This window comes from Agromyces badenianii (assembly GCF_003070885.1).
Classification (GTDB): domain Bacteria; phylum Actinomycetota; class Actinomycetes; order Actinomycetales; family Microbacteriaceae; genus Agromyces; species Agromyces badenianii.
Window position 1 is genome coordinate 1937180 of sequence record NZ_CP028913.1, and the last position, 55476, is coordinate 1992655.

The window sequence follows — 55476 nt, forward strand, 5'->3', positions numbered from 1 at the left end:
ACGACGTCGAGATGGCGGCCGCCGCGCTCGGGCGCTGACGGTCATCGGGTCGCGTCGACGCGCGAGTCACCGGTCAGCTTGCGGAGCGCACCGGGTTCGACAGCGTTCCGAGGCCCGTCACGCTGACCTCGACCGTGTCGCCGTCGACGATCGGGCCGACGCCCGCCGGCGTGCCCGTGAGGATGACGTCGCCGGGCAGCAGGGTGAAGACGCTCGAGGCGTACGCCACGATGGCCGCGACCGAGTGCACCAGGTCGGCGAGACTCCCCTGCTGCCTGAGCTCGCCGTTCACGCTCGTCTCGATCGTGCCCGCCTCGAAGTCGACGTCGGTGTCGATCACCGGGCCGAGCGGGCAGAACGAGTCGAAGCCCTTGGCACGGGTCCACTGCCCATCGCGCTGCTGCAGGTCGCGCGCGGTGACATCGTTGGCGATCGTGTAGCCGAAGATGTAGTCAGCGGCATCCGTCTCGGCGACGTTCTTCGCGATGCGTCCGATGATCACCGCGAGCTCCCCCTCGTGCACGACGCGCTCGCTCTGGCGCGGCAGCACGATCGCATCGCCGGGGCCGACGACCGAGGTGTTCGGCTTGAGGAACAACAGCGGCTCGGCCGGCGCCTCGCCGCCCATCTCGGCCGCGTGCTCACGATAGTTCTTGCCGACCGCGACCACCTTCGACCGCGGAATCACGGGTGCGAGCAGCTTCGCCTCGGCGAGCTTCACCCGCTCGCCGGTGGGCTCGTAGCCCGCGAACATGGGGTCGGCCTTCAGCACGACGAGCTCGTGCTCCTCTTCGTCGACGATGCCGAATGCGATGGTGTCGTCGTGGCTGAAACGCGCGATCTTCATGCCTTCACACTACCGGCGGGGCGTGCGGGCTCAGCCGCGTCGCCGCCGGCAGCGGTGCCCGTCAGGAGCGGCGCCCGTCAGGCGTCGAGTCGCGTCAGCCAGCCGTGTCGGTCTTCGATGCGGCCGTACTGGATGTCGGTGAGCTCCTGACGCAGCGCGAGCGCGAGCGCGGATGCCTCGGTGCCCGCGTGCACGATCTCGAAATCGGTGCCGAGCAGACGCCCGATGGGCACGACGACCGCGGCGGTTCCGCAGGCGAACGCCCCGACGATCTCGCCCGAAGCGGCGCCGCTGCGCCACTCGTCGAGCGGCACGGCCCGGCGCTCCACCACGTGCCCGCGGTCGGTCGCGAGCTGCAGGATCGAATCGCGCGTGATGCCCTCAAGGATCGAGTCCGATTCGGGCGTCACGAGGGTGCCGTCGCGCTTGACCAGCACGATGTTCATGCCGCCGAGCTCCTCGAGGTTGCCCTCGTCGTCGAGGAACGCCACCTGCTGGCATCCCTTCTCGTAGGCCTCGGCCTGCGGCAGCAGGCTCGACGCGTAGTTGCCGCCGGTCTTCGCGGCCCCGGTGCCGCCCTTGCCCGCGCGCGCGTACTGCGTCGAGAGCCAGATGTTCACGGGCTCGACACCGCCCGCGAAGTAGGCGCCGGCGGGGCTCGCGATCACGTAGTAGTTGACCTTCTTCGCGGGGCGCACGCCGAGGAACGCCTCTTTCGCGAACATGAACGGCCGAAGGTAGAGGCTCGTCTCGGGTGCGCTCGGCACCCAGTCGGCGTCGACGGCGATGATCCGCTGCAACGACTCGATGAAGATCTCGCTCGGCAGCTCGGGCAGCGCCATGCGCCGGGCGGAGCGCTGCATGCGCGCCGCGTTCTCGTAGGGCCGGAACGTGTGGATCGACCCGTCGGCATGCCGGTAGGCCTTCATGCCCTCGAAGATCTCCTGCGCGTAGTGCAGCACCGCGGCAGCGGGATCGAGCGAGATCGGGCCGTACGGCGAGACGCGCGGGCGATGCCAGCCGCCCTTCTCCGACCAGCAGATGTCGACCATGTGGTCGGTGAAGTGGTTGCCGAAGCCGGGGTCGGCGAGGATCGCTTCGCGCTCGGCGGGCGTCTTCGCCTGCTCGTTGCGGGTGACCTGCCAGATGAGTCCGGCGGCGGACGGGGCTTGGAGCGGGAGGTTGATCGTCATGATGTGTCCTTCGGTGCGCGGGTTCAGTCGAGTGCGCTGATGCGGGCGGCGATGGCGTCGCCGACCTCGGAAGTCGTTCGGCGGGCGGTGCCGCGGTCGGCGATGTCGGCGACGACGGCTCGCTGCACCCTCCGCGCGGCATCAGCCCGGCCGAGGTGGTCGAGCAGGAGCGCGACGGAGAGGATCGCCGCGGTGGGGTCGGCGATGCCCTTGCCGGCGATGTCGGGGGCCGAGCCGTGCACGGGTTCGAACATGCTCGGGAACCGGCCGTCGGGGTTGATGTTGCCCGAGGCCGCCAGGCCGATGCCGCCGCTGATCGCGCCGGCCAGGTCGGTGAGGATGTCGCCGAAGAGGTTGTCGGTGACGATGACGTCGAACCTCGCCGGGTCGGTCACGAGGAAGATCGTCGCGGCGTCGACGTGCAGGTAGTCGACGGCGACCTCGGGGAACTCGGCGGCGACGGCGTCGACCGTGCGCTTCCAGAGGGAGCCCGCGAAGACGAGCACGTTCGTCTTGTGCACGAGCGTGAGCTTCTTGCGAGGCCGGGCGGATGCCGCCGCGAACGCGTAGCGCACGACCCGCTCGACGCCGTAGGCGGTGTTCACCGAGACCTCGTTGGCGACCTCGGCCGGGGTGCCGACGCGGATCGCGCCGCCGTTGCCGACGTAGGGCCCCTCGGTGCCCTCGCGCACGACGACGAAGTCGACGTCGCCCGGTGCCGCCAGGGGGCTCGCGACGCCGGGGTACAGCACCGACGGCCGCAGGTTCACGTAGTGGTCGAGCTCGAAGCGGAGTCGCAGCAGCAGCCCGCGCTCGATGTTGGCACCCGCGAGCCGCGGGTCGCCGGGAACGCCGCCGACAGCGCCGAGGAGGATCGCGTCGTGGCCCTTGATCGACTCGAGGTCGTCGTCGGTCAGCACGTCGCCGGTCTCGAGGTAGCGGGCGGCGCCCAAGGAGAACGCGGTCTGCTCGAACACGACCTCTGCACCCTCGGTCGCTGCCGTGAGCGCCTTCAGCGCCTCGGTGACGACTTCGGGCCCGATGCCATCACCGGGAATGACCGCGAGCTTGACCGTGTCGACCATGGATTCTCCTTCGTGCGCCTGCCCTCCCAGCGTACTGGCCGCACACCCGCGTGACACCAGCGATGCCATCGACCTCGACTCGGCTCAGTCGTGAACGGCCGAAGACTTCGGGTTCCGCAGGGCGATAGCCGCCACGATCGCGGCGGCGACCATGAGCGCGACCCCGATGAGCGAGGTGATCACGACGCCCTCATCGAAGGCGAGGGCCGCGGATGCCGCGAGCTGCTCGCCGATCGCCCCTGGCAGTCGTTCGGCGACCGTGGCGGCGCCGGCGAGCGTCTCGCTCGCCGCCGACGCCTGTGCTGCGCTCAAGGCGGCGGGCAACTCGATCGCGGCGCGGTAGTGCGCCGCGAGGATCGACCCGAGCACCGCGGTGCCGAGGACCGCGCCGAGCTCGTACGCCGTCTCGGAGACGGCCGAGGCCGCACCGGCCTTCTCGGGCGCAGCACTCGAGAGGATGAGCTCGTTGGAGACCGTCTCGGCTGCGCCGATGCCGACGCCGAGCAGCACGAAGGCGACGACCACGGGAGCGATCGAGTCGGGCGTCGCGAAGAACGCGATGATCGCGTAGCCGCCTGCCGAGAGCAGGAGCGCCACCGGCACGAGCACACGCGGTCGCACCCGCCTGGCGATCGGCACCACCGCCAGGCCCGCGATGATCATGGCGACGAGCCCGGGCAGCAGGGCGAGGCCCGCGGCGACGGGCGTCAGGCCGGCGATGAGCTGCAGGTGCTGCGACACGAAGTAGAGGAACCCCACGAGTGCGATGACGCTGAAGAGGTTCACGAGCACCGCACCACCGAACGACCCCTGCTGGAACAGCCGCACGTCGAGCATCGGCGAGCGGCTCTTCAGCTGCCGCCGGACGAACCAGACCCCGCAGAAGAGACCCACCACGATCGCCGGGATGCCGAAACCCGAGATGCCGTCGGTGGCGAGCGACTTGATGCCGAAGACCACGGGAACCATCGTGGCGAGCGAGAGGAGGGTGCTCGGCACGTCGATGCGGCCGGGCGCCGGGTCGCGACTCTCGGGGATGAGCAGCGGCACGAGCACCAGCATCGGCACGAGCACCGGCACCGCGAGCAGGAACACCGAACCCCAGTGGAAGTGCTCGAGCAACAGGCCGCCCACCAGCGGGCCGAGTGCGCTGCCGGCGGCGAAGCCGGACGCCCAGATCGCGATCGCCAGGCGCCGCTGCTCGCGTTCGACGAACACGGTGCGCAGCAGCGACAGGGTCGAGGGCATGAGCATGGCGCCGAAGAAGCCGAGGGCGGCCCGCGAGGCGATGAGCGCTTCGGCGGTGGGCGCGAACGCGGCGACGATCGAGAGCAGGGCGAAGCCGACCGAGCCGATCAGGAGCATGCGGCGACGGCCGAAGCGGTCGCCGGCACTGCCCATCGCGACGAGGAGACCGGCGAGCACGAGCGGGTAGGCGTCGATGATCCAGAGCTGCTGGGCGGCGCTCGGCGCGAGATCGCGGGAGATCGCGGGCAGGGCGAAGCTCAGCACCGTGTTGTCGACCGAGACGAGCAGCACGGGCAGCATGAGCACGGCGAGCGCGACCCAGGCTCGGCGGGGCGCACGGGGCGCACGGGGCGCACGCGGCGCGCCGGCCGAGAGGGTCGTGTGCGCCGCTGCTGCCGCAAGCGCCGAGGCATCCGTCGATCGCAGTGCACCGCTTGCGCCGGCCTGTTTGGTGTCGTTCGTCATGTCGCTTCCCATTACTATACCGTCCAGCCGGTATAGTAACAGATGATGACCGCCTTCCACGAAGTAGCATCAGGCTCATGAGCCGACCACCCGCCGCCCGCGACGCCGTGCTCGACGCCTTCGAGCGCTTGATCATCCGCGACGGCGAACGCGCGGCGACGCTCGAGGCGACCGCCCGGGAGGCCGGGGTCTCCAAGGGCGGCCTGCTCTACCACTTCGCCTCGCGCGACGCCCTCATCGGCGGCCTGGCCGAACGCCTGCGACTGCTCGTCGACGACGACGTGGAACGCATCGCCACCGCCCCCGAGGGCGCGATCTCCTACTTCGTTCGCTCCTCGATCGCACTCGAGACGCCCCTCGATCGTGCCTTCGTCGCGACCGTGCGGCTCGCCCAGGGCGGCAACCGAGACGCCGCCCGAGCCATCGACGAGGTGCGCGACCGATGGCTCGAAGAGATCGGGCGGCACACCGGCGACCCCACGCTCGCGCTCGCGATCGCGCTCATCGGCGATGGCCTCTACTACCACTCGGCGCTCCGAAACGACGACGAGCCCAGTGCGGGCGACCCGGTGGATCCCGCCGCAATGGACTCGCTCGTCGCGCTCCTCGAGCGCTTGGCTTCGGAGAAGCCGTGAATCGACGGGTTACTCCGTGATGTCGACCTCGACGAAGAGGCTCGCCTCGATCGCCTCACGCACGCGTTCGAGCACCTCGGCGGGCACCGGCGAGTCGACCGTCAGCACGCTGAGCGCCTGGCCGCCCGCTTCACGCCGCGCGATCTGCATGCCGGCGATGTTGATGCCGGCTTCGCCGAACTCCCGGCCGTAGACCGCGACGATGCCGGGCCGGTCGGTGTACTCCATGATGATGTGGGTGGTCGCGATCGGCACCTCGAGTTCGTAGCCGTCGACCCCGACGAGCTTCTCGATCTGCTTCGGCCCGGTGAGCGTGCCGGCGACGGAGACCTGACGCCCATCGGCCAGCGCGCCGGTGAGCGTGATGACGTTGCGGTACTCGAGCGACTCGGGTGCCGTGATCAGGCGCACGTCGACGCCGCGCTGCTCGGCGAGGAGCGGCGCATTGACGTACGACACCGTCTCGCTCACGACGTTGGTGAAGACGCCCTTCAGGGCGGCAAGCTTCAGGGCGCTGACGTCGTAGTCGACGAGCTCGCCGCGCACCTCGACGTCGAGGCTCGTCAGCGGACCGTTCGCGATGCCGGCGAAGAGCTGGCCGAGCTTCTCGACGAGCGGGATGCCGGGGCGCACGTAGGGGTCGATGACGCCGCCGGCGACGTTGACGGCGTCGGGCACGAGTTCGCCGGCGAGCGCGAGCCGCACCGACTTCGCGACCGAGATGCCCGCCTTCTCTTGCGCCTCATCGGTCGAGGCGCCGAGGTGCGGGGTCACGACGATGTTCGGCAGCCCGAGCAGCGGCGAGTCGCGCGGCGGCTCCGAGACGAACACGTCGACGGCGGCACCCGCGATCGTGCGGTTCACGAGCGCGTCGTGCAGCGCGTCTTCGTCGATGAGGCCGCCCCGCGCGACGTTCACCACGAACGCGGTGGGCTTCATGCGCGCGAGCTGCTCGGTGCCGATCATGCCCGTGGTCTCGGGCGTCTTCGGCATGTGGATCGTGATGAAGTCGCTCTGCTCGAGCAGCTCGTCGAGACTCACCGTCTGCACACCCAGCTGCTGGGCGCGCGCCGCAGTGATGTAGGGGTCGTAGGCGATGACGTTCGTGCCGAATGCCTGCAGACGTGTCGCGATGAGCGCGCCGATGCGCCCGAGGCCGATGATGCCGACGGTCTTCTCGTAGAGTTCGACGCCGGTGTACGCCGACCGCTTCCACTCCCCCTGTGCGAGCGCGGCGTGCGCCGCAGGGATGTGTCGGGCGAGGCTCAGGATGTGGCCGACCGTGAGTTCGGCCGCCGAGATGATGTTCGACGTGGGCGCGTTGACGACCATGACGCCGGCGGCCGTCGCGGCCTTGATGTCGACGTTGTCGAGGCCGACACCGGCGCGGGCGACGACCTTGAGCTTCGGTGCCGCGGCGATCGCCTCGGCGTCGACCTTGGTCGCCGAGCGCACGAGGATCGCGTCGGCGTCGGCCAGCGCCGCGAGCAGCGCGGGCCGATCGGTACCGTCGACCGACCTGACGTCGAAGTCGGGGCCGAGCGCCTCGACAGTGGCGGGCGAGAGTTCTTCAGCGATCAGCACGACCGGCTTTGACACGAACGATTCCTTCGGGGAGATGCGCACGCACGACGCTGCGACTTTGCGGTGGGATGCGCCACACGCCGTCGGGGCGCCTATCCGATCACTCTACTGGAGCCGCCATGCGGCGTCCGTTGTGTGACGCCCGGCGCATCATGAGAAGTCGAGGCCGCCGAGATCGAAGAGCGCGGAGAGGTCGGCGGAGAGCACCTGCACGAGCGCGTACCCCGCGAGGAAGAGCACGACCTGGGCGAGCGGACCGCGGTGCCGGGCCAGGCCGAACGCCGCTCCGAAGACGAGGAACGGCACGGCGATGCCGATCACGAGGAGCGTCACTCCGTAGCCAGTCAAGGCCACGCCGAGTTCGCCGGCGTAGAGGTTCAGGCCGACGAGGTTGCCGACCGCCTCCCACACGTCGTAGGCGTAGACCACGCCGAACACGACGGCGATCGTGATCGCGAGCCAGAGCGGCGTCACGGCTCGCGCGCGCGTCTCGGCGACGGCCTGGGTGCTCGAACCGCTGGGTGCGGATGCCTCGGTCATCTCAACCTCGCAACAGGAACGGGACGGGAACGAGGAGCACCGCGCCCGCGATCAGCCAGATGAGTCGCGCGCGCCGGTGGTCGGAGCCGAGCCAGAGCACCGCGCCGAACCACAGCGGAGCAGCGAGCACGGCGCACCACGCGCCGAGCGTGTACATGAACTGCGCGACGGGATCCGCGAGGACGGGCGACGGCGCGAGCGCCGTGATCAACCAGCCGATGGCGTACAACAGATAGACGCCGCCCAGCACTCCGAGCGCGACGAGCTCGGCCGAGCCCGTCTGCGGCGAGGCATCCACTGCGCCTGAGGGATCTGCGGCCGAACCGGCAGCATCGTCGCGGTCGGCGGGCTCGCGGTCGCGGTCGCCGGGCGATCCGGCGTCGGGGTGATCGATGCTCGCGGGGGTGCCGACGGCCTTCCAGCCGGGCGCCAGGGTCGGATCGTCGTCGCCCTCCCAGCGCAGCGCATCGTCGTCGGGATCACGGGTCATGCTCACCACCCTAGCGACCGAGCGGCTCACGGCACGGGCAGGCATCGCCCGTCGACCCGCGGTTGCACGACGCCGAACGCGAAGTCGATCTTCGCCGACTGCACGCCGCTCAGCTCGCCGCCGCCCAGCAACGGTTCGCCGTGCAGCGGCTCGACGGTTCCGAGTCCAGCACCCTGCCACGCGGCCACGATCCGATCGGCGGCGGCGAGGTTGCGCTCGGTGACCTCGCGATCGTGCTCGTCGCTCGTCGTGTCGGTGATGACCCCCGTCGTGAACTCACCGGCCAGCGTCAGCATGACGCCCTGCTCGCACGCGACCTCCACGACCGTGAACGGCTGGGTCGCCGACCAGCTCGCGGACGCACCGGCCGCACCGACGGCGACCTCGGCGAGCGACTCGAACTGACTGCGCGCCTCATCGAGCGTCGGGAGCGGACGGTCGGGCGGCACCGACTCCCCGAAGTCGGGGCCCTCGGCCGGCGCCTCGGTACCGGGTATCGGTCCGGCGTCGAACCCGGTCGACGACGGGACGGGCCGAACCACGGGCACCGCGGACGCCGTGCACACCACGCCGATCGAGCACACGACGGCGAGCAGCAGCCGCACGAGCACCGGTCGCCACTGCCCGACCGGGCGCGCCAGTTCCCGCCGGTGGGCGATCAACGGCACGATGGCCGCCGTCGGGAGCCAGACCCACGCCGAGACGGGGGTGACCAGGCCCGTGACGACCCCGAACGCGAGCAGCGAGGGAGTCGAGAGCACGAGCCCGCCGGTCGGCACCAGGATGTTCTCGACGCCCTGACGCCATCCCAGTGCGCGACAGACCGCGAGCGAGGCGGCAGCGCCCACGCCGCCGGCTGCTGCGGCCGCCGCGATGGTCGCCGGCCACTCCACCGGCGCACGACCGATTCCGGCGAGCGCCGGAACGCACAGGCCGAGCACGACGACGACCGCGGCGACCGCGGCACCGAGCAGGATGCTGCGGCCCGCGACCTGCGCGGCGGCGAGCAGGATGCCGTCGGCATCGTGGTCGGGAGGCAGCCGCACCGGAATCGGCGGCGGCCCCACGGTCATCGTGCGACCACTCCAGCGGCGGCCACCGCGGCACGCACGAGACCTGGGTCGGTGATGTCGAATCCCGCGACCCCGCCGCCGGGGCCGCTCGTTCCGCCTCGGGTCGTGGTGCCGCGGGCCGAGAGGTGCACGGCATCGACACCCGCGCCGGCGAGCAGCGCGATGTCGGCGATCCGCACACCGCCGCCTGCCATGATCTCGACCGGACCGGAGGCTTCGGCCATCGCCCGGAGCGTGCCGAGTCCCGCGCGACAGTCGACCGCGCCACCCGAGGTGAGCACCCGGCGGACGCCGAGCGCGGCGAGCGCCGCCACCGCGGCGAGTTGATCGTCGGCGGCGTCGACCGCGCGGTGCACCGTCACGTCGAGCTCACCGGCCGCGTCGACGAACCGGGCGAGCGCTTCGAGGTCGAGCTCGCCCTGCGCCGTGAGCGCACCCACGACGACTCCGTCGACCGCGAACGACGCCGAGCGACGGATGTCGCGCACGATGGTGTCGATCTCGTCGGCGTCGTACACGAATCCGCCTCCGCGAGGCCGCACGAGCACGTGCACGAATCCCGGCACCGACGCGTCGCGCGCTGCGGCGACCGCCGCTTCGATGAGCCCCGCCGACGGGGTCAGCCCGCCGAGTCCGAGCGCCTGGCACAGTTCGATGTGCGAGGCTCCCGCCGTGAGCGCGATGCGCACTCCCGCGGCATCCTGAACGGCGATTTCGACGCGGAGAGTTCCTGGCATCCCGACACGCTATCGGTTCACTGGGTCACCCGGGTCGCCGTGGCTCTCCGCTCCCCTGTGCGCCCTGGCGAGCTCGGCGCCCCAGCGCGTCTCCGCGCACGCGAACGGCCCGCCCCGGAAGCTCCGGAGCGGGCCGTTCGAGTGTGCTGAGGGTGACGCGCTCTAGCGCGACCTCGCCGTCGGCCTGCACGGACGAAGTCCGGGCAGGAGTCAGCACAGTGTCGCTGACGACTGGTCGACGGCGCGAGAGCGCGCTCTAGCGCGCGACCTCGCCGTCGACGTAGTCGTCGTCGTTAGAGGCGTTCCAGGCGAAGAGCTTGCGCAGCTCGCGGCCGGTGGCCTCGATCGGGTGCGCCTCGCCCTTGGCACGCAGCTCGAGGAACTCCTTCGCGCCGTTGTCCTGGTCGGCGATGAAGCGCTCGGCGAACGCGCCCGACTGGATGTCGGCGAGCACGGCCTGCATGTTCTCCTTGACGTGCGGGTCGATGACGCGGGGACCCGACACGTAGTCGCCGTACTCGGCCGTGTCGGAGACCGACCAGCGCTGCTTGGCGATGCCGCCCTCCCACATGAGGTCGACGATGAGCTTCAGCTCGTGGAGCACCTCGAAGTAGGCGACCTGCGGCTGGTAGCCGGCCTCGGTGAGGGTCTCGAAGCCGTACTGCACGAGCTGCGAGACGCCGCCGCAGAGCACGGCCTGCTCGCCGAACAGGTCGGTCTCGGTCTCTTCGGTGAAGGTCGTCTTGATGCCGCCGGCGCGCAGGCCGCCGATCGCCTTGGCGTACGAGAGCACGAGCGGCCAGGCGTTGCCCGAGGCATCCTTCTCGACCGCGACGATCACGGGAACACCGCGGCCCGCCTCGTACTCGCGGCGCACCGTGTGGCCGGGGCCCTTCGGGGCGACCATGACGACGTCGACGCCCTCGGGCGCCTCGATGTAGCCGAAACGGATGTTGAAGCCGTGACCGAAGACGAGCGTCTTGCCCGCGGCAAGGTTGTCCTTGATGGACTCGGCGTAGATGTGACGCTGGTACTGGTCGGGCGCGAGGATGACGATGACGTCGGCGGATGCCGCGGCATCGGCGACGCTCAGCACCTGGAATCCGGCCTCTTCGGCCTTGGCCTTCGACTTCGAGCCCTCCTTGAGGCCGATGACGACCTCGACACCGGAGTCGCGGAGGTTCTGCGCGTGCGCGTGGCCCTGCGAGCCGTAGCCGATGACGGCGACCTTCTTGCCCTGGATGAGGGAGAGGTCGGCGTCCTTGTCGTAGTAGATCTCAGCCATGATGCTGTTTTTCTCCTTGATTGGGGGTCGTGCAGTGGTGAAGACGGTCAGTTCTTGAAGACGCGCTCGGTGATGGACTTGCCGCCGCGACCGATCGCGAGGAGACCCGACTGGGCGATCTCCTTGATGCCGTACGGCTCGAGCACCTTGAGGAAGGCGGTCGTCTTGCCGGAGTCGCCGGTGACCTCGATCACGAGCGCGTCGGTCGACACGTCGACGACGCGCGCTCGGAAGAGGTTCACGGCCTCGAGCACCTGCGAACGGGTGGCGTTGTCGACGCGCACCTTGATGAGCAGGTGCTCGCGCTGCACCGACTGGCTCGGGTCGAGCTCGACGATCTTGATGACGTTGATGAGCTTGTTCAGCTGCTTCGTCACCTGCTCGAGCGGGAGGTCTTCGACATCGACGACGACCGTGATGCGGCTGAGCCCCTCGATCTCGGAGTGACCGACCGCGAGCGACTCGATGTTGAACCCGCGCCGGGCGAAGAGCCCGGCGACGCGGGTCAGCAGACCGGGCTTGTCCTCGACGAGGAGCGAGAGCACGTGGGTCGACATGATCAGTCCTCCTCGCTGAATGCCGGCGAGTGATCGCGGGCGTACTGGATGTAGCTGTTCGAGACGCCCTGCGGCACCATCGGCCACACCATCGCATCGGCGGAGACGACGAAGTCGATCACCACGGGGCGGTCGTTCGTCGCGAGCGCCAGCTTGATGGCGTCATCGATCTCGTCTTCTTTCGTGACCCTGATGCCGAGGGCGCCGTACGCCTCGGCGAGTGCGACGAAGTCGGGGATGCGCACGCTGTCGTGGCCGGTGTTCAGGTCGGTGTTCGAGTACCGGCCGTCGTAGAACAGCGTCTGCCACTGGCGCACCATGCCGAGCGAGGAGTTGTTGATGATCGCGACCTTGATCGGGATGTCGTTCAGCGTGCAGGTGGCGAGCTCCTGGTTCGTCATCTGGAAGCATCCATCGCCGTCGATCGCCCAGACCACCCGATCGGGTTCGGCGACCTTCGCGCCCATCGCGGCCGGAACCGCGTAGCCCATGGTGCCGGCGCCGCCGGAGTTCAGCCAGGAGTTCGGCCGCTCGTACTTGATGAACTGCGCCGCCCACATCTGATGCTGGCCGACACCCGCGGCGTAGACCGCCTCGGGCCCCGTGAGCTCGCCGATGCGCTGGATGACCTGCTGCGGTGCGAGCAGTCCGTCGGACGGCGTCGAGAACCCGAGCGGGAACTCGGAGCGAAGCCCGTCGAGCGTCGCCCACCACTCGTCGAGATCGGGCGAGCCGGCCTCGCCCGCGATCGCGTCGCGGTAGGCCGCTTCGAGGTCGACGAGCACCTCTTTGGCATCACCCACGATCGGCACGTCGGCGACGCGGATCTTCGAGATCTCGGCCGGGTCGATGTCGACGTGCACGACCTTGGCGTTCGGCGCGAAGAGCGGCGCCTTGCCGGTCACGCGATCGTCGAAGCGCGCGCCGAGCGCGATCAGGAGGTCGGCCTCCTGCAGCGCGATCACGGCGGGAACCGTGCCGTGCATGCCGGGCATGCCCAGATGCTGCGGGTGCGAGTCGGGGAACGCGCCGCGGGCCATGAGCGTCGTCACCACGGGCGCATTCGTCGTCTCTGCGAGCGTGCGGAGCTCGTCGGAGGCTCGCGAGCGGATGACTCCGCCGCCCACGTAGAGCACGGGCCGCTTCGCCTCGGCGAGCAGCTGGGCCGCGGCTGCGACCTGCTTGCCGTGCGCCTTCGTGATCGGCCGGTAGCCCGGCAGATCGAGCTTCGGCGGCCAGCGGAACGAGAACTTCGCCTGCTGGGCGTCTTTCGTGATGTCGACGAGCACGGGGCCGGGGCGACCGGTCGTGGCGATGTGCACCGCGGCCGCGATCGTCGCCGGAATCTCGGCCGGGTCCTTCACGAGGAAGGAGTGCTTCGTGATCGGCATCGTGATGCCGACGATGTCGGCCTCCTGGAACGCGTCGGTGCCCATGAGGTTCGAGAACACCTGACCCGTGATCGCGAGCATCGGCACGGAATCCATGTGGGCATCGGCGATCGCGGTGACGAGGTTCGTGGCGCCGGGGCCCGACGTCGCGATCGCGACGCCGAGCTTGCCCGACGACGAGGCGTAGCCTTCGGCCGCGTGACCGGCGCCCTGCTCGTGACGCACGAGGATGTGGCGGAGCTTGCGGCTGTCGAGCAGCGGGTCGTAGACGGGGAGGATCGCGCCGCCGGGAAGGCCGAACACGTCGGTGATGCCGAGCATCTCGAGCGAGCGGACGACCGCCTCGGCGCCCGTGATCTCCACGGGAGCGCCGGACGGCACCGGGGCGGGCGATGGCACGGGGTTGGATTCCGTGGTCATTCGGTTCCTGTTCTGGTGGACGGTGTGCGGGAAGCGCAGCCTCAGCCCGTCGTGGCGCCTTCGGCGGCGGAACGCACGAGCTTCGAGTACTTCGCGAGGACGCCACGGGTATAGCGCGGGGGAAGCGGAGCCCAGCCTTCACGGCGGGCAGCCAGCTCGGCATCGTCGACCAGTAGGTCGATGGAACGAGCTGCGATATCGACCCGTATGAGATCACCATCGCGCACGAAGGCGATGGGACCTGCGTCCACCGCTTCGGGTGCCAGATGGCCGATGCAGAGGCCGGTTGTGCCGCCTGAGAATCGACCGTCCGTCAAGAGTAGTACATCTTTTCCGAGGCCTGCGCCCTTGATGGCCGCGGTGATGGCGAGCATCTCGCGCATGCCGGGGCCGCCCTTCGGCCCTTCGTAGCGGATGACGACCACGTCGCCGTGCTTGATCGAGCCCTCGGTGAGCGCGTCCATGGCGGCGCGTTCGCGCTCGAACACGCGCGCCGGCCCTTCGAAGGTGGCCGCGTCGAACCCCGCGGTCTTGACGACCGCGCCCTCGGGTGCGAGCGAGCCGTGCAGGATGGTCAGGCCGCCGGTCTCGTGGATGGGGTTGTCGAGCGTGCGCAGCACCTCGCCGTCGAGCGGAGCGATCTCCATCTCGGCGAGATTCTCGGCGAGCGTCTTGCCGGTCACGGTGAGCGCGTCGCCGTGCATGAGCCCGGCGTCGAGCAGGGCCTTCATGAGCACCGGCAGGCCGCCGCGGCGGTCGACGTCGTTCATGACGTACTTGCCGAAGGGCTTGAGGTCGCCGATGTGCGGCACCTTCGAGCCGATGCGGTTGAAGTCGTCGAGCGTGAGGTCGACCTCGGCCTCGTGCGCGATCGCGAGGAGGTGCAGCACGATGTTGGTCGAGCCGCCGAGGGCCATGCCGACGGCGATGGCGTTCTCGAAGGCCTTCTTGGTGAGGATCTGACGTGCCGTGATGCCGTGCTTCAGCAGGTTCACGACGGCCTCGCCCGAGCGGTGCGCGTAGTAGTCGCGGCGGCGGTCTGCTGACGCCGGCGAGGCCGAGCCCGGAAGAGATAGCCCGAGCGCCTCGGCGACCGAGGCCATGGTGTTCGCCGTGTACATGCCGCCGCAGGCGCCCTCGCCCGGGGCGAATGCGCACTCGATGCGCTTCGCGTCGGCCTCGCTCATCGTGCCGGCCTTGACGGCGCCGACCGCTTCGAACGAGTCGATGATCGTGATGTCTTTCTCGGTGCCGTCGGACAGCCGCACCCAGCCCGGCGCGATGGAGCCGGCGTAGAGGAAGACCGAGGCGAGGTCGAGCCGGGCCGCGGCCATGAGCATGCCGGGGATCGACTTGTCGCAGCCCGCGAGCAGCACCGATCCATCGAGACGCTCGGCCTGCATGACGACCTCGACCGAGTCTGCGATGACCTCGCGTGAGACGAGGGAGAAGTGCATGCCCTCGTGCCCCATCGAGATGCCGTCGGAGACGGAGACCGTGCCGAACTGCAGCGGGTACCCGCCGCCGCCGTGCACGCCCTCTTTCGCGGCCTGCGCGAGCCGGCCGAGCGAGAGGTTGCAGGGGGTGATCTCGTTCCACGACGAAGCGATGCCGATCTGCGGCTTGTCCCAGTCCGCATCTCCCATGCCGACGGCGCGGAGCATGCCGCGGCTGGTCATGGCTTCGATGCCGTCGGTGACGGTGCGGCTACGAGGTTTGGGATCGAACTCCGACATGCATCGAGTCTATGGCCAGCGCGAGGGACCCCCGCGCGTCACTTCACGGGCGTCGGCGAGCCGCTCGAGCAGGTCGGCGACGTCGTCTGGACTGCGCACGCGGTTGGCCGCGAGCGACCGCCCCTGGCCGACCTTCACGCCGAGATCTTCGTTCTCGAGCGCTGCGAACGCGTCTTCGTCGGTGACGTCGTCGCCGACGTAGACCACGGCACTGGCACCTGCATGCTGGCGGAGCCGGGTGAGCGCCTCGCCCTTGTCGCTCGGACGCACCGAGAACTCGAGCACGCCCTTGCCGGTGCGCACGGTGAGCTCGGGGATCTCGGACTCGACTCGCTCGCGGGCGACGCGCTGGAGCTCGGCGGCGGTCTCGGCGACGACCTTCCGGGTGTGCAGCGCGAGTCCGGCGGGCTTCCACTCCACCCATGCGCCCTCGGCACCCGAGGCGACCTCCTCGAGGATGGCGGTGAGATGCTCGAGGGCCGCGAGCTCTGCGTCGCGCAGGTCGATCGTGACCCCGCCGGCGTCGAGCTGCAGCTCCACGCCGTGGGATCCGCTGAGCAGCGCGCCCTGCGGGGGGTCGGCGACCTCGCGGAGACTCTCGAGGGCACGCCCGGAGACGATCGCGACGCGGGTGTCGTCGAGCGCCGCGAGTCGCTCGATCGCGGCGCGTGCGCGCTTCGTCGCCCGCGCGTCCTGGGGCCGGTCGACGAGCGGAGCGAGGGTGCCGTCGAAGTCGAGGGCGACGAGCAGCCGATCGGTGTCGGCGATGCGGAGGATCGCCGTTTCGAGCCCCTCGGGAACCCCGGAGGCGATGATGCCGGCGCCGGTCAGCGTCTTCAGGAACGTCGCAGACCACTTCGCCACGTCGTTCTCGCGCACGCGCTTGCGCAGGGCCCGCATGCGTCGGGCCCGCTCCTTGCGCGGCATCCGTGCGGCCTCGACCATCGCGTCCTTCAAGCCGTCGATGTCGTGCGGGTTCACGAGGATGGCCTGCCGGAGCTCGTCGGATGCCCCGGTGAACTCGCTGAGCACGAGCACGCCGTCGTCGTCGAAGCTGCACGCGACGAACTCCTTAGCGACGAGGTTCATGCCGTCGCGGAGCGCCGTCACGAGCATGACGTCGGCGGCGAGGTAGAGCGCGACCATCTCCTCCCGCGGGTAACCGTGGTGGAGGTAGGCGATCGCCTGGTGGCCGAGGGTGGAGTGGTCGCCGTTCAGGCGCCCCACCATGAGCTCGATCTCGTCGCGAAGCTGCCGGTACGTCTCCACGCGTTCGCGCGACGGGCTCGCGACCTGCACGAGGGTGACGTCTTCGACCGAGAGCCGGCCGTCGCGCAGCAGCTCGCCGAAGGCCTTCAGCCGGTGCCGGATGCCCTTCGTGTAGTCGAGCCGGTCGACGCCGAGCATGATCGTCTTCGGGTTGCCGAGGCTCTCGCGGATCTCGTGTGCGCGGGCCTGCACCTCGGGCCGCCGTGCGATCTCCTCGAACCCGGCCGCGTCGATCGAGATGGGGAACTGGCGGGCGACGACGTGCCGCACATTGCCGTCGGGGCCTGGCACGTCGATGACGCTGCCTCGGGTGGCGTACCCGAAGAGGCGGCGCACGGCGCGCGTGAAGTTGCCGGCGTCGGCGGCGCGCTGGAAGCCGATGACATCGGCGCCGAGCAGTCCGTCGATGACCTGGCGCCGCCACGGCAGTTGCGAGTAGATGCCGTATGCCGGGAACGGGATGTGGTTGAAGAACCCGATCACGAGGTCGGGGCGCTTCTCGCGCAGCATCCGGGGCACCAACTGCAGCTGGTAGTCCTGCACCCAGACGACCGCGCCGTCGGAGGCCGCACGCGCGGCGGCCTCGGCGAAGCGCCGGTTGACCCGCACGTACGCGTCCCACCATTCGCGGTGGAACGACGGCGGGGCGATGACGTCGTGGTACAGCGGCCAGAGGGTGTCGTTCGAGAAGCCCTCGTAGTAGTCCTCGAGCTCCGTTGCCGACAGCGGCACCGGGATGATGTTGATGCCGTCGTACTCGAACGGGTCGAACTCGCGGTCGGCGACGCCGGCCCAGCCGATCCAGGCGCCGTCGGCGGCGCGCATGACCGGTTCGAGCGCGGTGACGAGGCCGCCCGGCGAGCTCTTCCAACCGGTTTCGCCGTCGGGGCCCTGCTCGTAGTCGACCGGCAGGCGGTTGGAGACCACGATCATGTCGTAGGCGGCGTCGATGTAGAGATCGTCGCGTTTCGGTTCATGGGCGTTCATATCGGCGGATGTCCCTCCTCGCGCTTTCTTCAGGCTAACAGTCGCTTCGCGGGGCCGGCCCGAGACGGTCGGCGCGCGGCGATCGGCGGTGCGCGACACCGGTCAGCCGAGCGCTGCCGCCGCGAACCCGATCGAGCGCACGCCGCGGCGCCGGCCGATCACGAGGCCCGTGCCGAGCACGCCGGCGAGGCCGAACACGGCGAGTGCCCCGGCCGCCAACGCCACAGCTCCCCCGGAGGCGCCCGCGACGATGAGCTGCATGCCCTGCACGGCCCAGGTGAGCGGCAGGAACGGACTGATGGCCTGGAACGGACCGCTCAGCACCTCGATCGGGTAGAGCCCGCCCGACGCGGTGAGCTGCAGTGCGACGAGCACGAGCGAGACGAGGAGTCCCGCCCGCCCGAGCCACACGGTGAGGAAGGCGTGCAGCGCGGTGAAGACGAGGGCGAGCAGCGCCGCGAACGCGAGGGTCTGCGGCAGCAGCGTCCAGGCGACGCCCATGGCGCCGTGCAGGAGCAGCACCACCGCGACGGCCTGGGCGAGGGCGAGGAGGCCGGCGCGAGCGAGCGTGCGCCACACGAGACCGCCGGTCGAGGCGGTGCTGCGAAGGGCCTCCCGGCCGAACGGACGGAACACGAGGAAGAGCGCCATCGCGCCGAGCCAGAGCCCGATCGGCAGGAACAGCATGCCGATGACCTCGCCGGTTCCGGCGATCTCGTGATCGCGGGTGGCCTGGACCGTCACCGGTTCGGCGACGACCTCTGCGGTCGCCGCCCCGTCGATGTCGGTGAGCGCCTTCGCGCTCTCCGCCCCGGAGGCGAGCCCGCTTGCGAGGGTGTTCGCGCCGCCGGCGAGCTGCGTGGCGCCGGCCGCGGCATCCGATGCCCCGCCCTGGAGCGCGCCGAGCCCGCCCGCGAGCTCGTCGAGCCCGGAGGCGAGGCCGTTCGCGCCGTCGCGGATGCCGCCGGAGCCGGCCGCCACCTGCGCGGCGCCGCCCGAGAGCTGCGAGATGCCGGCCTGGATGCCGTCGATGCCGCCGCGGGTCTCCGCCGCGAGCTTCGTCCCTCCGGCGGCGAACTGCGACACGCCCTGCTCGACCTGGCCGACGTAGCCGAGGTATTCGGCCAGCTCGGGGAACTGTTCGAGCAGGCCCGGATTCTGCTCGACGTAGCCGTTCAACGCGTCGACGCTGTTCGTGAGTTCGCCCGATGCCCCGGCGATCATGCCGACGTACTGGTCCCAGCCGACAGACAGCCCGTCGAGCCCGGCGGCACCCTGGTCGAGGCCCGCGAGCCCGCTCGCGATGCCGTCGACGCCGTGCGTGTACTGCGTGACGCCGGCGGCGTACGCGTGCGCGCCGCTCGCGGCGTCCGTCGCCCCCGACGCCGCCCCGGCGACGCCGTTCGACAGCGTGCCGAGACCGCCCGCGAGCGAACCGACTCCGGTCGAGAGCTGGGTCGCACCGCCGGCAGCCTCGCCGAGCGCGCCGCCCATCGTCGCGAGGTTCGTGTAGAAGCCCTCGAGGTACTGTGCGGTCAGCTCACGGCCGAAGGTCGCCGACATGGCGTCGCCGACCGATTGGGCCACCGAGCCCGCGAGGTATCCGTGCGCGTCGTCGGTGCGGATGTCGAGGTTCGCCTGCTGAGGGCTCCGGCCCGAGAGCGAGGTCACCGACTCCGAGAAGTCCTCGGGGATGGTGAGCACCGCGTAGGCGTCGCCCGAGGCGAGGAGCCCGGCCGCCTCCTCGTCGTTGGAGATCTTCCATTGGAAGCCGGCCGTGTCGGGGTCGGTCAGCTCGGTCACGAGCTGGCGACCGGCGAGCACCGGCTGATCGGTGCCGTCGGGCAGTGTCATGGTGACCATCTCGTCGTTGTTGACGACGACGGCCGGGATCTGCTCGAGGTTGTCGCCGGCACCGCCGAGGGCGCCGGAGACGAGTCCGGAGACGGCGAGCGGCACGGCGATGACGGCGGCGACCAGCACGCCGTAGCGCACGCGGCGCTGGGCGGGGGTCGAGCCGAAGAGCCGGGAGAGTCGAGTGCTCATCGGTGGGCCTCCTGGAGGTGCGAGACGGGTTCGAGGGTACGGATGCCGCGTGCGGCGAGTTCGGGCGCCGACGCGGGTGACACGGCCGAGCGGCCGAGCCCGACGATGAGCGTCACCTGTGCGGGCACGAGCACGGCGAGCGCACGCCACAGTGCGCCGCTGGCCGAGCCGGGATCGTCGTCGAGGTCGATCACGAGGGCCTTGGGACGCTCGGCGAGCGCCGCGGCGACCGCCACGAGCGTGCGGGCCTCGACGCCGAGCGCGGCGAGCGGGGTGTCGGCGGTGAAGCGCGGCCCGTCGGGGCCGTGGCCCGCGGCATCCGCCGCTCGCGACGCCCACGTGCGAACGAGCGTGTTCGACGGCGAGAGCCGGTACCACGGGCGGATGGCGTCGAGCCGGCCCGCGATGAGCTCGCCGACGGTGCCGCCCGGCCCGGCAGCGGCATGGACGTCGGCGATCGCGACGCCGCGCATGACCGCACCGGCTCCCGTGGGCAGCGGCGAGCCGAGCACGGCGAGCCGGCCGTCGACCGGGTCGAGACGTCCCGCGAGGGTCGCGGCGACGACGCGCCGATCGACGGGATCGCCCTGCACGACGAGCACGCCGCCCGTCGGCACCTCGACCGAGAGCGGGCCGATCGGGCGTTCGGGCAGGCCGAACACCGCGGCGTCGGCGTTCACTGCTGCGGGGCGTGAAGCGGCCCAGGCCTGCTGGTCGAGGTGGGCGCGCAACCCCTCTCCCTCGATGTCGACGTTCGGCAGCGCCTTCGCGAGCCACTTCGGCAGCCACCAGGCCGCATTTCCGGCGAGCGCCATCGCGGCGGGCACGAGCGTCATGCGCACGAGGAACGCGTCGAAGGCGACGCCCACGGCGAGCGCGAACGCGATGCCCTTGATCACCCCGGCGCCCTCGGGCACGAAGGCGAAGAAGACGAAGAACATGATGAGTGCGGCGGCGGTGACGACGCGGGCGGCGTGCTGGAACCCGTGCACGACGGCCTTGCGCGGCTCCTTCGTCTTGACGAACTCCTCGCGCATGCCCGAGACGAGGAACACCTCGTAGTCCATGGCGAGGCCGAACAGCACGGCCATGAGCAGGATGGGCAGGAAGCTCAGGATCGGTCCGGGCTCGACGTGCAGCAGATCGGCGAACCAGCCCCACTGGAAGATCGCGACGGTGACGCCGATGGCGCCGAAGGCCGAGAGCAGGAACCCGAGGGCGGCCTTGATCGGCACGAACACCGATCGGAACACCATGAGCAGGAGCACGATCGAGAGGCCGACGACGATGAGCGCGAACGGGATGAGCGCGTCGGCGAGACGGTTCGAGATGTCGATCGCCACGGCCGTGTAGCCGGTCACCGCGATCGGCGTGCCGAGCTCGGCGCTGATCGAGGGTTCGAGCTCGCGGATGTTCTCGACGAGCACCTTGGTCTCTGGGGCATCCGGTGCGCTGTCGGGGATCACCTGGATGATCGCCGTGTCGGCCGTCTCGTTGGGCAGGCCGTCGCCGACGAAGGCGACGTCGTCGAGGTCGCCGATGCGGTCGCCGATGGCGTCGAGGTCGTCGAAGATGTCGGTGGTCTGGGTGATGTCGACGGTGACGATCAGCGGCCCGTTGTAGCCGGGGCCGAAGCCGTTCTCGATCATCTCGTACGCCTCGCGCTGGCTGGATCCCTCGGATCCCGACCCGTTCGGCAGGTTGAGGTCGAGGCTCGCGGCCGGCACCGCGGCGGCTCCGAGGAGCCCCACCACGAGGACGACGAACACGACGGGCGCCTTCAGCACCAGGTCGACCCAGCGCCGGCCCATGGTGCGCTTGCCGCCGTCGTCGGCGGCGTTGGCTCGGCGGTGCGCGCGGCTGCCGGGCTTCGGGATGAGCCGGCGCCCGAAGACGCCGAGCAGTGCGGGCAGCAGGGTGACGGCCCCCGCCACCGCGATGAACACGGCGAACGCGGCGCCCACGCCCATGACGCTGAGGAACGGGATGCCGACGACCAGCAGGCCGAGGAGCGCGATGATCACGGTCAGCCCGGCGAACACCACGGCGCCGCCGGCGGTCGCGACGGCCTCTGCGGCCGACTCCTCGGGATCCTGCCCGCGGGCCAGCTGCGTCCGGTGCCGCGACAGGATGAAGAGCGCGTAGTCGATGCCGACCGCGAGCCCGATCATGACCGCGAGCATCGGGGCCGTCGACGACACCGTGGTGAACGCCGCGACGATCGAGATGCCGCCGAACGCCGCACCGACGCCGACGAGCGCGGTGAGCAACGGCATGCCCGCCGAGAGCAGCGAGCCGAACGTGATGATGAGCACGACGGCGGCGAACAGCACGCCGAATACCTCGGTGATCGTCAGGCCGAAGCTCGTCTCCTGGAAGACGTCGCCGCCGAACGCCACGACGAGGCCTGCATCACCTGCGAGCTCGCCCGTCGCGGTCACGGCGTCGAGGGATTCCGCGGTGACGTCGGTGACCGGGCCGTCGAACTGCACCTGCACGTAGGCGGTTCGGCCGTCGCCCGAGATCTGGTCGCCGGCGTACTCGTCGAAGGGCCCGAGCACGCTCGCGACACCGTCGACCTGCTCGATCTCGGCCTCCATCGCCTCGATCGCCGCGCGGAAGGATTCGGACTCGACGGATGCCCCGTCGGGGGCCTCGACGACGGCCTTCGCCGAAGCGCCCGCCGTCTGCGGGAACACCGCGGCGAGCTGGTCGATCGCGGTCTGCGACTCGGTGCCGGGGATCGCGAAGGAATCCTGCAGCTGGCCGCCGAGGCCGAGGCCGGCGCCGAGCAGCGCGCCGAGGGCGAGCGCCCACGCGACGATGACGTACCAGGCGCGGCGGAAGGCGAAACGACCGATGCGGTGAAGGAGGAGTGCCATGTTCGGACCTATCGGGTGGGGCGGCTGTCGGCCGTCAGCAGGAGTTCGGAGAGCACGGAGATGAGGGCCTCGCGCACGTCGCCGTCGGCGACCTTCTGCTCGTCGTCGAGGAAGGTGGCACCGGCGACGAGCGTGTACGTCGCGCCGGCGAGCGCGACGCCGAAGCGCATCTGCTCGGCGAGCGGGGCGTCGTCGTCGCAGATCGAGTCGGCGAGTCCCCGGATGGCGGTGTTGGCGCGCTCGATCACCGGCAGCCCGCGCAGCGACTGGCCCTGGTTCACGAAGGTGTGCACCGCGAGCCGGTTGCCGAGCAGGAAGTCGACGAAGCTCTCGATGAAGGTCGCGCGCGCGGCCCCGGTGCGGCCGCCCGCCACGAAGTCGCCGAGCAGCGTCTCGAGCAGGTCGATGGCGGGGCCGATGGCGGCCTCGAGCAGCGCCTCCTTGGAGGCGTAGTGGTAGAGCACGCTCGACTTCGAGTAGCCGGCGTGGTCGGCGATCTGCTGCAGTGAACTCGCGGCGAAGCCGACGGTCGCGAACTGCTCGAGGGCGGCCTGGCGCAGTTCGTCGCTGGCGCGCACGCGGGACGGCATGGATGCTTCGGTGGGCATGCTTCCACGGTAATTGACCGATCGGTCAGCTTCTGCACGATCGGTCAGATTCACGGATGTCTCACAGGCCGGCGAAGCCAGAGGGTAGCGTTGCGACATGCGCAAGTACCTCTTCAGCGGAGCCGTGATCAGCGCCGTCATCAGCGGCATCGGCGTGGCGAGGGCCACGGCAGCCGGACCTCGAGATTGGCGCCTGCTGCTCATGTGGGTGTCGTGGGCGGCGAGCCTCGCAATCGCGATCGGCACGGTCGCCGAACAGACCAGGAACCCCGAACTCGGCGAATAACGAGGCCGCGCCGCTGTTGCGCGGCGTGTCATTCGCAATCCGCTGCGTGGTGCCCGAAACTGGACGAACACCCGAGACGACCTCACGAGAGGGGCCACCGATGTTCCGCCGCTGGCGCCGTGCACGGCTTGCCGCCCAGGCCTCCGCCCATGCTGCCGCCCCGACGCCGCGTCCTTCGGCGGCCGATCTCCGCGGCGAGCACATCTTCGAGCTGCTGAACGCGAGGCTGTCGGAGTTCATCGGCCCCGGTGGCGGCTGGTCGCTCGTGCGCAAGTCCGACGGTGACACCGACCGCATCTTCCACGCGATGCTCACCCACCAGATCGCGTCGGAACTCACCCGGGCCATCCTCGACGAACGCGATTCCGTCGCCGTCGTGGTGCCCGCCGGTGAAGAGACCCTCGCCCTCGGTTGGGAGCCCGCGCCCCTCATCGTCTGGGCCGACCCCGTCGAGGCAGCCGCCCCGGTCGATGAGCCCGTGGCCGAGGCATCCTCCGAGGTCGAGGCCGCCGATCTGCCCACGATCGGCGCCGCCACCGCGCTCGAGGCCCGCGCAGCCTGAGCCGCCTTCGGTGCCGACCGGTCGGCACCGACGCCGCCGCTCCAAAATCGGCCGGTGATTCTTGTACGGCCATTCGAGAATGCACTCCCCCGCTCCTCGTAGCGTGATTCCCGGGCAACCGCCCGCACGTCACGATGAGGGGAATCCGATGAGCTCCGCCCGCAGCACCAGCCCGAGCGACACCGACGCGAACACGCCGCTGCCCGCAGCGCGCCCGCGCCGCAACACCGCACGCGACCTCGCGCAGATCGCCGTCTTCGCGGCGCTCATCGCGGCGCTGGGCCTTCCGGGCGCGCTCAACATCGGCGGCGCCGCGGTGCCGATCACGTTCCAGACCCTCGGCGTGATGCTCGCGGGCGCCATCCTCGGGGCACGCAAGGGCGTGCTCTCCGTTACGCTCTTCCTCACGCTCGTCGCGGTGGGCCTCCCGTTGCTCTCGGGCGGGCGCGGGGGCCTCGGCGTCTTCGTCGGCCCGTCCGTCGGGTACCTCATCGGTTGGCTGCTCGGCGCCGCCGTCATCGGCTGGGCGACGGCTCGGCTGCTTCCGCGGTACGCGATCGCGCCCGCGCTCGGATGGACCGCGCTCGGCGGCATCGTCGCGATCTACCTGATCGGAGTGCCCGTGTTCGCCGCGATCACCGGCACGCCCCTCGGCGCCGCACTGCTCGGCTCCACGGTGTTCCTGCCGGGCGACATCCTCAAGGTCGTCGTGACCGTGCTCGTCGCGAAGGGCGTGCACCGGGCGTGGCCCGGGCTGATCGAGTCGCGGCAGTGGCCGTGGGCGCGCCGTGCCGGCCAGACCGGTTCCGGCGAGACCGAGTGAGCGACTGGTTGCGGGGACGACGCGGCGCCCTCGCCCTCGCGTTCGGCGGCAGCGCCGTGCGCTACGGCGAGCTCGCCGACGCGGTCGCCGCGGCCGCGCTGCCGGGCGGCGACGGACTCGTCGCCTGCCCGGTCGGCACCGACCCCGTTCGACTCATCGCCGTCGTGCTCGCGTGCCTCGAACGCGGCCGCCCCGTGCTCGTCGGCGGTGACGCGGCCGATGCCGCCCGCATCTCGCCCGACCTGCCGGCCGGCACCGAGCTCACGATGCTCACCTCCGGCTCGTCCGATCCGGCCGCCGCCCCTCGAGCGGTCGCCCGGACCAACGAGTCCTGGCTCGCCTCGGCGGCTCCGCTCGCCGACGTCGCCGGGCTCGTGGCGGACGACCGCGTCGCGGTGACCGGCCCGCTGCACGTCTCCATGCACCTGTACGCGGCGCTGCACGCGCTCTGGCTCGGCGCCGCGGTCGGCGACGACGTGACCCGGGCGAGCGTCGTGCACGCGACCCCCACACGCTTCACCCGGATCGTCGAGGGGCGGCAGGTGCCGCCGTCGGCGATCGTCGCGGGGGCGGCGATGAGCGATGCCCTTCGTGCGCAGGCGGCTCGGCGCGGCATCCGGGTGACCGAGTACTACGGCGCTGCAGAGCTCTCGTTCGTGGCCGCCGGGCGCGGCCCCTCGCTCTCGCCCTTCCCGGGCGTCGAGGTCGAGCTGCGCCCCGTCGCATCGGGCCGGGAGCTCTGGGCGCGCTCCCCCTACCTCGCGCTCGGCGTCATCGGCGGCGGGATGCTTCGGCGCGACGACGACGGCTTCGCCACCGTCGGCGATCTCGCCGAGCCCGTCGGCACCGACGCCTTCCGCATCGCCGGGCGCGGCGACGCCGCCATCACCACCGCCGGCGCGACGGTGCTCGCCGAGGCCGTCGAGTCGCGTCTCGTCGGGCTGCCGGGGGTGGCTGCGGCCGCCGTGATCGGCGAACCGCACGAACTGCTCGGCGAGCGGGTCGTCGCGGTCGTCGAACTCGACGGCACCGCGGATGCCTCCACTGTCGTCGCGGCCGCACGGGCGAGTCTTCCCGCGGCCGAACTGCCGCGCCGTTGGTTCGTGCAAGCCGTGCCGAGAACCGTCTCGGGCAAGCCCGCGCGCGGACTGCTCCGCGCTGCGCTCGCGTCGGGCACGCTCGGGCCGGAGCATCCTTCCGTCTCCGATCGGGGCGTGTCGTGACGGCCGCCCTCGACACCCGCTCGGCACCCGTCATCGTCGCACCGCGGCGCACCGCGATCGGCACGGCCGGGCGCGGCTTCGCCGCGCACACGGTCGACGCCCTCGCCGCCCCCGTGCTCGCCGAGGTGGCACGCACCGTCGCCGCGAGCGGGCTGGCGATCGACGACGTCGTGCTCGGCAACTGCATGGGGCCGGGCGGCGATGTCGCCCGCATCGCGGCGCTACGGGCCGGACTCGGAGCGTCGGTACCCGGCGTCACCGTCGACCGGCAGTGCGGTTCTGGTCTCGACGCCGTCATGCAGGCCGCCGCTCGTGTGAAGGCCGGCGACGGCGAACTGCTCATCGCCGGCGGAGCCGAGTCCGCCTCGACGGCCCCGCACCGCTCGTGGCCGCTCTCGGGTGAGCGGTATTCGCGAGCCCCCTTCGCACCGGCCGGGTTCTCCGACCCCGAGATGGGTCCCGCGGCAGACCGGCTCGCCGCGGTCCTCGGCATCTCCCGCGAGCGGCAGGATGGCTGGGCGGCCCGCTCGCATGCGCGCGCGGCCGCGGCGCAATCGAGCGGGGTCTTCGATGGCGAGATCGTCGACGTCGACGGCATCTCGCGAGACGATCGACCGCGCGCCTCGATGGATCTCGCCCGGCTCGCGCGGTTCGCGCCGGCGTTCCCGCTCGTCGGCGAGCCTGCCGAAGGTGACCCCACCGGCTCCCGCGGCGCGGCCGGCACGGCCGGCTCCCGCGGCGCGGCCGGCACGGTCACCGCGGGCAACTCCTGCGGCTTCTCCGACGGCGCTGCGGCGATGGCCGTGACGACGGCGCGAGTGGCGCGCGAGCTCGCGCTGCCGTCGCTCCGGGTGCTGACCACCGCGGTCGCGGGGAGCGACCCGGCACTGCCCGGTCTCGGCGCTGCGCCCGCCGCGCGCCTCGCCCTCGCCCGCGCGGGCCTCGCGCCGAGCGAGCTCGGGTTCGTCGAGATCACCGAGGCATTCGCCGCGCAGCTCCTCGCCGTGAGCGACGAGCTCGGACTCGACGAGTCGGTGATCTCGGCCGACGGCGGCGCCATCGCGCTCGGGCATCCGTGGGGCGCATCGGGCGCCGTACTGCTCGTGCGGCTCGCCGCGCGCATGTTCGCAGCCGATGACGATCGACCCGGCCTCGCCGCGTGCTCGATCGGCGGCGGCCAGGGCATCGCCATGATCGTGGAGCGCGCCTCATGACCGACATCGTGTTCGACCACGTCAGCCACGACTTCGGCGCCGAACGGGTCGTCGACGACGTCTCGCTCGTGCTCGGGGAGCATCGCATCGGCATCGTCGGTGCGAACGGTTCGGGCAAGTCGACGCTCGCCCGCATGATCAACGGCCTCGTGACGCCGACGGCCGGCCGGGTCTCGGTCGGCGGTCTCGACCTCGCCCGCCACGCGCGCGAGGTGCGCCGCACCGTCGGCTTCGTGTTCACGAACGCCGACAATCAGATCGTCATGCCCACGGTGCGCGAGGACGTCGCGTTCACCCTGCGCCGGCACAAGCTCGATCGAGCGGATGCCGCGGCGCGCGTCGATGCGGCGCTGCACCGTTTCGGGCTCGTCGAGCTGGCCGATCGGCCGGCGCATCGCCTCTCGGGCGGCCAGAAGCAGCTGCTGGCCCTCGCCTCGGTGCTCGTCGCCGAGCCGGCGGTCATCGTGGCCGACGAACCGACGACACTGCTCGACGCACGGAACGCCAGGCTCGTCGGCGAGCACTTCGCCGAATTGCCTCAGCAGCTCATCGTCGTGAGCCATCAGCTCGAACTGCTCGACGGGTTCGACCGTGTCATCGTCATGGAGGCGGGCCAGGTCGTCGCCGACGACCGGCCCGAGCCCGCGCTCGACGCCTATCGCGCGCTCATCGGAAGCCCGCGATGATCGGCGTCTTCCATCCGGGCCACTCGCTCGTGCACCGCGCACCGGCGCTTCCGAAGCTCGGTCTCCTCGCCGTGCTCGTCACCGCCATCGCCGTGCAGAGTTCACTCGTGGCGCTCTCCGTGGCCACCGGGCTCGTGGCCATCCTGTTCCTCGTCGCCTGGCTGCCGTTCGCGCTCGTCTGGCGCCAGATCGTGCCGATCCTCTGGCTGCTCGCCTTCGCGGTGCCCGTGCAGGTGCTCTTCGGCGGGTGGGAGGCCGCGGCGACGATGGCGGTGCGCCTCGTGCTCGCCGTGGCCCTCGCCGCGCTCTACACGCTGACGACGCCCGTCTCGGCGACCCTCGATGCGATGCAGACGTTGCTGCGGCCGTTCCACCGCTGGATCGACGCCGATCGCGTGGGTCTCACGCTCGCGCTCACGATCCGCTGCGTGCCGCTCCTCGCCGAGATCGTGCGCGAGGTGCTCGAGGCCAGGAAGGCCCGCGGCGCGGAGGGCTCGCTGGTCGCGCTCGCCGTGCCGGTCATCGTGCGCGCGCTGCAGACCGCCGAGCACCTCGGCGATGCGCTGACCGCCCGCGGCTTCGACGACTGAGCGAGCCGCGCCGCCGCTCGAGCCGGGATGCCGGCCGGAGTGACCGCGGCCGGGCAATGAAAAAGCCCCGAACCCGGCGAGAGGTTCGAGGCTTGATCGTGCACCCCCTCGGACTTGAACCGAGAACCCACTGATTAAGAGTCAGTTGCTCTGCCGATTGAGCTAGAGGTGCGTGTGTTCACACGTTTCGGCCCGGATTTCTGACGACCCGAACCGAGGAACCACACTATCAGGAGAACCCGCTGTTGCACCAATCGAGGGGCGATCGGCGCGTCATCCGACCGATGCGACCCGGGTCGGCCGGTTCGCCTCCCGCCATGCGGCGCCGTGCGTCGGCCAGCCTTCGGCGGCCGAGTCGCCCGCGATAGCCTGAACGACGTGACCGCCGACTCCGTCAACGACCTCGCCTCCGACCTCGGGCTCGCGCTCGAACTCGCCGAACTGGCCGACGCCGTCTCGCTCGCCCGCTTCCGGGCGGTCGACCTCGACGTGCAGACGAAGCCCGACCGCTCCCCCGTGACCGAGGCCGATCTCGCCGTCGAACGGGCCATTCGCGAGCGCATCGCCGCCGCTCGCCCTGGCGACGGCATCTACGGCGAGGAGTTCGGCGTCGAGGGCGACTCGGCACGGCAGTGGATCATCGACCCGATCGACGGCACGGCCAACTTCCTGCGCGGCGTCCCCGTGTGGGGCACCCTCATCGCGCTCGCCGTCGACGGTGAGCCGGTCGTGGGCGTGGCTTCGTCTCCGGCGATGGGGCGCCGCTGGTGGGGAGCGAAGGGCTCGGGCGCATGGACGACCGCCTCGGCCGCCGAGGCCGGCGCGAGCGAGGCCGGCGCGAGCGAGGCCGGCACCACCGGCGGCGCGGATGCCCCGGCCGGCTCCGTTACGGGTGCGAGACGACTGCAGGTCTCCGGTGTCCGATCGCTCGCCGACGCATCCCTCAGCTTCCAGAGCCTCGCCCAGTGGCGCGATGCCGGTTACCTCGACCGTCTCCTCTCCCTCTCCGAGCTCGTCTGGCGCGAGCGGGCCTATGGCGACCTGTGGTCGTACATGCTGCTCGCCGAAGGACTCATCGACATCACGGGCGAGTTCGACGTGAAGCCCTACGACCTCGCGGCGCTCATCCCGATCGTGCAGGAGGCGGGCGGCCGGTTCACCTCGATCACGGGCGAGCCGGGCCCGTGGCACGGCAGCGCGCTCGCGACGAACGGTCTCATCCACGACGAGGTGCTCGCGGCGGTCCGCGACGCATCGGCGTAGGCGCGGCCGTGGAACTCTGCATCTTCACCGAACCGCAGCAGGGCGCGAGCTACGACGACCAGCTCGCGCAGGCGCGCGCGACCGAACGCCTCGGGTTCGACGGGTGGTTCCGCTCCGACCACTACCTCGCGATGGGCGATGGCGACCCACTGCCGGGCCCCACCGACGCCTGGACCACCCTCGCCGGCCTGGCCCGCGAGACCCGAGGCATCCGGCTCGGCACCCTCGTCTCCTCGGCGACCTTCCGGCACCCGTCGGTGCTCGCGATCCAGGTCGCCCAGGTCGACGCGATGTCGGGCGGTCGGGTCGAGCTCGGCCTCGGCACCGGATGGTTCGCCGAGGAGCACGAGGCGTACGGCATCCCGTTCCCCGTTCAGCGGTTCGGCATGCTCGAGGAGCAGCTCGAGGTCGTGACGGGCCTCTGGACGACGCCGCTCGGCCGGCACTACGACTTCACCGGCGAGCACTACCGACTCGTGCAGTCGCCGGCCCTGCCGAAGCCCGTTCAGGCCCCGCTGCCGATCATCGTCGGCGGTGCCGGCCCGCGACGCACACCCGCCATCGCCGCGCGGTTCGCGAGCGAGTACAACATCGGCTTCCGCGACGAGTCGATCATCGCGGCATCCTTCGACCGGGTTCGGCGAGCGTGCGACGAGATCGGGCGCGACCCGGGCTCCCTGCGCACGAGCGTCGCACTGCCCACGGTCGTCGCGACCTCCGACGCCGACTACCTGCGCCGCCTCGACGCCATCGGCGCCGACCCCGACACGTTCGCCGAGATCAACATCGCCGGCTCACCGGCCGCGGCAGTCGACAAGCTCCTGCGCCTGCGCGAACTCGGCGCCGATCGCGTCTACCTGCAACTCGTGGACCTGCGTGACCTCGATCACCTCGAGCTGATCGCCGCCGAGGTGCTGCCGCACCTGCCGCACCTGCCGTAACGGCCGAGCGGTGCGTTCGCCGGCCCCGCTATGCTGACACCGAATCCGGGTGCGGCTGGGCGCCGGCGCATGGCGCGCGGCTCGTGAGCTTCGATCCCGAACCGAGAGGCCCCCAGTGAACTCCGCCACGCGACGCATCCTGACGCGAGCCCTCGTCTCCCTCGCCGCCGTCGCGGTGGCGATTCCGCTCTCCGGATGCAGCATCGTCCGCGACCTCGTCGGCGGGTCGGCACCGCAGCCCGAGCGAGACGAGACCACGCAGGAGATCGTCGAAGAGGGCGACGCCGACGTCTTCGCCCTCATCGTCGGCGACTGCATGTACGAGGTCACCGAAGAGCTCGTCTCCGAGGTGCCGGTCGTGCCCTGCGACCAGCCGCACGACGACGAGGTCTACTTCGACCTCACCATCGACGGTGACGAGTACCCCGGCGACGACGTCATCCAGACGCAGGCCGAAGAGGCCTGCCTTGCGGAGTTCGAGCCGTTCGTCGGACTCGCGTACGACTCGTCGACACTCGACTTCTCCACCTACCGCCCCTCGCACGAGAGCTGGGAGACCCGTGACGACCGAGTGGTCTCCTGCGTCATCTACGACCCGGCCGGTCAGGTCACCGGCACGCTGGCCGGCGCCGCGCGCTGAGCACCTGAGCGATGGATGCCGCGTGGCGGGCCTTCGGGCACGCCACGCGGCATCGTTCATGACCGCCGCGGCGCTCTACGGCTCCACGCGACGCCGGCCAGGCACAGCGCGCCGCCGATCATGCCGAAGACGGTCGGCAGCTCCCCGAGCAGGAGCCACGAGAGCACCACGACGATCGCCGGCACCGCGAGCGTCGCCGAGGCCGTCGCACCGGCAGGGCTGCGCTTGAGCACGTACGCCCAGAGCAGGAACGCGATGGCGGTGGGGAACACGCCGAGGTAGACGACTGCGAGCACCGCCGGAACCGGCGCATCCGACAGCTCGACGACGGTCTGCGGCAGGAACGGCAGCAGCACGGCCGCCCCGATGACGCAGCCGATCCAGGTGGCGCTCAGCGCATCCGCCTCGCGGAGTGCGACCTTCTGCACGAGCACTCCGGCCGCGTAGAGCACCGCGGCGAGGATGCCCAGTGCGATTCCGATCGGCTCGCTGTGCGCGCCGATCCCTCCGGTCGCGATGATCACGACCCCGGCGAACGCGATGCCGATGCCGACCATGAGCGGGCGGGGGAATCCTTCTTTCAACAGCACTCCGGCCGCGAGCGCCACGAGGAGCGGGGCGATGTTGACGAGCATCGCGACGGTGCCCGCGTCGAGATGGCGTTCGGCGAGGTTGAGCACGAACGTGTAGCCCGCGAACCAGAGCACGCCGTAGACCGCGATGAGCGCGAGCGCACGCGGACGAGGCAGCGGGGGCCGGCGCCAGATGGCGATGGCCACGAGCACCGTGGCGCCGACGAGTTGCCGGCCGAGGGCGAGGGGGCCCGGTGAGATGTCGTCGCCGATCGCCCGGATGGCGATGAACGCCGACGCCCAGAGCACCAGCACGATGGCCATCGCGGTCAGCACCTTCCACCCGATCGCGGTGGTCGGCGCCGGTGTCGGCAGTACGGGCGGTGTCGGCGGTGTCGGCGGTGTCGATCCAGGGGCGGTGCTCGCGGAAGGTCGCATTCGTTCAGCGTGGCGGCTCAATTGCGTCAGTACAAGCGAATCTTTCTTTCCATTCATTCAGTCGCACTGTACGATCGTCGCATGGTGGATCCGCATCGACTTCGCGTCTTCCGGGCGGTCGTGCAGACCGGCTCGATCAACCGAGCCGCCACGAGGCTCGGCTACACCCCGTCGGCCGTCAGCCAGCACGTGAGTGCGCTGCAGCGCGAGACCGGCCTCGCCCTCATCGAGAAACGCGGGCGCGGCATCGCGCCGACATCCGCGGGCATCGCGGTCGCCGACCGCGCCGCGCGAGTGCTCGACCAGCTCGCCGACTTCGATTCTCTGGCCGACGACCTCCGCTCGGGGCGCAGCGGCACACTGCGCATCACGTGCTTCTCCTCATCGAACCGCGCATGGATGCCCGCCATCGCCGCCACGCTCGTGCGCGAGTTCCCCGACCTCAGGCTCGAGCTCGCCCTCACCGAACTCGGCGGGCCGCACGCCGGCGAGCCCGACGTCGAGCTCTATGTCGCCGAGTCGGTACGCGGAGACCGGGATCCCTCCGTTGCCGACGGCACGGCCGACGGGTACGACATCGAGCACCTCCGAACCGAGGGGTATGTCGTCGTCGTACCTGCCGCGCACGCCCTGGCGATGCGTGGTTCGGTGTCGCTCGCAGAGCTCGCCGACGAGCCGTGGATCGACAACGACCACGCGCGCGGTCCGTGCCGCGAGATCGTCCTGTCGGCCTGCGCCGAACAGGGCTTCGCGCCGCGATTCCGCATCCAGGCCCCCGACTACACGACCGCCATCGACTACGTCGCCGCCGGGGTCGGCGTCACGGTGCTGCCGAAGCTCGGCGCACTCGGCATGCCCGACGGCGTCGTCGTGATCCCGGTCGACGACGCCGCCGCTCGACGACGCATCATGATGCGGGTGAAGCGCTCGATGCGGATGCATCCGGCGGTGCAGCGCTTGACCGAACTGCTGCGCACCGCGGCGCTCGCCTGAGCGAGGCGACGAGTGCGCCGGACGGCGCTGCTCCGACAGTGTGCGACAACGGCCGATGGTGGAGATGGGGGGAATTGAACCCCCGTCCATCGCTGTGATTCCACGCCTTCTCCGGGCGCAGCCTGTGCAAGCGTTCTGCTCGGCCCCGACCTTTGCCACAGGCGCCTAGGTCGACGAGCCCAGCCTGAATGAAGTCCCGCGTGTCGCTCAGGCGACTACACGCAGCAAGTTCCCTAGATGACGCCAGCTACCGGGGCGGGAACGGACCCGCGGGCTGACGGACTATCGGGCTCGCTTATGCAGCGAGGGCGAAGTCAGTGCGCTTTGAATTGGCACTTATGGTTTTCCAGAGATCGTTTACGAGATAACCCTGGATCCTCGGCCCGCTTCTCGTGGGTTCGCAGACGATGTCGAAACCGATCATCCCCATGTTTCGCCGTGGCTGATCGCTCAGTTGGGCGGGCCGTTATCGCACACTGTGGAGTTTTCAACCCGGGCGCCCGCCGTTGAAACGGCGACGACCCGGCCTTACAGTCTAGAACAGGCGCGGCCGCTCCGCCATTCCCGAGCGGATGTATCTGGAGGTCCATGTGCCGACCGTCATCGCCGTGCGCGGCATCGCCGAAGAGCGCATCGCACCCGAGCTCGGCGCCGTGTCGCTGACCGTGAGCGCGTCGGGGGCCGAACGCGACTCGACCTTCGCGCGCACCTCGCTCGCCCACGAACAGCTGCTCGCCGAGGTACGCGAGCTCGAGTCATCCGGCGCCCTCGACAGCTGGTCGGCCGGGCAGGTGCGGGTCTCGTCGCACCGCCCTTGGAACAACGAGGGCAGGCAGCTGCCCGTCGTGCACCAGGCGAGCGCCGACGTCGAGGTGGTCTTCACCGACCTCGAGCGGCTCGCCGAATGGGTCGGCGCGGTCTCGCTCGGCGAATCGATCGGCGTCGGCGGCATCGACTGGCGACTGACGGATGCCACGCGGCGGCGCACGCAGGAGGCCGCGCAGCGCGGCGCCGTCGCCGACGCGGTCGCGAAGGCCGCCGTCTACGCGTCAGCGCTCGGGCTCGGGGCTCCAACCCCGGCCGAGCTCGCCGACACCGGCCTGCTCACGGCCCACCCGGTGCCGCAGGGCGGCGGCGAGCGGCTGTACGCGATGCGCGTGTCGGCAGACTCGACCGGCAGCGGCGGCCCATCGCTCGTTCCGGCGCCGCTCGTGATCGAGGCAGCGGTCGAGGCGAGGTTCACCGCCGACCCCGCCTGATCAGCTCGGGTCGATGAGCAACGTCTCGAGCGCGGCGAGTTCGCCGAGCCCGAGCCCGGCGGCGAGCAGGTACTCGCGCGCCGAACCGTGATCGCGTTCGACGATCTCGATGACGTATTCGACGGCTTCACGGGGACTGCCGCCCATGAGCGTGCGCAGCGCCGGAGTGTCGGGCACGCCGTAGCGCTCGACGAGCGCCACCATCTCGTCGAGCCACTCCCCCGCGAGATTCGCCTCGGTCGACTCGTAGTCGACGATGACGGATTCCCGATCGACCCCGACGGCGAGAAGCGCGAGGGCCACCACGACCCCGGTGCGATCTTTGCCGGCCGTGCAGTGCACGACGACGGCGCGATCACCGGCGCTGGAGATCTCGCGCAGGGCCGCGACCACGACCGACGCGTGCTGGGTGACGATGCGCTCGTAGAGCGCTTCGAGCGAGATGCCCGCCGCGCCCTGCGACGCCCCCGAGCCCTCGAAGACGGGCAGCCGCAGCACTTCGACGTCGAGATCGCCCAGGTCGTCGGGCATCACCTGCGCCTCGTTCTCGTCGCGCAGGTCGATGACGACGCCGACGCCGAGTTCGCGGAGCTTCGCCCGGCCCGGCTCGCCCAGCCGGCTCAGGCCGTCGGAGCGGTAGAGCACTCCGTCGCGCACCGTGCCGGTCAGGGCCGGCAGCCCGCCGACATCGCGGAAATTGTACGTGCCTGGCACCGGAATGCGAGTCGAGGTCTCCATCGTGCCGAGCCTACTCCCGCCCGCCGACGCGCCCGGGAACCGCTCAGTCGCCGAGGTTTCGCCGACTCGCGATGGCGCGGTCGGCCTCGCGCTTGTCTTGACGCGCGCGCAGCGTCTGTCGCTTGTCGTACTCGCGCTTGCCCTTCGCGACTGCGATCTCGACCTTCGCGCGCCCGTCGCGGAAGTAGATCTGCAGCGGCACGAGGGTGTAGCCGCCCTGGCTCGTGCGGTGGCTGATCTTCACGATCTCGTGCTTGTGCAGGAGGAGCTTGCGCTTGCGTCGCGGCGCGTGGTTGTTCCAGGTGCCCTCGGTGTACTCGGGGATGTGCACGGCATCGAGCCACATCTCGCCGCCCTCGATGAACGCATAGCCGTCGACGAGCGACGCCCGACCCTCGCGGAGCGACTTCACCTCGGTGCCGGTGAGCACGATGCCGGCCTCGTAGGTGTCCTCGATCGTGTAGTCGTGGCGCGCCTTGCGGTTGGTCGCCACGACCTTCTGACCGGTCTCCCTGGGCACGAGCGGCTCCTTGCTTCGATTGCGAACGCCCCGGGGCATCCGGAGCAGCCGTTCAGTCTAGCCGCTGCCGGTCGGGCGTGTCGAAACCCGGTCGAGACCCGGTCGATCAGACCGCAAGCCGCCGATCAGACCTTGAGGTATCTCGTGATCGCGATGCCAGCCGACACCGCCGCGAGCAGCACCCCGACGATGATGAGCAACGGCACGACGATGAGCGCGTCGGTGAGATCGACGAACGTGAACGAGAGGTTCTCGGCGAGGTAGCCCTGCACGAAGAAGTACACGATCGCCACCACCGCGCCGCCGGCGAGAAGCGAACCGATGAGACCCGCGAAGACGCCCTCGAGCACGAATGGCGTCTGGATGAACCGGTTCGAGGCGCCGACGAGCCGCATGATGCCGAGTTCTCGCCGACGCGAGAACGCCGAGAGGCGGATGGTGGTGGCTATCAGCAGCGCCGCAGCGACGAGCATGATCGCCGCGATGGCGATCGCCGTATAGCTCGCCGCGTTCAAGACGTCGAAGATCTGGTCGAGGTAACGCCGTTGGTCGACCACGCCCTCGACGCCGGCCATGCCCGCGAAGCTCTCGACGAGCACCGCCGCCTGCGACGGATCGACGAGATTCACCCAGAACGTCTCGTTCAGCACCTCGGGCGTCACGTAGTCGGCCGCCGGGGTGCCCTCGAACTGCTCCTGGAAGTTCTCGAAGGCCTGCTCGTGGTCTTCGAAGTAGAACTCGTCGATGTACTTCGCGAGCGTCTCGGAGCCGAGCTGCTCCTCGATCGCGCCCTTCTGCTCCTCGGTCGCCTCACCGTCGGTGCAGCCCGCGGTGGTCGACACACCCGTGCAGAGGTACACCGCGACCTGGGCCCGGTCGTACCAGTAGTTCTTCATCTGGCCGATCTGCAGCTGCAGCAGGGCCGCGGTGCCGACGAAGGTCAGCGAGATGAACGTCACGAGCACGACGGAGACCACCATCGAGGCGTTCCGGCGAAGGCCGTTCGCCGCCTCGGAGAGCACGAGACCGATCCTCATTTCGTCGGCCCCACTTCCTGGTCGTCGTCGCCTTCCCGAGGGCCTCCCGGGGCGCGCAGGCCCAGCCGTTCGGCGAGGGTCAGGTGCTCGGATGCCCCGGCGCCGCCCTTCTCGTGGGCCCGCAGCCGCTCGGGCTCGACCTGGATCGTGCCGGTGGCCGCCGCGGTGATCTCGGCGGCGGCGTCGGTCACGGCATCGGTCGCCTCGGGCTCGATGTACAGCGGCTCGGCGTCGCGCATGACCTCGGGGGTCACCTTCGGCGCGGCCGCGGTGACGGGCTGGCCGGGCTCCTGCTCGGGAACGTACTCGACGTCTCGCACCGTCTGCCCGTCGTAGCCGGCGCTGCGCTCGTCGCGCACGATGTCACCGGCTGAGAGCTCGATGACCCGTCGGCGCATCTGGTCGACGATGCCCGCCTCGTGGGTCGCCATGACGATCGTGGTGCCGCTTGCGTTGATGCGCTCGAGCAGGGTCATGATGCCGGCGCTCGTCACGGGGTCGAGGTTGCCGGTCGGCTCGTCGGCGAGCAGGATCTGCGGCTTGTTCACGATCGCGCGAGCGATCGCGACACGCTGCTGCTCGCCGCCCGAGAGCTCGTGGGGCATCCGCTTGCCCTTGCCGTCGAGCCCCACGAGCTTGAGCGTCTCGGGCACCGCCGACTGCACGTAGCCGCGAGACTTGCCGATGACCCGCAGCGTGAAGGCGACGTTCTCGTACACCGACTTGTTCGGCAGCAGCCGGAAGTCCTGGAAGACCACACCGAGGTCGCGCCGGAAGTAGGGCACCTTGCGGCTCGAGATCGAGCCGAGATCTTGGCCGAGCACGTGGATGGACCCCTTCGACGGCTTCTCCTCTTTGAGCATGAGCCGGAGGAAGCTCGACTTGCCCGAGCCGGAGGCCCCGACGAGGAAGACGAACTCCCCGCGCAGGATCTCCACCCCGATGTCGTTGAGGGCCGGTCTCGCCTGGCCGGGGTAGGTCTTGGTGACGGAGTCGAAGCGGATCATCGCATTCGAGCCTAGGCAGGGTCGACGCGAATCGGGGCAACGACGCGCACGTCAGCCGGTGTTTACTCGGTCGGACGCTTGCGCCACTTGATGCCGGCGGCGATGAAGCCGTCGATGTCGCCGTCGAAGACGTGGCTCGGGTTGCCGACCTCGTACTCGGTGCGCAGGTCTTTGACCATCTGGTACGGCGCGAGCACGTAGGAGCGCATCTGGTCGCCCCAGCTCGCGGTGATGTTTCCCGCGAGTTCTTTCTTCTGGGCCGCTTCCTGCTCCTTCTGCAGCAGCAGCAGTCGCGACTGCAGCACGCGCATCGCCGCGGCCCGGTTCTGGATCTGCGACTTCTCGTTCTGCATCGAGACGACCGTGCCGGTCGGCAGGTGGGTGATGCGCACGGCGGAGTCGGTCGTGTTGACCGACTGGCCGCCCGGCCCACTCGACCGGAAGACGTCGACGCGGATGTCGTTCTCGGGGATCTCGACCTCCTGCGCCTCCTCCATGAGCGGAATGACCTCGACGGCGGCAAAGCTCGTCTGGCGCTTGCCGGCCGCGCCGAAGGGGCTCATGCGCACGAGGCGGTGCGTGCCCGCCTCGACGCTCAGGGTGCCGAAGGCGTAGGGCGCGTCGATCTCGAAGGTCGCCGACTTGATGCCGGCCTCTTCTGCGTAGCTCGTGTCCATCACGGTGGCCTTGTAGCCGTGCTTCTCGGCCCAGCGCAGGTACATGCGCATGAGCATCTCGGCGAAGTCGGCGGCATCCACCCCGCCGGCGCCGGCACGGATCGTGATGACCGCGGGGCGGTCGTCCCACTCGCCGTCGAGCAGGGTCTGCACCTCGAGGTCGCCGATCGCCTTCTGCAGCGACTCGAGCTCGGTGCGCGCCTCGGCGGCGCTCTCTTCGTCGCCCATCTCGTTGGCGAGCTCGACGAGCACCTCGAGATCGTCGAGTCGCGAGTCGATGCTCTTCACCCGGGCGAGCTCGGACTGGCGGTGGCTGAGCGCGCTCGTCACCTTCTGGGCGTTCTCGGTGTCGTCCCACAGGTCGGGGGCGCCGGCGTCTTCGGAGAGGCGCTCGATCTCCGATTCGAGGCCGTCGACATCGACGACGGAACGGATATCGCGGAACGTGGAGCGCAGCGCGGCGATCTCCTGCGTGAGGTCAAGATCCAACATGGCCTGCCCAGCCTACGCGAGTCGCCCCGCTTCGCGCGGCCCGGCCATCAACCCGGCGGGGCGCGGTCGTGCTCGGCGCGGGGTGTAGCGTCGGAGCGATGACCGATACCGCGCCCCGATTCTCGTGGCGTTCGATCGTTCTCCCGGTCTACCTGCCAACGCTCGTGTTCTCGCTCGGCGAGGGTGCGATGATCCCGATCGTCCCGCTCGTGGCGACCGAGCGCGGCGCCTCGCTCGCGCTCGCCGGGCTCATCGCGGCGATGCTCATGGTCGGCGAACTCGCCGGCGATCTGCCCGCCGGCTGGCTCGTGGCCCGCATCGGCGAGCGCAACGCGATGATCGGCGCGGCTCTGCTCGCCGTCATCGGCGTGCTCGTCGCGATCGTCTCGCCCACCCTGCCGGCGCTCGGCATCGGCGTCTTCCTGTTGGGGCTCGCGACGGCCGTGTTCGGGCTCGCGCGGCACGCGTTCCTCACGAGCTACGTGCCGGTGCGCACCCGCGCACGGGCACTGTCGACGCTCGGCGGCGTGTTCCGTGCGGGCTGGGCGGTCGGACCGTTCGTCGCGGCCGCCATCATCGCGTGGACCGGATCGAGCGAGACCGTCTTCTGGGTGCTCGTCGCCGCGTGCTTCGGGGTCGTCGGCGTGCTCGTGCTGCTGCCCGACCCCGAGCGGGTCTTCGGTGCAGCGAGGCTCGCGCGCGTGGCATCCACCGGCTCTGGCGCATCGGCGACGGATGCCTCGGGCGCACCGCCCACCGCGGGTGCGGCGGACGCCGCGGCCGGGTCGTCATCGAACGTGTTCCGCGCGATCCGCGAGAACCGCGGCGTGCTCGCCCGCATCGGAACGGGCGTGGGGCTCCTCGCCGCGATCCGCGTGAGCCGCACGGTGGTGCTGCCGCTGTGGTCGGTCTCGATCGGCATGCCCGCCGAGCAGGCCGCGCTCGTGATCGGCGTCTCGGGCACGATCGACTTCGCCCTGTTCTACGCGAGCGGCCAGATCATGGACCGGTTCGGGCGGCTGTGGAGCGCGATCCCCGGCCTCCTCGGCATGGCCGTCGGGCACATCGCGCTCGCGTTCACGCACGACCTGCCGTCGAACGCGCTCTGGTTCACGGGCATCGCCGTGTGGCTCGGCCTCGCGAACGGCGTCACGAGCGGCATCATCATGACCCTCGGCGCAGACCTCGCGCCCAAGCAGAACCCCGCGCCGTTCCTCGGGGCGTTCCGCATGATCGGCGACACGGGCGGGGCCGGGGCGCCGCTCATGATCGCCGCGGTGACCTCGATCGCGTCGATCATGGCCGCGAACGTCGTGGTCGGCGCACTCGGCCTCCTCGGCGCCGCGATGCTCTGGCGCTGGATTCCCCGGTACGTGCCGCACCGGCGGCGGTGACGCGGCGCTGACGATGGTCGCGGTCGCCCGTCGCGCGTCGCGCCTCGCGCGGCGTCAGCCGCCGGTCGTCGCGAACGACAGCACGACGAGAATCACCTGGAAGAGCAGCACGAAGCCGCCGACGGCCACGGCGCCGATCCAGAGCCATCCGGCGACGAGCGTCGGGTCGTTCTTCATCTCACGCCGCCCGCGAAGCCCGAGCACGACGGCGAGCGCCGAGAGCGGCAGCGCGGCGATCGCAGGGGCGAAGAGCGCGGCGGCAGCGAGCACGACCGCGATGATCGCGATCCATGCGTAGCGGCGCCCGTCGGCCCGACCTGAGGCGCCTCGGCCAGCGCTGCCACTGCTCATCGCTCAGCGCCCGTTGATCTTCTCGACCTGCATCACGAGGATGACCCGGTCGGCCTTGTCGGCGGGCGCCTGCTCGTGCGGGTTGCCGTAGCGCTGCCCGAGGTGCACGTAGAAGGCGCCCTCGGGGTCGGGGATGACCTCGGCGAGCGTGCCGCGCACCTCGACGTACTTGAGCGGGTTCTCGGGGTCGGTCATCTCGAGCGTCATGTGCGGGTTCGCCTGCAGGTTGCGGAACTTCGCACGCTTCGTCGTGTGCGTGAAGCGGATCGTCTGCGTCTCGGGGTCGAACTCGAACCACATCGGGTTCACCTGCACCTCGCCGTTCGGGCGCACGGTGCCGAGGTGGGCGAACACGGGCGCGGAGAGGATGCGGGCGAAGTGGTCTGAGATCTCGACGGTCATGCCCCAAGTCAATCGCACGCGGCGTCGGCGGCGGAACCCGAAGTGCCCCGCCCGGCAGACCCGGCGAGTTAGTGGAACACCGATCGCGCCGTCGCGGTCACCTCGAACGGCACCGACAGCGGCAACAACTCGGTGTGGATGGGCGCGTACCAGACGGCGCGCATCGTGACCGTGGTGCTCTGGCCGTCGTCGGATGCCGCGCGCACGAGTTCGACGTCGTGCAAGCCGTGCACGGCATCGCCGAGGTACGCGACCGCAGCCCGGCTCACGTCGGCGGAATCGAGCTCGAGCGAGAGGTGGTCGCCGTCGAGTCGCACGGTATCGAGGCTCCACGCCTCTGCGGCGGCGAGCGCGGCACCGTCGGCGAGCGTGAACAGGCGCTTCCGGTCGAGGTACAGCGAGGTCGCCGAAACGACGACGAGGATGAGCGAGAGTCCGAGGAAGCAGTAGAAGATCGTGAGGAGCAGCGTCGATCCCGCTTCGTCACGGCCCAGACGGGCGCACAACCGGCGCATCACGGACCGCTCCCGCCGCTGCTCGCGCTGCCGCCGCTGCCTGAGCTGCCGCCGCTGCTCGCGGCGAAACGCGAGACGGTCTGCGTCGCGCTCGCTTCGAGCGGCACGCTCGTCGCCTGATCGAGTGAGAGCACCGCGGGCACGAGTGGCAGCTGGACGCTCGCGGTGACCGAGACCCGTACTCGCTCCCCCGCAGCGAGACAGTCTCCTGAGGGCGCGCACGACACCGTGACGGATGCCGCGTCGGCATCGACCCCGTAGTCGTCGAGGGTCACCCGCACCGCACGCTCCACGGCGGCATCCGCTGCGCCCGAATCGATCGCCTGCACGGCGACCCTTGCGGCCTGTCGGGCCGCTCCTTCAACCGCGAGGGCGCCGCCCTGGATCGCGGCCACCGCCAGCACGAGGTAGACGAGGGGCACGAGCAGGATGATGCCCACGGTGAGGAACTCGAGCGAGGCCGAGCCCTCGTCGCTCGAGAACCTCGCGCGATCAGGGAACGACCTCGGGCGGTCAAGGATCGACCCCGGGCGATCAGTCGAGCACTTCGAGCGCCGCATGCCCGGTCACCTCCAGTGTCCGGTCGACGCCGAGCAGTCCGATCACCGGAAGCGGCGCACGCACGGTCACCCACGCGACGGGGATGCCGCCGATGGTGCTGACGCCCGCCTCGATCTCATCGGCGTACTCGGCCGAGACTGCGGCGCTGATCAGCTCGCGGGTGCGGGTGATGCCGGCTCCCGCGCTCGATCCGGCGAGCGCCGCAGATCGGGCTCCCTCGGCTGCGGCATCGAGCACGGTGTTGCGCACATGCAGTGCCAGCGCGAGTTGCACCACTGCAAGCGCGAGCACGGTGAGGAGGATGCCGACGAGGGTGAACTCGGCGACGGCCGATCCGCGCTCCTCCCTCGCCAGCGCGCTGAGCCGTGCGAGCAGCCCGTGCGAGGTCAGATGCCGAGCACGCGGTTGATCGCCTGGTCGAAGACTCCGGACAGCGCGGGGCCCGCCAAGCCCCAGATGACGATGACGAGGCCGGCGGTCATGAGCGTGATGAGCACCCAGCCGGGCACGTCGCCGCGTTCGTCGTCGAGCCGGCGCTGAATCCAGTTGCGCATGCGGGTTCCTTTCGTCGGTGCACGGGATCGTGCGTTCGGTGGTGTCGCGGAACATCAGAATCCCGCCCGCAGCACGAGGTAGCCCGGGAACAGCGCGAACGCCACGGTCACCGGGAGAATCAGGAAGATCAGCGGCACGAGCATCGCGATCTCCTTGCGACCGGCCAGCTCAATGATCGTGCGCTTGGCTTCTTCACGGGCGTCGCCGGCTTGGGAGCGCAGAACGCCCGCGAGCGGAGTGCCGCGATCGAGGGCGCCGAGCACCTGGTCGAGAGCGCGCGACAGGGCAGGATGGTCGAGATCATCGCGAAGCTGTGCGAGCGCCTGCCCCAGGGGGACGCCGGTGCCCACGGATGCGACGACTCCCGCGAACTCACGCGGCAGTTCGCCCGAACCCGCGACGCCCGCCAGGCGGCGGATGGCATCGAGCATTCCCTCGCCGGCCGTGAGGCTGAGCGTCAGGAACTCGAGCACGGTCGGCAACTCGGCCGAGATGCGCGCGAGTCGCCGCCGAGCTGCGCGCTGCAGGAGCCAGTCGCGCAGCACGGTGCCGAGCGCGGCAGCGAGGAACGGCACCGCGATGCGCACGACCACGGGCAGGGTGCCGAACGCCGGCGAGAGCAGCGCAAGGGCCGAAGCTGCGGCGAACGCGCCGGCGCTCCACGCCAACTGCTCGCCGCGGAATCGCTCGACACTCGCTGATGAGCCCGCCTGACGAAGACGTCGCGCGATCGTGTCGGCGCCGCCCAGCCATTCCGAGACCAGCGTGCGAAGCGCGCGTGTGGCGGGACCGACGAGGAACCCCAGCACCGGTGTCGGGTCCGACGGCCGCCGGGCGAGCAGCGACCTCGCTTCGGACGAGATATCGGCGACGTAAGGTGCGACACGATCGATGAGGCGGGGCCGGCCCACCCTCGGCACCGCGGAGACGACGAGCCAGAGCCCGAGACCGAGCACCGCACCGCAGACGAGGCCCAGCGCTGCAGCGCCATTCAGTGGAACCATCGACGCTCCTCGGGAAGGCGGCCGAGGGTGACCATCGCCTGGTAGGCGATGACGGTGACCGCCACGCCGGCGATGATCAACGCGGCACCGGCGGCGGAGTCGTACGCGAGGATCGTCTCTGGCCGCGAGGCGAGCACGAGCAGCAGCAACCACGGTGCGGCGACGCCCAGGCGAGCGGCGTTGCGGATCCACGACTGCCGAGCGACGACCTCTGCCCGGAGCGCGGCGTCTTCACGGAGATATCCGGCCAACCCGCGAAGCACCGCGGTGACGTCGCTGCCACCGACCTCGCGTGCCATTCTCAGGGTTTCGAGGATCCGGTCGGAGACCGGGTCGGCGAGCGCACCCTTCAAGCGGTCGAGACATGCGCCGAAGTTGCCCGTGCGTCGGTACTCGTCGTCGAAGTCGGCGAATGCGGTCCTCGTCGCTGCGGGGCCGAGATCGGCCAGCGCACCGAGGCTGTCGGGCAGGGACATGCCGGCACGCACCGACGACACCAGGTGATCGACGACGTCGGGCCACACCGCCCGGTTGGCTGCTCGGCGACGTGTGGCGCGTGCCCGCACGAGGAGCGGGACGAGCGCCGCCCCGAGCAGTGTCGCGACGACCGTGAGCACCGGCACCCTGAAGACCGCATGCGCGATTGCGCCCGCGACGAGTGCGAGCACCGCCACGACGATCACGACGACCGCGATGGGAACCGCGCCGAGCCCGGCCAGTGCCAGTTCGTCGCGAGCACGGGCGCCGACGCCGGTGGCTCCGGGCCACCGAGCTGCGGCGGGCCACATGAGCGGCGACACGACGAGTAGCACGCCGAGGCCGAGCAGCGCACCGAGCGCGAGACTCATCGCGCCACCTCTGCGAGCACGATGTCGGGATCGAGCCCGACGGCCCGGTACTTCTCGACTCGGGCGGGAGCCGCGCCCGTGGCGACGAGTTCTCCGGCGCGGGTCACGAAGATCGCCTCGGCGTCGACGGCGGCCCCGGTGCATCCGCCGGTCGGAGCGATGATCTCGGCGACTCGCCGGTGGCCATCGCGATCGAGCGTGAGGTGCACGACGAGGTCGATGCAGCTCGCCACCGTCGGCACCACGAAGGCGGAGTCGATGTTGCGGCCGGCCAGGAGCGGCAACGTGCAGAGCTTGGCGAGGGCATCGCGTGCCGAGTTGGCGTGAATGGTGCACATGCCCGGCAGGCCCGAGTTCAGGGCGATCAGGAGGTCGAGGCTCTCGGCTTCGCGAACCTCGCCGACGATGAGTCGATCGGGGCGCATGCGAAGGGCCTCTTTGATGAGACGACGCAGCGTGATCTCACCGGTGCCTTCGAGGCTCGGCTGACGGCACTGCAACGCGACGAGATCACGAACGTCGAGGTCGAGCTCGAAGGTCTCCTCGACCGTGACGACGCGGTCGCTCGTTCGCGCACCCGACATGAGCGCGTTGAGCATGGTGGTCTTGCCCGTGTGGGTCGCTCCCGAGACGAGGATGTTCGCACCCGCCAACATGCTCATGCGCAGAAACTCCGACGCGCGCGGTGTGAGCGAGCCGAGCTCGATGAGCTGGGTCAGCGATCGGATGCGCCGCTGGAACTTGCGGATGTTGACCGACCAGTGGGACCTCGCGACGTCGGGAATGGCGACGTGCAGTCGCGACCCGTCGGGCAGCGAGGCGTCGACGAACGGCGAGGAGAGGTCGACTCGTCGCCCCGAGTGCTGCAGCATGCGCTCGACCAGCTCACGCACCTCGCGATCGGAGAGGACGACGGTCGTGAGCTCGGAGACTCCGCTGCGGGCGACGAAGACCCGGGTCGGCGCGTTGATCCAGATCTCCTCGACATCGGGGTCGTCGAAGTACGGCTGCAACTGCCCGTAGCCGGTGATCGAGGCGACGACGTCGCGGGCGGTGCCCGGCTCGTCGCCGAGCTGGGCGTGCGCGCCGGCGAGCGCGCGCTCGCTGTAGCGCCGCACCTCTTCATGGGCGTAACGGGCTGCGGCCGACTCGTCACGCGAGAGGTCGACTCCGTCGCGCAGCACCCGGGTTCGCACCCGGTCGGCGATGGTGCGCACGGCGTCGGTCATGGCACCATCATGCGGTGCGCGGGATGCCCCGCCTCGAAGTTATCCACAGCTGGGCCGCCATGCCGAACGACGACCTCGCCGCCGGAGAGCGCCGTGCGCGGAACGCCTAGACTGATCGGGCACTCGCGGGAGTGGTGAAATCGGCAGACACGCAGGATTTAGGTTCCTGTGCCTTCGGGCGTGTGGGTTCAAGTCCCACCTTCCGCACGCTGATCGTCGTCGCCGTTTCCGGTGTGTCGCGGGAAGACGACCGCGCCCGCCGCCGCCTGTGCAGTTCTCTAGAATCGGCAGATGCATTCGGAGCATCCGACGAATTCGGCGGCCGGCGACTGCCCGAGCGTCGGTGCGCTGCTCGAACGGCTCGGCGGCACGATCCTCACGCTCGCGAATCCCGACGCCGAGCTCGATCCGGCGATCACCGGGCTCGAGTTCTTCGACCCTGCATCGCTCGAGCGAGTTCCCCGCGGTTCGATCCTCCTCGTGCCGTCATGGTCGACGCTCGACGCCGAGGGTCGCGCCGATCTGCTCGAGCGGGCCGCTTCCGCCGACGCACCAGCGCTCGTCTTCCAGGGTGGCGACGAACAGCCGGCACCGTTCATCGGAGCGCAGCGACGAACCGCCATCCTCCGGCTCTCGCCATACGTGAGCTGGCGACAGCTCGATGCGCTCGTGAGCCGGTTCCTCGGCGAGAACGCACCGGGCATCCCCACGACGGCGACCACCGGCGACCACCTCTTCGCCCTCGCGAACTCCCTCGCGGCGGTCTTCGGCGGCTCGGTCGCGATCGAGGACCACGGGCGCAACGTGCTCGCCTACTCCTCGCTCCCCGAGCAACTGATCGACGGGCTCAGGGAACAGGGGATCCTGCAGCGCCGCGTGCCGGATTCGGAGCGGAACCTCGATCAGTACCGCACGCTTCTCGGCGCGCCCGGCGTCATCCGCTTTCCCAGCTCTCCCGGCGAGGAGCCGCGGGCGGCGATTGCGATCCGCGCCGGGAGCCTCCCGCTCGGCAGCATCTGGGCGATCGACCCCGAGGGCGCAGATCTGAACCTGCCCCTCGCCGTGGCCAAGACGGAGGCGCTGGTTCGCGGCGCGAACCTCGCCGCGGCGCACCTCCTCGAGTCGTGGCGCGCCAGCGAGTCGGCCCAGCGACCGCGTGAAGAGGCGCTCCAACGGCTGCTGCTCGGCATGTCGAGCGGCGAGGAGCTCTCGGTGCTCGGTGCCTCGCGCGAGCAGCCGATGGCCGTCGTCGGCTTCGCGGCGACGAGTGCCGCCACGAGTCCGCGGCTGCTCCAGCAGCTGCGCTCGATCGTCGACCGGCATTCACGGGTGCGGGTGGAGCTGGCCCTGACGACGATCATCGGTGACACGCTCTACGCACTCGTGAGTTCTGAGAGCGGTGAGACGGCGTATGCGCTCGCCTCGGAGACAGTCGCGCTCGCGCGTCGCACGCTCGAGGCACCGGTGTTCGCCGGCGTCAGCGAGGCCGCGCGACACGCGGGTGCCGTCGCTGCCCTCCGGGTGGAGGTGGATGCGGTGCTCCGCGCGTGCATCGGAGCGGATCGTGCCGTTGCACGCACCACCGAAGTGCAGCCGCAACTCGTCATCGATGCGGCCGTCGACTCGTTCGCCGGGCAGCCGTTCCTCCGTCACGGCGCCCTCGGACGGTCCTTCGCCGCCGGCACCACGCGCGAAGCCGAACTGCGAGCCACGCTGCTCACGTGGCTCGAACTGGGCAGCATCTCGGCTGCGGCGACGGCCCTGCGAATCCACGACAACTCCGTGCGCTATCGACTCCAGAGCCTCCAGGAGGCGTGGGGCGTCGACCTCTCCGACGCCGACGAGAGGTTGGCACTGTGGCTCGAACTCCGAGCGCAGGCCTTCGCCGAGTCGCGGGCCAAGTCCTGAGCGCAGGTCCTGCCCCGATCGATGACCCGGACACCGCGGTCGAGCGCGGTGTCCGGGTCGGTTCCCTCTGATCGTGCTACTGCGCGTCGGCCCCGTCTGCCTGCTGGAGGACACCGTACGTGTCGTCCGCCCCGTCGACCTGGATCGTCACCCGCGTCTCGCCGGGCGCTGCGAGCGGATCGTGCTCGTCGACGGTGACCGTGAACGCGTGATCCGCACCGTCGCCACCCCGCCCGATACCCGAGACGCTGAACCAGCCGGGCGCGGTCTGCAGACGCCCGAGCGACTGCGAACGGATCTCCGAGCCATCGGCGGCGGTCACGACGACGGTTCCGGTCGCGTTCGGCGCGCCGTCGTCGTGGACGAGATCCACGGCGAGCGCCTGGGACGTCGTCGTGTCGACCGCTGTCACCGTGCCCGAGATCGCGGCCTCCTTCAGTCCGGCGACAGCCTGGGGGCGGGTCGGCATGCTCGAAGCACGCCGGAGGGCCTCACCCGAGTGCGCACCGGTCGGTTCGCCGTCGTCGAGCGCGAGAGCCCCGTTGACGAACACCCATCGCACCCCCTCGGAGTACTGCTTCGGCTCGACGAAGGTGGCGCGATCGATGATGGTGTCGGGATCGAAGACGGTGACATCCGCTGTCATGCCCTCGGCGATGTAGCCGCGATCGGTCATGCCGAGCATCGTCGCCGGCAAGCCGGTGATCTTGCGGATCGCCTCCGGCCATTCGAGGACGTGCTGATCCCGGACGTACTGACCGAGCAGCCTGGGGTACGTGCCGTAGTGGCGCGGGTGGGTCTCGGTCTCCTCGGTCAATCCGCCATCCGACGAGATCGCGACGAACGGATCCTTGAGGAAGTTCTCGAGGTCGTCCTCCGAGCCGATGTGCATCACGGCCGCGATCTCCCCGTCGTTCTCCTCGAGCACCCGGATGACCGCCTCGCCGATCGTCGCGACCTGGTACTCGGCTATGAGGTCCCCGAGCGTCGCGTTGTCGAGCGTCGGGAACGAGATGTTCTCGGGTACGCCGACATCGTCGACCACGAACGCGCTGACCTCCGCGTCGATCTGCGACCGCTGCGCGGGATCCGCGAAGCGCTCGAGCATCGCCTCGGTTCCGCCGTCCTTCGCCCATCCCGACACGTAGAACGAGAGTCCGGTCTGGGCGGCGGTGTACGGGTACACGTCGCCCCCGGCCAGCTGCCCTGCAGCTCGTGCGTCGGCCAAGAGCTCGAGCATCGTGCTCGACTTTCCCCAGTTGAGCGGCCCGGCGACCTTCAAGTGGGTCGCTTCCGACATGAGGCCCGAACCGGCTCCGATCGCGATGTTCTCCTCGGTCGACTCCACCACGCGGTTGGTCTCGTCTCGCATGTGGTCGCTGAACATGGTTCGCCACGGTGCAGCGGCCTTGACGATCTCGATGACCTCGTCGGTCTTGGCATAGCCCGCCGGCGTGTAACCGAGACCACTCGAGACGCCCCAGGCGCCCTCGGCCATCGCCTCGCTGATGCGCCCGCGCATCCGATCCAGCTGCGCCTCGGTCGGTCGTGCGTCGTTTTCGCCCATGGTGTCGGCCCAGACTGTACCGAAGCCGACGTACGGGGCGACGTTGATCGCCTTGTCGGCCGCCGCGAGTTCTTCCAGCTGCTCGGCGATGGCCAACTCTCCGCGGCCGTCGGGGCCGAGGGTCTCGGTGGTCACCCCCTGCGTCAGCGAACTCTTCGCATCGGCCAGCGCCTCACCGGTGTCGGTGTGCGCGTGCACGTCGATGAAGCCCGGCGTCACGTAGAGGCCCCGGGCGTCGTAGCTGGAGTCGGCCGCTGCCTCGGACAGATCCCCGATGGCCGCGATGTGCCCGTTTCGGATTCCGACGTCGGTGATCGTGCCGACGGAGCCGGCGCCGTCGAACACGGTGCCGCCGCGAATGATCGCGTCGAACTTCGCTGCCTCCGCTGAGTCGGCGGCGCCGGAAGGGCCCAGCACCGCGGCCCCCACGACCGCAGTGCCCGTGACGACGACGGCCGCAATCACGATGCCGATCCCGAGGCGCAAGCGGGTCGAACCGCCGGCTCGCGAATCAGCGGGCCGCTGACGATCGCGTTCACCACCCCGGATTTGCGGACCCCCCGGCCCAGAACTGCCTCGCGCCATGTCTTCACCTCTCGCTCACGGCCCGGCGCCGTTGCCGGGACATCAGCGATACTTCCATCGGCGGAACCGCTGGGCTTTAGCCGATCGGACAGGGCTCCGGGATCCGCCTCATGAACACTCACAAGCCGATCGATCGACTCGAGTCGTCAGGGAACGCGGCGGGAGCTCGGCACGCGAAATGCAGGTTTCCGCCTGATCACCTCTGCCCGAAGCTCGGGATATCGCGGTACGTTCGTGTCACAGACCGGGACTCAAGGAGGAACGAACCATGACTGATTTCGTCGACCCGCTCGAGGAACCACTGGACCTCGACCGTGATCCCAATCGCCCGCGGTCGCAGTCGCCGTCGCCGGAGATCGACGACGACTGGATCGAGTACGACGCCGACGGAAACGAGATCGCGAAGGACGACGCTTCGGAGTGAGCGGTCACCGCGAGGGCGGCCCCGCAGCGATGCGCTCGCGCGCAGACGCCTCGACTCGCTCGGCCGGCACCGACCAGTCGGACTCGAGCCACCAGGTCGCGCCCGCGTCGGCCCACGGCTGCACGAGCGCCGCGTCGGCTGAAGCATCCGTGCCGCTCGTCGTGCCCTCTTGGATGACGTCGAACGGCTGGTCGGCGAGGCCCAGGCGGGCGCGCTCTGCGTGGATCCACGCGATCGCCTCGGCCGCGACCTCGGGCGTGTAGAGCGCCTGCTGCTCCTCGGGGCCGGCGGGCGCCTGCCCGGGCGGCGCGTAGTTCGGGATCCAGCCGTCGTAGAGCGCCACGCGGCGCATCGACTTCATGCGCGGCCAGAGCCCGACGACCCACGTGGGAATGCGCGGCTGCTGCACTATCGCGGGCGGCAGCATCGAGTCGGTGCGCTTCGCGTGGAAGTGCCGCCCCTCGTACTCGAACGGCTCGGCGCGCCACAGCTGCTGCATGAGCTCGAGCGACTCGTCGAGCAGCTCGGCCCGGTGCTTTCGGCCGGGGTCGTCTTCGAAGATCCAGAACCGCGGCTCGACTTCGGAGACGCCGAGACCCGCCGAGAGGATGACGCGCCCGCCCGAGAGGCGGTCGACCGTCATGGTCTGCCCGGCCAGCTCCCACGGGCGGCGTCGAGGCACGGGCGTCAGCATCGTGCCGAGGCGGATGCGATCGGTGACCATAGCGGCGGCCGCGAGCGTCGCCCACGGGTCGGTGGCCCAGATGCCCTCCCAGACGAAGAACCCGTGCCAACCGGAGGCCTCGGCGAGCGACGCGAGTTCGACCGCGAGACCCGGATCGGTGCCGGTGAAGATGAACCCGTGCTTCATGCGGCCGACGCTAGCGGCGACCTCCGACAGCGGGCTCGCTCGAGGCGATTCTCGCGGGCGGCCGAGTCGCGCGGATACATCGTGCAGCTCATCGGCGGAGAGCTCTCGCTCGAGGAGTACACGCGATACCTCGCGCAGTTCGGCTGGGTGTACGAGGCGCTCGAAGAGCGCGGCAGCCGTGAGGGCGATCCCGCCGTCTTCGACCCCGAGCTCGCTCGCTCGGCCGCCATCGAGGCCGATCTCGCTGCGCTCGGCGCCGCCGACTGGCGCACCGCGCATCCGCCGCTGCCCGCGACCGCCGAGTACGCCGCGCACCTTCGCACGATCTCGGGCGACGACGTGCGCTACCTCGCCCACCACTACACGCGCTACCGCGGCGACCTCTCGGGCGGCCAGGCCATCGCCCGCCTCGTCGCGAGGCACTACGGCGCCACACCCGAGCAGCTCGGCTTCTACCGCTTCGAGATCGCCGACGACGGAGTCGTCCGCTACAAGCGGGGGTACCGCGAAGCGATGAACGACCTCGCCCTGTCGCCCGAAAGGTCGACGTGCTGATCGCCGAGGTTCGCGAGTCGTTCCGGCTCAACGGCGCCATCTTCGAGGCGCTCGCCGGCTGATCCCGCCGCCTCGCCGCCCATACGACGGTACGGGCGGCGCACTGAGCCGGATCATCCTCCAGTCGGATGGCGCACAGGAGCACCCTCGGTAGACTGCAACGACACCACGCCGCCTGCTGAACGGCAATCGCCGTGCCCGACGACGACAGGAGATCCCCCCAAGTGATCCACACCGCGCTCATCCCCTGGCTCGACCCCGAGACCATCATCGCCGGGGCCGGCCCGTGGGCGCTCGTCGTGGTCTGCGCGATCGTGTTCGCCGAAACCGGCCTCCTCGTCGGCTTCCTCCTACCGGGTGACACCCTGCTCGTGATCTCGGGCCTACTCACCCACACCTCGCTCGTGTTCGGCGTCGACATCTGGTGGGTCTGCCTCGCGATCGGCTTCGCCGCCTTCCTCGGAGGTGAAGTCGGCTATCTCATCGGCCACAAGTTCGGGCCGAGCGTGTTCGAGCGCAAGGAGTCCGGCCTCTTCAGCGTCAAGAACGTCGAACGCACGAACGCGTTCTTCGAGCGCTTCGGCGCGCTCGCGATCATCCTCGCCCGCTTCGTGCCCATCGTGCGAACCTTCGCACCCGTCGCCGCCGGCGTCGGCCACATGAACTACAAGAAGTACTCGCTGTACAACCTCGTCGGCGCGCTCATCTGGGGCGCCGGCCTCACCTACTTCGGCTTCCTCATCGGCTACATCCCGCCGATCGCCGACTTCGTGCAGGAGTACATCGACGTCATCCTCCTCGGCGCCGTCGTGGTCACCCTCATCCCCACGCTCTGGCACTACTTCGCGTCGGCCCGTAAGGCGAAGCGGGCCGCGGCGGCCGGAGCCGACGTGGTGACCGATCACGAAGAGGCCGAAGCACTCGTGCTCGACCCCGAGGTCTTCGAGCGCGGCCCCGAAGACCGGTAGGCGGCACACCGCGGCACACGGCGGCGTGCGCTCGCGTGCGCCGCCGCGGGCCCGGCCCCTGCGGCCTGCGCCCGACGGGGCTACACTCTGCGGAATGAGCTTCCTCTACGAGGAGAAAGCCTCACGCTCCGAGTTCGTCGATGTCGTCTGGCAGACGATCGATGTGAACGACGGTGTCTACCTCGCGGCGGCCGACGCCTGCTGGGACATGATCTTCTCGCGGCTCGCCGACGGACGGCGCACACTCCTGAGCGGCCCCTCGTCTCGCCCGACCTCCGTGCCGTACCACTCCGGCAGTCGCAACGTCGGCGTGCGGTTCGTGCAGGGCAGCTACTTCACCCACGTGCCCGCGTGCGAGATGTGCGATCGCACGATCGCCCTTCCGATGCCCCGACCCACGGCCTTCGAGCTCGCGGGCGCCGAGTGGCCGTTCCCCGACTACGCCGGCATCGACGACCTCGTCGACACCTTCGTCGAGCATGGCCTGCTCGCCCGTGATCGCATCGTCGAGGCGACCCTGCACGGCGCGCGGCCACCGCTCTCGACGCGATCGGTGCAACGCCACTTCACGAAGGCCACCGGTTTCACCCCGCAGCACGTGCGCCGCATCAGCCGGGCTCGCGAGGCGGTTACGCGGCTCCAGTCGGGCGCGGCCATCGCCGAGGTCGCCTACGCGCTCGGCTACGCCGACCAGTCGCATCTCACCCGCGACGTGAAGCGCCTCACGGGCTACACGCCCGCGCAGTCGCAGACTCGAGACGAGCCGGTCTGACCGCCGGTTCGTGTCGCTCCGGTTCAAGACGCGCGCCGCGGCATCCGCTTCACTCGGAGGTCGAGAACCGAGGAACGGAGCCGCCATGGACGTCATGCCGTACACGATCGCGATCCCGGAGGCCGAACTGGCCGAGCTGCGGGATCGGCTCGAACGCACCCGCTGGCCGGCCGAGCTCACCGACGATTGGAGACGCGGCACACCCGTCGCCTACGCACGTCGCTTCGCGCGCCACTGGCGGGAGGACTTCGACTGGCGGGCTGTGGAGTCGCGCCTGAACGAGCTGCCGCAGTTCCGCGTCGAGGTCGACGGGCAACCGATCCACGGGCTGCACGTGCGCTCGGCGCACCCCGAGGCGGTGCCGCTCCTGCTCTGCCACGGGTACCCGACGTCGTTCGCCGAGTTCGCCGGGATCGCGGCCGAACTGGCTGAACCGAGCGGGGCGGATGCCTCGGCCCCCGCCTTCCACGTCGTGGCCCCGTCGATTCCGGGGTTCGGCTTCTCGACCCCGCTCACCGGCCACGGCTGGGACATCGCCCGCACCGCATCGGCCTTCGATCGCATCATGTCGGCGCTCGGCTACGAGCAGTACGGCGTGTTCAGCGAAGACGTGGGCGCCGGGGTCAGCGAGCAGCTCTGCCTCGACGAAGGCGACCGGGTGCTCGGGTCGATCGTGGCGACCGACCCCGGGGCGATCGCGACCCGGTTCACTCCGTCGACCGAGCACCTGACCGACGACGAGCGCGAGCGGCACGAGCAGCTGAAGGCCGCACGCGCAGAGGACTTCGGCTATCTGGCAGTGCAGACGACCCGGCCGCTGAGCATCGCCTACGGGCTCACCGATTCGCCGATGATGCAGGCGACGTGGATCATCGAGAAGTTCGAGGAGTGGACCGATCCGGCACGCACCCTGCCGGAGGATGCCGTCGAGCTCGACGCGCTCCTCACGGTCGTCGCGGTGTCGTGGTTCGGCCGCTCGGGCGACGGCGCGGCCAACATGCTGTACGAAGCAGCGCACGCCCAGGTCGCCTGGGGGCGCAGCCACGACCGGCCCGTCGGCATGGCGGCCTTCGGCGAGGAGCCGCTCATGCGCCGGATCCTCGACCCCGACGGGCGCCTGCGCTACTGGAACGAGCACCCGAACGGCGGGCACTTCCCGGCGATGGAGGCGCCGGCCGAGCTGATCGGCGACATCCGCGCCTTCTTCACGCGCCTGCTCACCGTCTGACGAGCAGCGCCAGCTCGACCGACGGGGCGCGGTACGCCGGTCACGGATGCTGCGGCTGCTCCCGTTCGGCGCGGCCGGCCGGCTCGAGCTGGAACGTCGAGTGCGCGACGTCGAAGTGGTCGCTGAGGCATCCGCCGAGCTCGTCGAGCAGTTCGCCCGCCACGTCCGACGCGAACACCTCGGGCTCGACCTCGACATGCGCACTGAAGACGTGGGAACCGGAGGTGATCGCCCACACGTGCACGTCGTGAACGGCGACGACGCCGTTCGTGCCCAGGATGTGCGCGCGGATCTCGGCGACATCGGTGTCTGCGGGCGCCGACTCGAACAGCACCCGCGCCACATCGCGCAGCAGTGAGATCGCTCGCGGCACGATGAGTGCGGCGATCGCGAGCGACGCGATGGGGTCGGCCGCGTCGAACCCGGTGAAGACGATCACGAGTGCGGCGGCGATGACCAGCACGGATCCGATGAGGTCGCCGAGCACCTCGAGGTAGGCGCCGCGCAGGTTGATCGAGTCCTTCGCTCCCCCGCGCAGCACGAGCATCGCCGCGACGTTCGCGGCGAGGCCGATGACGGCGACGACGAGCATCGGCACGCCCTGCACCTCGTGCGCCTCCCCCTCGGCGCCGCTCATGAGTCGCCCGACGGCGCCGACCGCGACAGAGACTGCGACGACGACGAGGATGACGCCGTTCAC

Annotated in this window: 56 protein-coding genes, 2 tRNA genes and 1 other RNA gene (2 of these 59 only partly in view); 22 read left to right on the forward strand and 37 right to left on the reverse strand. The window is 70.5% G+C overall.

Going from position 1 to position 55476, the window contains the following annotated elements; genetic code table 11:
• On the forward strand, positions 1-38 hold the final stretch of the coding sequence (locus DCE93_RS09210) for an aminotransferase class V-fold PLP-dependent enzyme (protein WP_108595624.1). The gene continues 997 nt to the left of window position 1, outside the view; the window shows 38 of its 1035 coding nt (coding positions 998-1035); its start codon lies beyond the left edge, outside the window; it ends in the stop codon at positions 36-38.
• A gap of 35 nt (positions 39-73) precedes the next feature.
• Here DCE93_RS09210 and DCE93_RS09215 read toward each other — a convergent pair whose 3' ends face one another.
• The 4 genes from DCE93_RS09215 to DCE93_RS09230 all read right to left on the reverse strand — a co-directional run bounded on the left by DCE93_RS09215 (position 74) and on the right by DCE93_RS09230 (position 4838).
• Positions 74-847: a fumarylacetoacetate hydrolase family protein gene (locus DCE93_RS09215; protein ID WP_108595625.1), complete on the reverse strand. Its 774-nt coding sequence runs from the start codon at positions 845-847 to the stop codon at positions 74-76.
• 77 nt (positions 848-924) lie between these two features.
• On the reverse strand, positions 925-2040 hold the full coding sequence (locus tag DCE93_RS09220) for a branched-chain amino acid aminotransferase (RefSeq protein WP_108595626.1): 1116 nt from the start codon (positions 2038-2040) through the stop codon (positions 925-927).
• Positions 2041-2063: 23 nt separating this feature from the next.
• Positions 2064-3125 carry a 3-isopropylmalate dehydrogenase gene (locus DCE93_RS09225; RefSeq protein WP_108595627.1) on the reverse strand — a complete coding sequence of 354 codons (1062 nt, stop codon included), beginning with the start codon at positions 3123-3125 and terminating at the stop codon, positions 2064-2066.
• Positions 3126-3209: 84 nt separating this feature from the next.
• Positions 3210-4838 (reverse strand): MFS transporter, encoded by a 1629-nt coding sequence (locus DCE93_RS09230; RefSeq protein ID WP_108596685.1) that lies wholly within the window; start codon positions 4836-4838, stop codon positions 3210-3212.
• A gap of 77 nt (positions 4839-4915) precedes the next feature.
• On the opposite strand from DCE93_RS09230, the gene DCE93_RS14910 reads away from it, so the two are divergent.
• Complete coding sequence (locus tag DCE93_RS14910; RefSeq protein WP_108595628.1) at positions 4916-5473, forward strand: TetR family transcriptional regulator; 558 nt, start codon at positions 4916-4918, stop codon at positions 5471-5473.
• A 9-nt stretch (positions 5474-5482) separates the two neighbouring features.
• Here DCE93_RS14910 and serA read toward each other — a convergent pair whose 3' ends face one another.
• The 13 genes from serA to DCE93_RS09300 all read right to left on the reverse strand — a co-directional run bounded on the left by serA (position 5483) and on the right by DCE93_RS09300 (position 23078).
• Positions 5483-7072, reverse strand: a complete 1590-nt coding sequence (serA, locus tag DCE93_RS09240) for a phosphoglycerate dehydrogenase (protein WP_108596686.1) — start codon at positions 7070-7072, stop codon at positions 5483-5485.
• A 135-nt stretch (positions 7073-7207) separates the two neighbouring features.
• Positions 7208-7597, reverse strand: a complete 390-nt coding sequence (locus tag DCE93_RS09245; RefSeq protein WP_108595629.1) for a hypothetical protein — start codon at positions 7595-7597, stop codon at positions 7208-7210.
• Between the two features lies 1 nt (position 7598).
• A complete protein-coding gene (locus DCE93_RS09250; RefSeq protein WP_146184969.1) occupies positions 7599-8087 on the reverse strand; it encodes a DNA polymerase III subunit gamma/tau in 489 nt (162 codons plus the stop codon).
• A gap of 26 nt (positions 8088-8113) precedes the next feature.
• Positions 8114-9160 (reverse strand): hypothetical protein, encoded by a 1047-nt coding sequence (locus DCE93_RS09255; RefSeq protein ID WP_146184970.1) that lies wholly within the window; start codon positions 9158-9160, stop codon positions 8114-8116.
• Entirely contained in the window at positions 9157-9897 is a 741-nt protein-coding gene (locus DCE93_RS09260) for a copper homeostasis protein CutC (RefSeq protein ID WP_108595632.1), read from the reverse strand. The genes DCE93_RS09255 and DCE93_RS09260 overlap by 4 nt, the downstream gene beginning before the upstream one ends.
• A gap of 256 nt (positions 9898-10153) precedes the next feature.
• Positions 10154-11182 (reverse strand): ketol-acid reductoisomerase, encoded by a 1029-nt coding sequence (gene ilvC, locus DCE93_RS09265; RefSeq protein ID WP_108595633.1) that lies wholly within the window; start codon positions 11180-11182, stop codon positions 10154-10156.
• 47 nt (positions 11183-11229) lie between these two features.
• A complete protein-coding gene (ilvN, locus tag DCE93_RS09270; RefSeq protein ID WP_108595634.1) occupies positions 11230-11739 on the reverse strand; it encodes an acetolactate synthase small subunit in 510 nt (169 codons plus the stop codon).
• 2 nt (positions 11740-11741) lie between these two features.
• Positions 11742-13550 carry an acetolactate synthase large subunit gene (locus DCE93_RS09275; protein WP_108595635.1) on the reverse strand — a complete coding sequence of 603 codons (1809 nt, stop codon included), beginning with the start codon at positions 13548-13550 and terminating at the stop codon, positions 11742-11744.
• Between the two features lie 41 nt (positions 13551-13591).
• Complete coding sequence (gene ilvD, locus DCE93_RS09280) at positions 13592-15286, reverse strand: dihydroxy-acid dehydratase (protein ID WP_108595636.1); 1695 nt, start codon at positions 15284-15286, stop codon at positions 13592-13594.
• A 9-nt stretch (positions 15287-15295) separates the two neighbouring features.
• Positions 15296-17542: a bifunctional alpha,alpha-trehalose-phosphate synthase (UDP-forming)/trehalose-phosphatase gene (locus tag DCE93_RS09285; RefSeq protein WP_108595637.1), complete on the reverse strand. Its 2247-nt coding sequence runs from the start codon at positions 17540-17542 to the stop codon at positions 15296-15298.
• A 102-nt stretch (positions 17543-17644) separates the two neighbouring features.
• A complete protein-coding gene (locus tag DCE93_RS09290; RefSeq protein WP_108595638.1) occupies positions 17645-19588 on the reverse strand; it encodes a YhgE/Pip family protein in 1944 nt (647 codons plus the stop codon).
• On the reverse strand, positions 19585-22470 hold the full coding sequence (locus DCE93_RS09295; protein WP_108595639.1) for an MMPL family transporter: 2886 nt from the start codon (positions 22468-22470) through the stop codon (positions 19585-19587). The genes DCE93_RS09290 and DCE93_RS09295 overlap by 4 nt, the downstream gene beginning before the upstream one ends.
• Before the next feature lie 8 nt (positions 22471-22478).
• A complete protein-coding gene (locus tag DCE93_RS09300; RefSeq protein WP_235825229.1) occupies positions 22479-23078 on the reverse strand; it encodes a TetR/AcrR family transcriptional regulator in 600 nt (199 codons plus the stop codon).
• Positions 23079-23175: 97 nt separating this feature from the next.
• Here DCE93_RS09300 and DCE93_RS09305 point away from each other — a divergent pair, with 97 nt between their 5' ends.
• From DCE93_RS09305 to DCE93_RS09335, 7 genes are all read left to right on the forward strand, one after another.
• Positions 23176-23364: a hypothetical protein gene (locus tag DCE93_RS09305; protein WP_108595640.1), complete on the forward strand. Its 189-nt coding sequence runs from the start codon at positions 23176-23178 to the stop codon at positions 23362-23364.
• 100 nt (positions 23365-23464) lie between these two features.
• Positions 23465-23926 (forward strand): hypothetical protein, encoded by a 462-nt coding sequence (locus DCE93_RS09310; RefSeq protein WP_108595641.1) that lies wholly within the window; start codon positions 23465-23467, stop codon positions 23924-23926.
• A 148-nt stretch (positions 23927-24074) separates the two neighbouring features.
• On the forward strand, positions 24075-24749 hold the full coding sequence (locus tag DCE93_RS09315) for a biotin transporter BioY (RefSeq protein WP_108595642.1): 675 nt from the start codon (positions 24075-24077) through the stop codon (positions 24747-24749).
• Positions 24746-25972 (forward strand): AMP-binding enzyme, encoded by a 1227-nt coding sequence (locus tag DCE93_RS09320; protein WP_146184971.1) that lies wholly within the window; start codon positions 24746-24748, stop codon positions 25970-25972. The genes DCE93_RS09315 and DCE93_RS09320 overlap by 4 nt, the downstream gene beginning before the upstream one ends.
• Positions 25969-27186, forward strand: a complete 1218-nt coding sequence (locus tag DCE93_RS09325) for a thiolase family protein (protein ID WP_108595644.1) — start codon at positions 25969-25971, stop codon at positions 27184-27186. Before DCE93_RS09320 ends, DCE93_RS09325 begins: the two co-directional genes overlap by 4 nt.
• The gene (locus tag DCE93_RS09330) at positions 27183-27872 is read left to right on the forward strand and encodes an energy-coupling factor ABC transporter ATP-binding protein (RefSeq protein ID WP_108595645.1); all 690 of its coding nucleotides are present in this window, start codon (positions 27183-27185) and stop codon (positions 27870-27872) included. The genes DCE93_RS09325 and DCE93_RS09330 overlap by 4 nt, the downstream gene beginning before the upstream one ends.
• On the forward strand, positions 27869-28462 hold the full coding sequence (locus DCE93_RS09335; RefSeq protein ID WP_108595646.1) for an energy-coupling factor transporter transmembrane component T family protein: 594 nt from the start codon (positions 27869-27871) through the stop codon (positions 28460-28462). Before DCE93_RS09330 ends, DCE93_RS09335 begins: the two co-directional genes overlap by 4 nt.
• Positions 28463-28561: 99 nt before the next feature.
• Here DCE93_RS09335 and DCE93_RS09340 read toward each other — a convergent pair.
• Positions 28562-28634: transfer RNA gene (locus tag DCE93_RS09340), tRNA-Lys, on the reverse strand.
• Between the two features lie 197 nt (positions 28635-28831).
• Between DCE93_RS09340 and DCE93_RS09345 the strand changes: the two genes are divergently transcribed.
• From DCE93_RS09345 to DCE93_RS09355, 3 genes are all read left to right on the forward strand, one after another.
• Positions 28832-29725 (forward strand): inositol monophosphatase family protein, encoded by an 894-nt coding sequence (locus tag DCE93_RS09345; protein ID WP_420836976.1) that lies wholly within the window; start codon positions 28832-28834, stop codon positions 29723-29725.
• An 8-nt stretch (positions 29726-29733) separates the two neighbouring features.
• Positions 29734-30666 carry an LLM class F420-dependent oxidoreductase gene (locus tag DCE93_RS09350; protein WP_108595648.1) on the forward strand — a complete coding sequence of 311 codons (933 nt, stop codon included), beginning with the start codon at positions 29734-29736 and terminating at the stop codon, positions 30664-30666.
• A 115-nt stretch (positions 30667-30781) separates the two neighbouring features.
• Positions 30782-31306 carry a septum formation family protein gene (locus tag DCE93_RS09355; RefSeq protein WP_108595649.1) on the forward strand — a complete coding sequence of 175 codons (525 nt, stop codon included), beginning with the start codon at positions 30782-30784 and terminating at the stop codon, positions 31304-31306.
• Between the two features lie 56 nt (positions 31307-31362).
• Here DCE93_RS09355 and DCE93_RS09360 read toward each other — a convergent pair whose 3' ends face one another.
• Positions 31363-32202: a DMT family transporter gene (locus DCE93_RS09360; RefSeq protein ID WP_244284134.1), complete on the reverse strand. Its 840-nt coding sequence runs from the start codon at positions 32200-32202 to the stop codon at positions 31363-31365.
• Between the two features lie 195 nt (positions 32203-32397).
• On the opposite strand from DCE93_RS09360, the gene DCE93_RS09365 reads away from it, so the two are divergent.
• Positions 32398-33309 carry a LysR family transcriptional regulator gene (locus DCE93_RS09365; RefSeq protein ID WP_108595651.1) on the forward strand — a complete coding sequence of 304 codons (912 nt, stop codon included), beginning with the start codon at positions 32398-32400 and terminating at the stop codon, positions 33307-33309.
• Positions 33310-33365: 56 nt separating this feature from the next.
• Here DCE93_RS09365 and ssrA read toward each other — a convergent pair.
• Positions 33366-33737: a transfer-messenger RNA gene (gene ssrA / locus DCE93_RS09370) on the reverse strand.
• Positions 33738-33899: 162 nt separating this feature from the next.
• Here ssrA and DCE93_RS09375 point away from each other — a divergent pair.
• Positions 33900-34568 carry an SIMPL domain-containing protein gene (locus DCE93_RS09375; RefSeq protein ID WP_168186194.1) on the forward strand — a complete coding sequence of 223 codons (669 nt, stop codon included), beginning with the start codon at positions 33900-33902 and terminating at the stop codon, positions 34566-34568.
• Here the strand turns inward: DCE93_RS09375 and DCE93_RS09380 are convergent, their stop codons facing one another.
• The 5 genes from DCE93_RS09380 to prfB form a co-directional block, all read right to left on the reverse strand.
• Positions 34569-35306, reverse strand: coding sequence for a tyrosine-protein phosphatase (locus tag DCE93_RS09380; protein WP_108595653.1), 738 nt, complete (start codon positions 35304-35306; stop codon positions 34569-34571).
• 43 nt (positions 35307-35349) lie between these two features.
• Positions 35350-35826: an SsrA-binding protein SmpB gene (gene smpB, locus DCE93_RS09385; protein ID WP_108595654.1), complete on the reverse strand. Its 477-nt coding sequence runs from the start codon at positions 35824-35826 to the stop codon at positions 35350-35352.
• A gap of 125 nt (positions 35827-35951) precedes the next feature.
• Positions 35952-36863 carry a permease-like cell division protein FtsX gene (gene ftsX / locus DCE93_RS09390; RefSeq protein ID WP_108595655.1) on the reverse strand — a complete coding sequence of 304 codons (912 nt, stop codon included), beginning with the start codon at positions 36861-36863 and terminating at the stop codon, positions 35952-35954.
• Entirely contained in the window at positions 36860-37870 is a 1011-nt protein-coding gene (gene ftsE / locus DCE93_RS09395; protein WP_244284135.1) for a cell division ATP-binding protein FtsE, read from the reverse strand. The genes ftsX and ftsE overlap by 4 nt, the downstream gene beginning before the upstream one ends.
• A gap of 62 nt (positions 37871-37932) precedes the next feature.
• Positions 37933-39039: a peptide chain release factor 2 gene (gene prfB / locus DCE93_RS09400; protein WP_108595656.1), complete on the reverse strand. Its 1107-nt coding sequence runs from the start codon at positions 39037-39039 to the stop codon at positions 37933-37935.
• A gap of 98 nt (positions 39040-39137) precedes the next feature.
• On the opposite strand from prfB, the gene DCE93_RS09405 reads away from it, so the two are divergent.
• Entirely contained in the window at positions 39138-40433 is a 1296-nt protein-coding gene (locus DCE93_RS09405; protein WP_108595657.1) for an MFS transporter, read from the forward strand.
• Between the two features lie 54 nt (positions 40434-40487).
• Here DCE93_RS09405 and DCE93_RS09410 read toward each other — a convergent pair whose 3' ends face one another.
• From DCE93_RS09410 to DCE93_RS09445, 9 genes are all read right to left on the reverse strand, one after another.
• Entirely contained in the window at positions 40488-40784 is a 297-nt protein-coding gene (locus tag DCE93_RS09410; protein ID WP_108595658.1) for a hypothetical protein, read from the reverse strand.
• Between the two features lie 3 nt (positions 40785-40787).
• Positions 40788-41186: a PPOX class F420-dependent oxidoreductase gene (locus DCE93_RS09415; RefSeq protein ID WP_108595659.1), complete on the reverse strand. Its 399-nt coding sequence runs from the start codon at positions 41184-41186 to the stop codon at positions 40788-40790.
• A 68-nt stretch (positions 41187-41254) separates the two neighbouring features.
• The gene (locus DCE93_RS09420; protein ID WP_108595660.1) at positions 41255-41701 is read right to left on the reverse strand and encodes a pilus assembly protein TadG-related protein; all 447 of its coding nucleotides are present in this window, start codon (positions 41699-41701) and stop codon (positions 41255-41257) included.
• Positions 41701-42261, reverse strand: coding sequence for a TadE family protein (locus tag DCE93_RS09425; RefSeq protein ID WP_205647416.1), 561 nt, complete (start codon positions 42259-42261; stop codon positions 41701-41703). Before DCE93_RS09425 ends, DCE93_RS09420 begins: the two co-directional genes overlap by 1 nt.
• A complete protein-coding gene (locus tag DCE93_RS09430; protein WP_338027625.1) occupies positions 42236-42652 on the reverse strand; it encodes a TadE/TadG family type IV pilus assembly protein in 417 nt (138 codons plus the stop codon). Before DCE93_RS09430 ends, DCE93_RS09425 begins: the two co-directional genes overlap by 26 nt.
• Positions 42649-42816 carry a hypothetical protein gene (locus DCE93_RS14580; protein WP_165906084.1) on the reverse strand — a complete coding sequence of 56 codons (168 nt, stop codon included), beginning with the start codon at positions 42814-42816 and terminating at the stop codon, positions 42649-42651. Before DCE93_RS14580 ends, DCE93_RS09430 begins: the two co-directional genes overlap by 4 nt.
• A 54-nt stretch (positions 42817-42870) precedes the next feature.
• Positions 42871-43821: a type II secretion system F family protein gene (locus DCE93_RS09435; RefSeq protein WP_108595661.1), complete on the reverse strand. Its 951-nt coding sequence runs from the start codon at positions 43819-43821 to the stop codon at positions 42871-42873.
• A complete protein-coding gene (locus tag DCE93_RS09440) occupies positions 43809-44669 on the reverse strand; it encodes a type II secretion system F family protein (RefSeq protein WP_108595662.1) in 861 nt (286 codons plus the stop codon). The genes DCE93_RS09435 and DCE93_RS09440 overlap by 13 nt, the downstream gene beginning before the upstream one ends.
• Positions 44666-45898, reverse strand: coding sequence for a TadA family conjugal transfer-associated ATPase (locus DCE93_RS09445; protein ID WP_108595663.1), 1233 nt, complete (start codon positions 45896-45898; stop codon positions 44666-44668). Before DCE93_RS09445 ends, DCE93_RS09440 begins: the two co-directional genes overlap by 4 nt.
• 125 nt (positions 45899-46023) lie before the next feature.
• Here DCE93_RS09445 and DCE93_RS09450 point away from each other — a divergent pair.
• Both DCE93_RS09450 and DCE93_RS09455 read left to right on the forward strand, forming a co-directional pair.
• A tRNA-Leu gene (locus DCE93_RS09450) sits at positions 46024-46105 on the forward strand.
• A gap of 84 nt (positions 46106-46189) precedes the next feature.
• Complete coding sequence (locus DCE93_RS09455; RefSeq protein ID WP_108595664.1) at positions 46190-47806, forward strand: PucR family transcriptional regulator; 1617 nt, start codon at positions 46190-46192, stop codon at positions 47804-47806.
• Between the two features lie 76 nt (positions 47807-47882).
• Here DCE93_RS09455 and DCE93_RS09460 read toward each other — a convergent pair whose 3' ends face one another.
• Positions 47883-49838 carry an N-acyl-D-amino-acid deacylase family protein gene (locus tag DCE93_RS09460; RefSeq protein WP_168186195.1) on the reverse strand — a complete coding sequence of 652 codons (1956 nt, stop codon included), beginning with the start codon at positions 49836-49838 and terminating at the stop codon, positions 47883-47885.
• A 388-nt stretch (positions 49839-50226) separates the two neighbouring features.
• Here DCE93_RS09460 and DCE93_RS14585 point away from each other — a divergent pair, with 388 nt between their 5' ends.
• Positions 50227-50382, forward strand: a complete 156-nt coding sequence (locus tag DCE93_RS14585) for a hypothetical protein (protein WP_168186196.1) — start codon at positions 50227-50229, stop codon at positions 50380-50382.
• A 4-nt stretch (positions 50383-50386) separates the two neighbouring features.
• Here DCE93_RS14585 and DCE93_RS09465 read toward each other — a convergent pair whose 3' ends face one another.
• Complete coding sequence (locus tag DCE93_RS09465; RefSeq protein WP_108596689.1) at positions 50387-51253, reverse strand: LLM class flavin-dependent oxidoreductase; 867 nt, start codon at positions 51251-51253, stop codon at positions 50387-50389.
• On the opposite strand from DCE93_RS09465, the gene DCE93_RS09470 reads away from it, so the two are divergent.
• The 4 genes from DCE93_RS09470 (at position 51245) to DCE93_RS09485 (ending at position 54776) form a co-directional block, all read left to right on the forward strand.
• A complete protein-coding gene (locus DCE93_RS09470) occupies positions 51245-51808 on the forward strand; it encodes a biliverdin-producing heme oxygenase (protein ID WP_276329499.1) in 564 nt (187 codons plus the stop codon). The two genes, DCE93_RS09465 and DCE93_RS09470, sit on opposite strands and share 9 nt — an antisense overlap.
• A 227-nt stretch (positions 51809-52035) precedes the next feature.
• Positions 52036-52776 (forward strand): DedA family protein, encoded by a 741-nt coding sequence (locus DCE93_RS09475; RefSeq protein ID WP_205647527.1) that lies wholly within the window; start codon positions 52036-52038, stop codon positions 52774-52776.
• Positions 52777-52870: 94 nt separating this feature from the next.
• Positions 52871-53548, forward strand: coding sequence for a helix-turn-helix domain-containing protein (locus tag DCE93_RS09480; RefSeq protein ID WP_108595667.1), 678 nt, complete (start codon positions 52871-52873; stop codon positions 53546-53548).
• 85 nt (positions 53549-53633) lie between these two features.
• Positions 53634-54776, forward strand: a complete 1143-nt coding sequence (locus DCE93_RS09485) for an epoxide hydrolase family protein (protein WP_108595668.1) — start codon at positions 53634-53636, stop codon at positions 54774-54776.
• 40 nt (positions 54777-54816) lie between these two features.
• Here DCE93_RS09485 and DCE93_RS09490 read toward each other — a convergent pair whose 3' ends face one another.
• A protein-coding gene (locus DCE93_RS09490) for a cation diffusion facilitator family transporter (RefSeq protein WP_108595669.1) crosses the window boundary here: on the reverse strand, positions 54817-55476 show its 3' portion. 261 nt of this gene lie beyond the right edge of the window; the window shows 660 of its 921 coding nt (coding positions 262-921); the start codon falls outside the window, past its right edge; it ends in the stop codon at positions 54817-54819.

Bases quoted from the DNA above. Each gene is read 5' to 3' on its own strand.
- DCE93_RS09215 (WP_108595625.1), bottom strand. From the start codon at position 847: ATGAAGATCGCGCGTTTCAGCCACGACGACACCATCGCATTCGGCATC.
- DCE93_RS09225 (WP_108595627.1), bottom strand. From the start codon at position 3,125: ATGGTCGACACGGTCAAGCTCGCGGTCATTCCCGGTGATGGCATCGGG.
- ilvN (WP_108595634.1), bottom strand. From the start codon at position 11,739: ATGTCGACCCACGTGCTCTCGCTCCTCGTCGAGGACAAGCCCGGTCTG.
- DCE93_RS09260 (WP_108595632.1), bottom strand. From the start codon at position 9,897: ATGCCAGGAACTCTCCGCGTCGAAATCGCCGTTCAGGATGCCGCGGGA.
- DCE93_RS09410 (WP_108595658.1), bottom strand. From the start codon at position 40,784: ATGAGCAGTGGCAGCGCTGGCCGAGGCGCCTCAGGTCGGGCCGACGGG.
- DCE93_RS09415 (WP_108595659.1), bottom strand. From the start codon at position 41,186: ATGACCGTCGAGATCTCAGACCACTTCGCCCGCATCCTCTCCGCGCCC.
- DCE93_RS09420 (WP_108595660.1), bottom strand. From the start codon at position 41,701: ATGCGCCGGTTGTGCGCCCGTCTGGGCCGTGACGAAGCGGGATCGACG.
- DCE93_RS09295 (WP_108595639.1), bottom strand. From the start codon at position 22,470: ATGGCACTCCTCCTTCACCGCATCGGTCGTTTCGCCTTCCGCCGCGCC.
- DCE93_RS09315 (WP_108595642.1), top strand. From the start codon at position 24,075: ATGAGCTCCGCCCGCAGCACCAGCCCGAGCGACACCGACGCGAACACG.
- DCE93_RS09440 (WP_108595662.1), bottom strand. From the start codon at position 44,669: ATGAGTCTCGCGCTCGGTGCGCTGCTCGGCCTCGGCGTGCTACTCGTC.
- ilvC (WP_108595633.1), bottom strand. From the start codon at position 11,182: ATGGCTGAGATCTACTACGACAAGGACGCCGACCTCTCCCTCATCCAG.
- ilvD (WP_108595636.1), bottom strand. From the start codon at position 15,286: ATGTCGGAGTTCGATCCCAAACCTCGTAGCCGCACCGTCACCGACGGC.
- DCE93_RS09480 (WP_108595667.1), top strand. From the start codon at position 52,871: ATGAGCTTCCTCTACGAGGAGAAAGCCTCACGCTCCGAGTTCGTCGAT.
- DCE93_RS09310 (WP_108595641.1), top strand. From the start codon at position 23,465: ATGTTCCGCCGCTGGCGCCGTGCACGGCTTGCCGCCCAGGCCTCCGCC.
- DCE93_RS09330 (WP_108595645.1), top strand. From the start codon at position 27,183: ATGACCGACATCGTGTTCGACCACGTCAGCCACGACTTCGGCGCCGAA.
- DCE93_RS09285 (WP_108595637.1), bottom strand. From the start codon at position 17,542: ATGAACGCCCATGAACCGAAACGCGACGATCTCTACATCGACGCCGCC.
- DCE93_RS09445 (WP_108595663.1), bottom strand. From the start codon at position 45,898: ATGACCGACGCCGTGCGCACCATCGCCGACCGGGTGCGAACCCGGGTG.
- DCE93_RS09435 (WP_108595661.1), bottom strand. From the start codon at position 43,821: ATGGTTCCACTGAATGGCGCTGCAGCGCTGGGCCTCGTCTGCGGTGCG.
- DCE93_RS09220 (WP_108595626.1), bottom strand. From the start codon at position 2,040: ATGACGATCAACCTCCCGCTCCAAGCCCCGTCCGCCGCCGGACTCATC.
- ftsE (WP_244284135.1), bottom strand. From the start codon at position 37,870: ATGATCCGCTTCGACTCCGTCACCAAGACCTACCCCGGCCAGGCGAGA.
- DCE93_RS09290 (WP_108595638.1), bottom strand. From the start codon at position 19,588: ATGAGCACTCGACTCTCCCGGCTCTTCGGCTCGACCCCCGCCCAGCGC.
- DCE93_RS09335 (WP_108595646.1), top strand. From the start codon at position 27,869: ATGATCGGCGTCTTCCATCCGGGCCACTCGCTCGTGCACCGCGCACCG.
- DCE93_RS09365 (WP_108595651.1), top strand. From the start codon at position 32,398: ATGGTGGATCCGCATCGACTTCGCGTCTTCCGGGCGGTCGTGCAGACC.
- DCE93_RS09455 (WP_108595664.1), top strand. From the start codon at position 46,190: ATGCATTCGGAGCATCCGACGAATTCGGCGGCCGGCGACTGCCCGAGC.
- DCE93_RS09425 (WP_205647416.1), bottom strand. From the start codon at position 42,261: ATGCGGCGCTCGAAGTGCTCGACTGATCGCCCGGGGTCGATCCTTGAC.
- DCE93_RS09360 (WP_244284134.1), bottom strand. From the start codon at position 32,202: ATGGCCATCGTGCTGGTGCTCTGGGCGTCGGCGTTCATCGCCATCCGG.
- DCE93_RS09305 (WP_108595640.1), top strand. From the start codon at position 23,176: ATGCGCAAGTACCTCTTCAGCGGAGCCGTGATCAGCGCCGTCATCAGC.
- DCE93_RS09300 (WP_235825229.1), bottom strand. From the start codon at position 23,078: ATGCCCACCGAAGCATCCATGCCGTCCCGCGTGCGCGCCAGCGACGAA.
- prfB (WP_108595656.1), bottom strand. From the start codon at position 39,039: ATGTTGGATCTTGACCTCACGCAGGAGATCGCCGCGCTGCGCTCCACG.
- DCE93_RS09245 (WP_108595629.1), bottom strand. From the start codon at position 7,597: ATGACCGAGGCATCCGCACCCAGCGGTTCGAGCACCCAGGCCGTCGCC.
- DCE93_RS09250 (WP_146184969.1), bottom strand. From the start codon at position 8,087: ATGACCCGTGATCCCGACGACGATGCGCTGCGCTGGGAGGGCGACGAC.
- DCE93_RS09275 (WP_108595635.1), bottom strand. From the start codon at position 13,550: ATGACCACGGAATCCAACCCCGTGCCATCGCCCGCCCCGGTGCCGTCC.
- DCE93_RS09255 (WP_146184970.1), bottom strand. From the start codon at position 9,160: ATGACCGTGGGGCCGCCGCCGATTCCGGTGCGGCTGCCTCCCGACCAC.
- DCE93_RS09230 (WP_108596685.1), bottom strand. From the start codon at position 4,838: ATGACGAACGACACCAAACAGGCCGGCGCAAGCGGTGCACTGCGATCG.
- DCE93_RS09405 (WP_108595657.1), top strand. From the start codon at position 39,138: ATGACCGATACCGCGCCCCGATTCTCGTGGCGTTCGATCGTTCTCCCG.
- DCE93_RS09380 (WP_108595653.1), bottom strand. From the start codon at position 35,306: ATGGAGACCTCGACTCGCATTCCGGTGCCAGGCACGTACAATTTCCGC.
- DCE93_RS14910 (WP_108595628.1), top strand. From the start codon at position 4,916: ATGAGCCGACCACCCGCCGCCCGCGACGCCGTGCTCGACGCCTTCGAG.
- DCE93_RS09485 (WP_108595668.1), top strand. From the start codon at position 53,634: ATGGACGTCATGCCGTACACGATCGCGATCCCGGAGGCCGAACTGGCC.
- DCE93_RS14585 (WP_168186196.1), top strand. From the start codon at position 50,227: ATGACTGATTTCGTCGACCCGCTCGAGGAACCACTGGACCTCGACCGT.
- DCE93_RS09465 (WP_108596689.1), bottom strand. From the start codon at position 51,253: ATGAAGCACGGGTTCATCTTCACCGGCACCGATCCGGGTCTCGCGGTC.
- DCE93_RS14580 (WP_165906084.1), bottom strand. From the start codon at position 42,816: ATGCGCAACTGGATTCAGCGCCGGCTCGACGACGAACGCGGCGACGTG.
- ftsX (WP_108595655.1), bottom strand. From the start codon at position 36,863: ATGAGGATCGGTCTCGTGCTCTCCGAGGCGGCGAACGGCCTTCGCCGG.